The organism is Caulobacter sp. CCG-8, assembly GCF_037402475.1.
Classification (GTDB): domain Bacteria; phylum Pseudomonadota; class Alphaproteobacteria; order Caulobacterales; family Caulobacteraceae; genus Caulobacter.
In genome coordinates, this window is record NZ_JBBEUD010000005.1 from 57,672 (window position 1) to 114,806 (window position 57,135).

At 69.5% G+C, this 57,135-nt stretch carries 48 protein-coding genes and 2 tRNA genes (2 of these 50 running past the window's edge); 30 read left to right on the plus strand and 20 right to left on the minus strand.

Translation table 11 applies throughout. The features are described 5' to 3' along the window. The 7 genes in view from WAE60_RS05935 to rhmD are tightly spaced (at most 45 nt apart) and all read right to left on the minus strand, a layout consistent with a single transcriptional unit that may run on beyond the window. On the minus strand, positions 1-380 hold the start of the coding sequence (locus WAE60_RS05935; protein WP_337685397.1) for a glycoside hydrolase family 88 protein. The gene continues 730 nt to the left of window position 1, outside the view; the window shows 380 of its 1,110 coding nt (coding positions 1-380); it begins with the start codon at positions 378-380; its stop codon lies off the left edge, out of view. Positions 381-425: 45 nt separating this feature from the next. Further along, positions 426-4,217: a beta-galactosidase gene (locus WAE60_RS05940; RefSeq protein ID WP_337685398.1), complete on the minus strand. Its 3,792-nt coding sequence runs from the start codon at positions 4,215-4,217 to the stop codon at positions 426-428. Between the two features lie 2 nt (positions 4,218-4,219). Further along, positions 4,220-4,549, minus strand: a complete 330-nt coding sequence (gene rhaM, locus WAE60_RS05945) for an L-rhamnose mutarotase (protein WP_337685399.1) — start codon at positions 4,547-4,549, stop codon at positions 4,220-4,222. A 34-nt stretch (positions 4,550-4,583) separates the two neighbouring features. Then, positions 4,584-5,501 carry an amidohydrolase family protein gene (locus tag WAE60_RS05950; protein ID WP_337685400.1) on the minus strand — a complete coding sequence of 306 codons (918 nt, stop codon included), beginning with the start codon at positions 5,499-5,501 and terminating at the stop codon, positions 4,584-4,586. Between the two features lie 14 nt (positions 5,502-5,515). Next, positions 5,516-6,283 carry an SDR family NAD(P)-dependent oxidoreductase gene (locus WAE60_RS05955; RefSeq protein ID WP_029907044.1) on the minus strand — a complete coding sequence of 256 codons (768 nt, stop codon included), beginning with the start codon at positions 6,281-6,283 and terminating at the stop codon, positions 5,516-5,518. Next, positions 6,280-7,143, minus strand: coding sequence for a fumarylacetoacetate hydrolase family protein (locus WAE60_RS05960; protein WP_029907045.1), 864 nt, complete (start codon positions 7,141-7,143; stop codon positions 6,280-6,282). The genes WAE60_RS05955 and WAE60_RS05960 overlap by 4 nt, the downstream gene beginning before the upstream one ends. 21 nt (positions 7,144-7,164) lie before the next feature. Next, positions 7,165-8,343 (minus strand): L-rhamnonate dehydratase, encoded by a 1,179-nt coding sequence (gene rhmD / locus WAE60_RS05965; protein WP_029907046.1) that lies wholly within the window; start codon positions 8,341-8,343, stop codon positions 7,165-7,167. Positions 8,344-8,608: 265 nt separating this feature from the next. Here rhmD and WAE60_RS05970 point away from each other — a divergent pair, with 265 nt between their 5' ends. From WAE60_RS05970 to WAE60_RS05990, 5 genes are all read left to right on the plus strand, one after another. After that, positions 8,609-9,406 (plus strand): IclR family transcriptional regulator, encoded by a 798-nt coding sequence (locus WAE60_RS05970; protein ID WP_029907047.1) that lies wholly within the window; start codon positions 8,609-8,611, stop codon positions 9,404-9,406. Between the two features lie 28 nt (positions 9,407-9,434). After that, positions 9,435-10,196, plus strand: a complete 762-nt coding sequence (locus WAE60_RS05975; RefSeq protein WP_337685401.1) for an SDR family NAD(P)-dependent oxidoreductase — start codon at positions 9,435-9,437, stop codon at positions 10,194-10,196. 4 nt (positions 10,197-10,200) lie between these two features. After that, positions 10,201-11,343, plus strand: coding sequence for an FMN-dependent L-lactate dehydrogenase LldD (gene lldD, locus WAE60_RS05980; RefSeq protein ID WP_337685402.1), 1,143 nt, complete (start codon positions 10,201-10,203; stop codon positions 11,341-11,343). Then, positions 11,340-12,173 carry a rhamnogalacturonan acetylesterase gene (locus tag WAE60_RS05985; RefSeq protein ID WP_337685403.1) on the plus strand — a complete coding sequence of 278 codons (834 nt, stop codon included), beginning with the start codon at positions 11,340-11,342 and terminating at the stop codon, positions 12,171-12,173. The genes lldD and WAE60_RS05985 overlap by 4 nt, the downstream gene beginning before the upstream one ends. Positions 12,174-12,562: 389 nt before the next feature. Beyond that, on the plus strand, positions 12,563-15,589 hold the full coding sequence (locus WAE60_RS05990) for a DUF4982 domain-containing protein (protein WP_337685404.1): 3,027 nt from the start codon (positions 12,563-12,565) through the stop codon (positions 15,587-15,589). On the opposite strand, the gene WAE60_RS05995 is transcribed toward WAE60_RS05990, so the two are convergent. After that, positions 15,534-16,934, minus strand: a complete 1,401-nt coding sequence (locus tag WAE60_RS05995) for an ATP-binding protein (RefSeq protein WP_337685405.1) — start codon at positions 16,932-16,934, stop codon at positions 15,534-15,536. The two genes, WAE60_RS05990 and WAE60_RS05995, sit on opposite strands and share 56 nt — an antisense overlap. 2 nt (positions 16,935-16,936) lie before the next feature. Continuing rightward, positions 16,937-17,644 carry a response regulator gene (locus tag WAE60_RS06000; protein WP_337685406.1) on the minus strand — a complete coding sequence of 236 codons (708 nt, stop codon included), beginning with the start codon at positions 17,642-17,644 and terminating at the stop codon, positions 16,937-16,939. A 158-nt stretch (positions 17,645-17,802) separates the two neighbouring features. Here WAE60_RS06000 and WAE60_RS06005 point away from each other — a divergent pair, with 158 nt between their 5' ends. The 3 genes from WAE60_RS06005 to WAE60_RS06015 all read left to right on the plus strand — a co-directional run bounded on the left by WAE60_RS06005 (position 17,803) and on the right by WAE60_RS06015 (position 19,623). Further along, positions 17,803-18,210: a hypothetical protein gene (locus tag WAE60_RS06005; protein ID WP_337685407.1), complete on the plus strand. Its 408-nt coding sequence runs from the start codon at positions 17,803-17,805 to the stop codon at positions 18,208-18,210. Positions 18,211-18,280: 70 nt separating this feature from the next. Beyond that, complete coding sequence (locus WAE60_RS06010) at positions 18,281-18,700, plus strand: EF-hand domain-containing protein (RefSeq protein ID WP_337685408.1); 420 nt, start codon at positions 18,281-18,283, stop codon at positions 18,698-18,700. Then, positions 18,697-19,623: an alpha/beta hydrolase gene (locus tag WAE60_RS06015; protein WP_337685409.1), complete on the plus strand. Its 927-nt coding sequence runs from the start codon at positions 18,697-18,699 to the stop codon at positions 19,621-19,623. The genes WAE60_RS06010 and WAE60_RS06015 overlap by 4 nt, the downstream gene beginning before the upstream one ends. A gap of 27 nt (positions 19,624-19,650) precedes the next feature. On the opposite strand, the gene WAE60_RS06020 is transcribed toward WAE60_RS06015, so the two are convergent. Further along, the gene (locus WAE60_RS06020) at positions 19,651-21,000 is read right to left on the minus strand and encodes an oligogalacturonate lyase family protein (protein ID WP_337685410.1); all 1,350 of its coding nucleotides are present in this window, start codon (positions 20,998-21,000) and stop codon (positions 19,651-19,653) included. 10 nt (positions 21,001-21,010) lie between these two features. Then, positions 21,011-22,981 carry a rhamnogalacturonan lyase gene (locus WAE60_RS06025; protein WP_337685411.1) on the minus strand — a complete coding sequence of 657 codons (1,971 nt, stop codon included), beginning with the start codon at positions 22,979-22,981 and terminating at the stop codon, positions 21,011-21,013. A 294-nt stretch (positions 22,982-23,275) separates the two neighbouring features. Between WAE60_RS06025 and WAE60_RS06030 the strand changes: the two genes are divergently transcribed. Continuing rightward, on the plus strand, positions 23,276-26,413 hold the full coding sequence (locus tag WAE60_RS06030; RefSeq protein ID WP_337685412.1) for a TonB-dependent receptor: 3,138 nt from the start codon (positions 23,276-23,278) through the stop codon (positions 26,411-26,413). A 265-nt stretch (positions 26,414-26,678) separates the two neighbouring features. Here the strand turns inward: WAE60_RS06030 and WAE60_RS06035 are convergent, their stop codons facing one another. From WAE60_RS06035 to WAE60_RS06065, 7 genes are all read right to left on the minus strand, one after another. Further along, positions 26,679-27,389, minus strand: coding sequence for a DUF6250 domain-containing protein (locus tag WAE60_RS06035; protein WP_337685413.1), 711 nt, complete (start codon positions 27,387-27,389; stop codon positions 26,679-26,681). Beyond that, positions 27,386-28,906 (minus strand): glycosyl hydrolase family 28-related protein, encoded by a 1,521-nt coding sequence (locus WAE60_RS06040; protein ID WP_337685414.1) that lies wholly within the window; start codon positions 28,904-28,906, stop codon positions 27,386-27,388. Before WAE60_RS06040 ends, WAE60_RS06035 begins: the two co-directional genes overlap by 4 nt. Next, a complete protein-coding gene (locus tag WAE60_RS06045; protein WP_337685415.1) occupies positions 28,903-29,865 on the minus strand; it encodes an alpha/beta hydrolase in 963 nt (320 codons plus the stop codon). Before WAE60_RS06045 ends, WAE60_RS06040 begins: the two co-directional genes overlap by 4 nt. Further along, positions 29,855-31,141, minus strand: coding sequence for a rhamnogalacturonan acetylesterase (locus WAE60_RS06050; RefSeq protein ID WP_337685416.1), 1,287 nt, complete (start codon positions 31,139-31,141; stop codon positions 29,855-29,857). Before WAE60_RS06050 ends, WAE60_RS06045 begins: the two co-directional genes overlap by 11 nt. 117 nt (positions 31,142-31,258) lie before the next feature. Beyond that, the gene (locus WAE60_RS06055; RefSeq protein WP_337685417.1) at positions 31,259-33,643 is read right to left on the minus strand and encodes a glycoside hydrolase family 2 TIM barrel-domain containing protein; all 2,385 of its coding nucleotides are present in this window, start codon (positions 33,641-33,643) and stop codon (positions 31,259-31,261) included. A gap of 169 nt (positions 33,644-33,812) precedes the next feature. Next, positions 33,813-34,871, minus strand: a complete 1,059-nt coding sequence (locus tag WAE60_RS06060) for a glycoside hydrolase family 43 protein (RefSeq protein WP_337685418.1) — start codon at positions 34,869-34,871, stop codon at positions 33,813-33,815. A gap of 62 nt (positions 34,872-34,933) precedes the next feature. After that, the gene (locus tag WAE60_RS06065) at positions 34,934-37,936 is read right to left on the minus strand and encodes a TonB-dependent receptor (protein ID WP_337685419.1); all 3,003 of its coding nucleotides are present in this window, start codon (positions 37,934-37,936) and stop codon (positions 34,934-34,936) included. A gap of 283 nt (positions 37,937-38,219) precedes the next feature. On the opposite strand from WAE60_RS06065, the gene WAE60_RS06070 reads away from it, so the two are divergent. After that, positions 38,220-39,203, plus strand: coding sequence for a sugar phosphate isomerase/epimerase (locus tag WAE60_RS06070; protein WP_337685420.1), 984 nt, complete (start codon positions 38,220-38,222; stop codon positions 39,201-39,203). Positions 39,204-39,276: 73 nt separating this feature from the next. Here WAE60_RS06070 and WAE60_RS06075 read toward each other — a convergent pair. After that, positions 39,277-39,351: transfer RNA gene (locus WAE60_RS06075), tRNA-Thr, on the minus strand. Between the two features lie 367 nt (positions 39,352-39,718). Here WAE60_RS06075 and murA point away from each other — a divergent pair. The 9 genes from murA to WAE60_RS06120 all read left to right on the plus strand — a co-directional run bounded on the left by murA (position 39,719) and on the right by WAE60_RS06120 (position 47,096). After that, a complete protein-coding gene (murA, locus tag WAE60_RS06080; RefSeq protein ID WP_029907068.1) occupies positions 39,719-41,017 on the plus strand; it encodes a UDP-N-acetylglucosamine 1-carboxyvinyltransferase in 1,299 nt (432 codons plus the stop codon). Beyond that, positions 41,010-41,444 (plus strand): DUF2948 family protein, encoded by a 435-nt coding sequence (locus tag WAE60_RS06085; RefSeq protein ID WP_029907069.1) that lies wholly within the window; start codon positions 41,010-41,012, stop codon positions 41,442-41,444. The genes murA and WAE60_RS06085 overlap by 8 nt, the downstream gene beginning before the upstream one ends. Positions 41,445-41,590: 146 nt before the next feature. Further along, positions 41,591-42,043 (plus strand): MaoC family dehydratase, encoded by a 453-nt coding sequence (locus WAE60_RS06090; protein WP_029907070.1) that lies wholly within the window; start codon positions 41,591-41,593, stop codon positions 42,041-42,043. 66 nt (positions 42,044-42,109) lie between these two features. After that, the gene (locus WAE60_RS06095) at positions 42,110-42,712 is read left to right on the plus strand and encodes a hypothetical protein (RefSeq protein WP_337685421.1); all 603 of its coding nucleotides are present in this window, start codon (positions 42,110-42,112) and stop codon (positions 42,710-42,712) included. After that, positions 42,709-43,056, plus strand: a complete 348-nt coding sequence (locus tag WAE60_RS06100; RefSeq protein ID WP_337685422.1) for a gamma-glutamylcyclotransferase family protein — start codon at positions 42,709-42,711, stop codon at positions 43,054-43,056. The genes WAE60_RS06095 and WAE60_RS06100 overlap by 4 nt, the downstream gene beginning before the upstream one ends. Positions 43,057-43,161: 105 nt before the next feature. Continuing rightward, positions 43,162-43,470, plus strand: coding sequence for an EthD family reductase (locus WAE60_RS06105; RefSeq protein WP_029907073.1), 309 nt, complete (start codon positions 43,162-43,164; stop codon positions 43,468-43,470). Between the two features lie 111 nt (positions 43,471-43,581). Beyond that, positions 43,582-44,706, plus strand: a complete 1,125-nt coding sequence (locus tag WAE60_RS06110) for a hypothetical protein (RefSeq protein ID WP_337685424.1) — start codon at positions 43,582-43,584, stop codon at positions 44,704-44,706. 88 nt (positions 44,707-44,794) lie between these two features. Continuing rightward, positions 44,795-46,693 carry a M1 family metallopeptidase gene (locus tag WAE60_RS06115; protein ID WP_337685425.1) on the plus strand — a complete coding sequence of 633 codons (1,899 nt, stop codon included), beginning with the start codon at positions 44,795-44,797 and terminating at the stop codon, positions 46,691-46,693. Positions 46,694-46,943: 250 nt separating this feature from the next. Then, a complete protein-coding gene (locus tag WAE60_RS06120; RefSeq protein WP_337685426.1) occupies positions 46,944-47,096 on the plus strand; it encodes a hypothetical protein in 153 nt (50 codons plus the stop codon). A gap of 7 nt (positions 47,097-47,103) precedes the next feature. On the opposite strand, the gene WAE60_RS06125 is transcribed toward WAE60_RS06120, so the two are convergent. Next, positions 47,104-47,703, minus strand: coding sequence for a DUF805 domain-containing protein (locus tag WAE60_RS06125; RefSeq protein ID WP_337685427.1), 600 nt, complete (start codon positions 47,701-47,703; stop codon positions 47,104-47,106). A 134-nt stretch (positions 47,704-47,837) separates the two neighbouring features. On the opposite strand from WAE60_RS06125, the gene WAE60_RS06130 reads away from it, so the two are divergent. The 11 genes from WAE60_RS06130 to WAE60_RS06180 form a co-directional block, all read left to right on the plus strand. Beyond that, the gene (locus tag WAE60_RS06130; RefSeq protein ID WP_337685428.1) at positions 47,838-49,310 is read left to right on the plus strand and encodes an NCS1 family nucleobase:cation symporter-1; all 1,473 of its coding nucleotides are present in this window, start codon (positions 47,838-47,840) and stop codon (positions 49,308-49,310) included. A gap of 7 nt (positions 49,311-49,317) precedes the next feature. Beyond that, positions 49,318-49,950 carry a glutathione S-transferase family protein gene (locus WAE60_RS06135; protein WP_029907079.1) on the plus strand — a complete coding sequence of 211 codons (633 nt, stop codon included), beginning with the start codon at positions 49,318-49,320 and terminating at the stop codon, positions 49,948-49,950. A gap of 1,010 nt (positions 49,951-50,960) precedes the next feature. Further along, positions 50,961-52,247, plus strand: a complete 1,287-nt coding sequence (hisD, locus tag WAE60_RS06140) for a histidinol dehydrogenase (protein WP_337685429.1) — start codon at positions 50,961-50,963, stop codon at positions 52,245-52,247. An 18-nt stretch (positions 52,248-52,265) separates the two neighbouring features. Then, complete coding sequence (locus tag WAE60_RS06145) at positions 52,266-52,742, plus strand: UPF0262 family protein (RefSeq protein WP_337685430.1); 477 nt, start codon at positions 52,266-52,268, stop codon at positions 52,740-52,742. A gap of 5 nt (positions 52,743-52,747) precedes the next feature. Then, on the plus strand, positions 52,748-53,206 hold the full coding sequence (locus WAE60_RS06150; RefSeq protein WP_029907082.1) for a low molecular weight phosphatase family protein: 459 nt from the start codon (positions 52,748-52,750) through the stop codon (positions 53,204-53,206). 97 nt (positions 53,207-53,303) lie between these two features. Next, positions 53,304-53,522 carry a translation initiation factor IF-1 gene (infA, locus tag WAE60_RS06155; RefSeq protein WP_004617696.1) on the plus strand — a complete coding sequence of 73 codons (219 nt, stop codon included), beginning with the start codon at positions 53,304-53,306 and terminating at the stop codon, positions 53,520-53,522. Positions 53,523-53,531: 9 nt separating this feature from the next. Continuing rightward, entirely contained in the window at positions 53,532-54,116 is a 585-nt protein-coding gene (locus WAE60_RS06160; RefSeq protein WP_029907083.1) for a Maf family nucleotide pyrophosphatase, read from the plus strand. Further along, the gene (locus WAE60_RS06165) at positions 54,113-55,153 is read left to right on the plus strand and encodes a ribonuclease E/G (protein ID WP_337685432.1); all 1,041 of its coding nucleotides are present in this window, start codon (positions 54,113-54,115) and stop codon (positions 55,151-55,153) included. Before WAE60_RS06160 ends, WAE60_RS06165 begins: the two co-directional genes overlap by 4 nt. Further along, entirely contained in the window at positions 55,150-55,320 is a 171-nt protein-coding gene (gene yacG, locus WAE60_RS06170; RefSeq protein ID WP_029907085.1) for a DNA gyrase inhibitor YacG, read from the plus strand. The genes WAE60_RS06165 and yacG overlap by 4 nt, the downstream gene beginning before the upstream one ends. A 111-nt stretch (positions 55,321-55,431) precedes the next feature. Further along, positions 55,432-55,507 (plus strand) — tRNA-Phe (locus WAE60_RS06175). A gap of 886 nt (positions 55,508-56,393) precedes the next feature. After that, on the plus strand, positions 56,394-57,135 hold the 5' portion of the coding sequence (locus WAE60_RS06180; protein ID WP_029907086.1) for a MotA/TolQ/ExbB proton channel family protein. It continues 161 nt past the right edge of the window; only the first 742 of its 903 coding nucleotides appear in the window; its start codon is at positions 56,394-56,396; its stop codon lies beyond the right edge, outside the window.

A 57,135-nucleotide genomic window follows, 5' to 3' on the forward strand; every position in this document is an offset into this window, starting at 1 on the left:
TAGTCGGCCCAGGTCTCCAGATACGGCAGGTAGGTGTGGTCGCCGGTGGCTTCGTAGAGGTAGGCCAGGGTCAGGAACGGCGAGACCGTGTTGATGTTCTTGGTCGGGGTGCCGGCCTCGAAGCGGTCGGCGAACCACTGGGTCATGATCTCGAGCGCCCACGGGTCGGCGGTCATCTCGTACTGCTTCCACAGGCCGTACAGGCCCACGCCGTGGGTCCACTCCCAGTCGTTCCAGCCCTTGGTGTCGATGACGCGGCCGTCGTCCAGGCGCAGCAGGAACTCGCCCGTCTCGTCCTGGATGTCGACCAGGTTGCTGATCAGCAGGGCGATCTTGGCCTTGATGTCCTTGGCCTCGAGGCCGTGAGCGAGATTGGGCACGATAGTCTCCAGTATCAGTCGAAAGCGGCGGGGGAGCGCCGGGTCTCAGGGTTTGAAATCGGGCGCGGGCACGCGGGCGACGGGGAGGCCGCCGCGCACCGTGCGCAGTCTTACTAGCTTCACTTCCTCCAGGGCGTCGCCGGGGGCGCCGTCGCTGGTCACCGCCAGGGCGATGGTGTTCTTGCCGTGCGGATCGATGATCCCGTTGGGCAGGACGAAGGTCCGCTGCGGGCCGACATTGGCGATGAACTGGCCCATGTTCCAGCCGTTGACGAAGATCAGCACCCGGTAGCGGCCCGGCGAGCGCGGCTTGTCCGGATCGCCGATGGTCAGGCCCAGGGTGGTGTCCTGGTCCTTGGGCAGGGCCAGGTCGAAGCTGGTGCGGTACCAGGTCGTGCCGGCGTAGGGCTGGGTCGCCGCCATGTCGGCCTTGGCCCAGGCGGCGTCCGGGAAGCCCGGCAGGTGCCAGCCCATTCGCTCGCCGTACTGGCCGCCGTTGTTGGCGTTGCCGCGCACCGGGTCCTGGATGTCCTCGCCGCCCAGGTTGCCCTGGACCTTCCAGGCGATCGGCACGGCGAAGCTGTAGGAGCCGGGACCCGACAGCGAGGCCGAGACCAGGCCGCGAGCCTCCTTGTGGAAGTCGTCGGCGTCCAGGTCCCAGTTGTGGCCGTTGTTGCGGACCATCACCGAGATCACGTGCTCGCCGGTTCCGCGCAGGTCCTCAGGCAGCTTGAAGGTGGCGACGCCCGTGGTGATCGGGCGCGGCAGGCCGCCGTCCAGCTCGTGCTGGCCCAGGAACCGGCCGTCCAGCCAGACCTGCAGCATGCCCGCCCCACCGCCGCCGTAGTGCAGGGTCAGGGTGTCGATGCCAACGTCGGACCCAGCCTTGGCCGTGTAGCGGCCGCGATACCAGACGTCGCCCTGGTGGAAGCCGTAGGCGCTCATGTCGAGCACCGGTTGCCCCGTGGGACCGCGCACGGTCGAGCCGCTGCGGCGGCCCTCGGCCTTCAGCCACGCGCTGTCGTCGAACTTGGGATCGGCCTCGGGCGAACCGGGCGCGGTCTTCCAGGTCAGCTGGGCCAGGTCGGGGAGGGCGATCGCCGCCGGACCGGCCAGCGGCTTGTCGGCCAGCAGGCTGCCCGAGGCGGTGGTCCTGGTCGCGACCTTGGCGCCGTTCCAGCGGATCGCGCTCACGGCCTTGGGCGCGAAGACCTCCAGCGGGCTGTCGGCCTCGGTGTCGCCGGTCAGGCTCAGCACGCCGCCCTTGATCGCCTCGCCGCGCACCAGGCCTGGACCGCGGATCAGCAGGTCGTCGCGGCGCCAGAAGGTCTGGCCGGTCTCGGCGTCGACCAGCAGCAGAGTCAGGGGCGGACGGCCGCCGCCGACGATCCGCACGCGGGCCAGGCCCTTGTGTTCATAGGTCAGCTTCAGGTCGCCCTTGGCGGCGTCGAAGGCCGAAGCCACGTCGCCGTCCAGCACCTCGACCTTGGGGGCGGACGTGTAACGCAGCACCGTCTCGCCCGCCTCGCCGGCGCGGCCGTAGAGCAGCGCCAGGTCGCCGTCGTTCCATTTCAGGCGCGTCTGGATCTCGGACGTCGAATAGACCAGCCGCTGGCCGCCCAGGTCGTAGGACGCCATCAGCAGCTTGCTGTCCTGACCCTTGATCCGCGAGGGGACCACGTACTCGCCGTCGCGGGTCTTCAGCTTGAAGGTGAAGGCCTCGTCGCCCGTGGCGCTGCTGGGATTGTGGACCACCACATAGAGGTGGCTTCCGGTCTCGGCGTTGACGTTGTGATAGACGCGGACCTTGTCGTTGGACGGGGTCACGGCCTCGCCCTTGTCCATGCGGGTCAGGTCGGGCACGGCGGCGATGAACTCGCCCATCTGCTTCATCACCCGGGCCTTGTCGCGCAGGCCCCGGGCCTCGTCGATCGCCGAGCCGTAGTCGTAGGACGTGAACACCACCGGGGCCGGCAGCCAGCCCCAGCTGGTCCCGCCATAGGTCATGTAGAAGCTCTGCAGCGTCAGGCCGTTGGCGATGTTCGTGCCGTAGAACACCCGCTGGTAGCCGACGCCGCGATGGATGGCGGTGCAGTCGTAGTCGCCGTTGCTGCCCCAGTAGTCGAACCAGCCGCCGCCGAACTCGGCCAGGAAGCCGGGGGTGTTGGGGCTGGCCGAGGCGCCGCCCTTGGCCCCGCCGGGACCGTACAGGCCCCAGTCCGGCGCGACGCCCGGCGACGACGGCGTGGAGTCGACCTTGCAGCTGCCGCCCGGATAGCCGTCGAAGGCGTAGAGGTCGTTGGGGCCCTCGACCGTGCCCGGCACGTTCGAGCCCTTGGGGACCCAGTAGCCGTTGCGGCCCTTGTCGTTGTGGAAGATCGGGACGGTGATGCCGTCGGCCTTGGCCTTGTCGTCCAGCCACTTCATGTAGCGCTGCTGCGGCGCGCCGACGACGTCCAGCTCGTTCTCGATCTGGTGGGCGATGACCGTGCCGCCGCCGGTGGTCAGCTGGTGGCGGGCGATGACGGCGTTGATCTGGGTCAGCCACTCGTCGGCGGCGGTCAGATATTCCGGCGCGTCGGTGCGGGCGCGGGCCTGCTGGTTGACCATCCAGCCCGGGAAGCCGCCGCGCGTCAGCTCGGCGTTCACGTAGGGCCCGGCGCGGGTGATGACGTAGAGGCCTTCCTCCTTCGCCATGGTCAGCACGCGATCCATGTCGCGCACGCCGTTGAAGTCGTAGACCCCCTGTTTCGGCGAGTGGTAGCCCCAGTCGAAATAGATCGCGACCGTGTTGTAGCCGCTGGCCTTCATCTTCTGGAGGATGTCGCGCCACAGGTCGGGGCTGGGCACGCGGAAGGGATGGAACTCGCCGCCCCACGAGTAGATGCGCTGGCCGTCGACCTTCAGCGAGTACTTGTCCCAGGTGATCTGGTGGGCCCCAATGGCCGGCGAGCCGGGCTTGGCCGCGACGGCGGTCTCGCCGCCCTCCTTCAGCACCGTGAAGTGGCGCACGGTCCCCGACAGTTCGGGCAGCTCGGTCTTGGGCGTCCAGGTGCGGAAGCCGTCCTTGCTGTCCGACCACCAATACCGCTTGGACATGTACTCGTCGAAATAGATCCGCCACGCGCCGTCCGGCGTGCGGGTCAGGGCGGGCCCCTCCAGGAACTTGCCCCAGCCGGCCCAGTCGCCGGTCCCCTTGGCCTGCCACGGCCCGTCCAGCGAGGGGGCGGTCCACAGCTCGACGAACTTGCTGGTCTCGTTCTTGGCGAAGGCGTTGTAGAGCCCGCCCTCGCGCACCACGAAGGTGTCGATGAAGTTGGGGCCCAGGCCCGACAGCGGTTTCGGCGCGCTCCAGGCGGCGAGCGAGGCGTCGGCGGCGACGATCCGGTAGGGCTGGAACGAGCCCTGCTGGCCGGTGGTCGAGACCGACAGGATCAGGTTCACCGAACCGTCCTGGTCGACGAACCACTCCGGCGCCCAGCTATTGGTCGCGCCCGGGACCTCGACCTTCACGTCGCGCAGGAAGGTCCAGTCGGTCAGGTCCTTGCTGCGGGCCAGGCCGATCGTGTCGCCGGCCCAGCCGGTAGTGTAGGCGACGTAGTACCAGCCGTCCGAATGCTTCATCACGCTGGGATCGCGGATCAGCCCCTTGGGCGGGGTGTAGGCCAGCGGCTTCTTCGGGGTGAAGCGCGTCCCGTCCGCCGAGTCGTAGACGCTCATGTTCGACTGGCTGGCGTTGGTGAACGCCGTCATCGTGTAGCGCACGGGCTCGGCGAGCGCCGAGGTCGCCAGCAGGGCGGCCGTCAGTCCGAGAACGGGGAGGAGAGGGCGAGGCATCCTCAGCCCCCGAAGTAGAAGACGGGTTTCAGCGGCCATTCCACCGGCTTGTTGTCCGGATGGACCTCCATCAGGTCGGCCATGTAGTCCCACCAGCGCTTCATCACCGGCTGCAGCGGCAGAGCGTCCTTCTTGTTGTCGGGGCGCAGGCGCAGCACGGCGAAGAGGCTCATGGTCCCTTCGTCCAGGAAGATCGAATAGTCGTGGATGCCCGCCTCGCGCAGGGCGGCGGCCAGGTCGGGCCACAGCTCGTCGTGACGGCGCTCGTATTCGGCGGCGACGCCGGGCTTGAGCTGCATGCGGAAGGCGAGGGGCCGGTCCTGGTTGCTCATCGTGTCCTCCCGTTTCTTGTCTTGTCGTTCGCGTTCAGGTGGTGGGCGGCGGCAGGCGGTAGATCCGGCTGGCCGTGCCGCCGAACAGCAGGGCCCGCTCGGCCTCGCCGAAGCCGGCGGTGATCGCGTCATAGGCCTCGTAGAAGCCGCCGAACGACCCGTGCACCTTCTCGACCGGGAAGTTGCTGGCGAACATGCAGCGGTTGGGGCCGAAGGTCTCGATCACCCGCAGCACGAAGGGCCGCAGGCTGTCGGTCGTCCAGGTCCGGTCGATCATGGCCAGGCCCGAGATCTTGCAGCTGACGTTCGGCCGCTGGGCCAGCAGGGCCAGGCCGTCGCGCCAGGTCGCCAGGCCGGCGTCGTCGCGGTCGGTGGGCATGCCGGCGTGGTTGACGATCACCGGGATGTCGGGATGGGCGGCGGCCAGCTCGGCGGCGGCCGCCATCTGCGAGGGATAGAGCTGCAGGTCGAACGACAGGCCGTACCTGGCCAGCAGGGCGTAGCCCTTGCGCCACTGGTCGTTCAGCAGCAGGTCGGTCGGGCCGTAGGTCTTGGCCGGGTCCTTGTGCCAGTTGACGATCTGGCGCACGCCCCGGACGTTGGTCCGCGACGCCTGGGCTTCGAGCAGAGGCTCGACGCCCGGATCGTCAAGGTTGGCCCCGCAGACGATCCCGCCGATCACGCCGCGCGTGTCGGCCAGGCCCTGCAGCCAGTCGGTCTCCGACAGCTGGTCCTTGGGCGGCAGGCCGCATTCGACGTGGACGGTCTGGACGACGTTCCAGCCGGCGGTGTCGGCCAGGTAGTCGTCCAGCCCGTAGGACTTGTAGGCGATCGGCGACATGTCGCCGGCCGGATTGTTCGGCAGCGGGGTGTCCTGGAGCCAGCTGTAGTAATGCCGGTCCAGGTCCCACAGGTGCATGTGCGGGTCGATGATCGGGCCGAGATAGGTCATCGCTCCGCTCTTTCCTAGAAGGTCGTGCGGCCGCCGGAGGTGTCGAAGGTCGAGGCGGTGGTGAAGCTGCACTCCTCGCTGGCCATGAAGCAGACCATGGCCGCGCTCTCGTGGACTTCGCCCAGGCGGCCCATCGGGATCTTGCCCTTCATGTACTCGACCTGGCTCTGGGGCAGCTGCTCCAGGATCGGGCTCTCGAAGGTGGCCGGGGTCAGGCTGTTGGCGATCACGCCCTTGGTGGCCAGCTCCTTGCCCAGCGATTTGGTCAGGCCGATCACCGCCGCCTTCGACGCCGAATAGGCGCCGGCGTTGGGGTTGCCTTCCTTGCCCGCCACCGAGGCGACGTTGACGATGCGGCCGTAGCCCTGGGCGATCATGAACGGCGCCAGGGCCTTGCAGCAGTAGAAGACGCCGTTGACGTTGATGTCGAAGACGCGCTTCCAGCTGTCGGTCGGATACTCGTACACGGTGGCCGTGGCCCCGGTGATGCCGGCCGAGGCGACCAGGATGTCGACGCGGCCCAGGGCCGCATTGGCGGCCTGGCCGGCGGCCAGGACGGCCGCTTCGTCCGAGACGTCCAGGGCGACGGTGTGCTTGGCGCCCACCTCGGCGGCGGCGGCCTTCAGGCCCTCGGCGTCCACGTCCCACAGCGAGACCTGGCCGCCCTCGGCGACGATGCGCGCGGCCACGGCCTTGCCCAGGCCCGAGGCGCCGCCCGTGATCACCGCGACGCGGCCGGCGAAGCGGTTCGGATAGACCTTGGGGGAGGAGACGGTGCTCACGCGACGCCTTCCTTGGACCAGGCCACGACGATCTGGCGCTGCTCGCCCAGCTTCTCGATGCCCAGGCGGATCTCGTCGCCGGCTTTGAGATAGACGGGCTCGGGCTTCTGGCCCATGCCGACGCCCGGAGGCGTGCCGGTGGTGATCAGGTCGCCCGGCTCCAGCGTCATGAACTCGCTGATGTACGAGACCAGCTTGCTGATCGGGAAGATCATGGTCTTGGACGAGCCGTCCTGCTTGCGCTGGCCGTTGACGTCCAGCCACATGCCGAGGTTCTGCGGGTCGCCCACCTCGTCCGAGGTGACCATCCACGGGCCGACCGGGCCGAAGGTGTCGCAACCCTTGCCCTTGTCCCAGGTGCCGCCGCGCTCGATCTGGAAGGCGCGCTCGGAGACGTCGTTGATCAGCACGTAGCCGGCGACGTGGTCCAGGGCCTCGGCCTCGGAGACGTACGAAGCGCGCGAACCCATCACGACGCCCAGCTCGACTTCCCAGTCGGTCTTCAGCGAGCCCTTGGGGATCATCACCGGGTCGTTCGGGCCGGTCAGGCAGCTGACGGCCTTGGTGAACAGCACCGGCTCCTCGGGGATCGGCAGGTTCGACTCGGCGGCGTGGTCGGCGAAGTTCAGGCCCACGGCGATGAACTTGGAGACGCCCTTGACCGGCACGCCGTAGCGGGGCGAGCCCTCGACCAGCGGCAGCGACTTGGGATCGATCGCGGCCAGCTTCTTCAGGCTGGCGGGCGACAGCTCGGCGCCGGTGATGTCGGCGACGACGCCGGACAGGTCGCGGATCTGGCCGTCGGCGTCGAGGAGGCCGGGCTTTTCGGCGCCGCGGGGGCCGTAACGAAGCAGTTTCATGGGTCTACGCTTTCGAGGAGATCAGCGGGCGTAAGGCCGGTGCAGACCGACCTCGCGATTGAGTTCGACGCCGAAGCCGGGGGCGTCGGAGAGTTTCAGCTTGCCGTTCACCGGCACGGGCTCGCCGATCAGCTGCGGGTGGAACATCGGCACCACCTCGTCGGCCTTCGGGGCCATCATCAGGAATTCGGCGAACGGGCTGTTATGGCGGGTGACCACGAAGTGGTAGCTGTAGACGCTCGAGCCGTGCGGGATGCACAGCACGCCGCGGCTGTCGGCCAGGTTCGAGATCTTCACCAGCTCGGTCATGCCGCCGCACCAGCCGACGTCGGGCTGGATGATGTCGCAGCACTCCATCTCCAGCAGCATGCGGAAGCCCCAGCGGGTGGCCTCGTGCTCGCCGGTGGTGACCAGCATGCCCTTGGGGGCGTTCTTCTTCAGGTCGCGATAGCCCCAGTAGTCGTCGGGGCTGAGCGCTTCCTCGATCCACTTCAGGCCGTACTCGTGGGCCTTGTGGGCCAGCTTGGTGGCGTAGTTCAGGTCCAGCGCCATCCAGCAGTCGAACATCAGCCAGAAGTCCTCGCCGCAGCGCTCGCGCATCGTGGCCAGTTCTTCGAGGTTCTTGCGCAGGCCTTCCTCGCCCTCGGCCGGGCCGTGGTGCAGGGGCATCTTGCCGCCGATGAAGCCCATCTTCTTGGCCAGGTCCGGACGCGCGCCCGTGGCGTAGAAGGTCAGCTCGTCGCGGACCTTGCCGCCCAGCAGGTGGTAGACGGGCTCCTGGCGCAGCTTGCCCAGCAGGTCCCACAGCGCCAGGTCGACGCCCGACAGGGCGTTCACGACCAGGCCCTTGCGGCCGTAGTACTGGGTCGAGAAATACATCTGGTCCCAGATCTTCTCGACCTCGGTCGGGTCGCGGCCTTCCAGGAAGCGGGCCAGGTGCTTCTCGACGATGTAGGCGGCCGGCTCGCCGCCGGTGGTCACCGCGAAGCCGACCGTGCCGTCGGCGGCCTCGATCTCGACGACCAGCGTGCCCAGCACGTTGATGCCGAAGCTCTGGCGGCTCTGGCGGTATTCCGGATAGCGCGACATCGGGGTGGCGATGTGGTCGTCGATCCAGTGGCCTTCGCCCTGATCGTGATAGTCGGCCCCGCCGCCACGCACGACATAGGCCCGAACTTGCCGGATGAGGGGAAACGGCATGGGAAAAACCAGCTCCAGCCCACACTTCCTAAGAGGAAGCGATCTACTTAAAGGAAGAGAAGGGCGTATCGTGAGGCTAAGGCCTTCGACATGCTTGGCGAAACCTTGAGCGGCCGCGCCTACCTCCCCGGAGACGTCCTATGACACGGTGGCGCGCGCCGACTTTTGGTGACCGGATCGTCGCCTTCGCCGCTTGCGCTAGGTACCATATTATGAGAGAGAGTGCTACAAAATGAAACGTGACGCGTCAAGGGGAGCCGAACCGGTGGCCAAGGATGATAGTGCGAACGGCAAGGCGCCCAGCGGCAGCCAGACGCTCTTCCGGGGCCTGGACCTGCTGGACGTGGTCGCGGACTCCGGCACCATCGGCCTGCCCGCCCTGGCCCAGCGCCTGGGCCTGACCCGCAGCACGACTCACCGCCTGGCCACGGCCCTGGTCGAGCGCCGCCTGCTGGCCCAGACCCCGCGCGAAGGCTACAGCCTCGGCTCCAAGCTGCTGGAGCTGGGCTACCTGGCCGGCCAGCAGATGGACCTGCCCCGCGTGGCCCGCCCGTATCTGGAAAAGCTGTGGGACGAGCTGGAGGACACGGTCCACCTGGGCGTCCTGGAAGACGACCGCGCCCACTATCTGGACAAGCTGACGGGCCGCCGCCGGATCAACATCTCCTCGCGCGTGGGCGATCGCCAGCCGATCCGCTCGACGGGCCTGGGCAAGGCCCTGGTGCTGGACGACACCGAGGAGCGCTGGCGCGAGCTCTATCGCAAGGAAGGCCCGCGCTCGGCGCACGGTCCCGACGAAGAGCAGTGGATCGCCTGGATGCGCGACTACGCCAAGAAGGGCGTGGCCTTCGACCTCGAGGAGAACGAGGACCGCATCCGCTGCGTCGCCGCCCCGATCCGCGGCCCCAGCGGCGCCATCGTCGCGGCCATCAGCGTCTCCGGCGCGGCCCAGTACATGGACGACGCGCGCATGAAGGACCTGACCACGACGGTGCGTGACTGCGCCAACGCCATCGGCGTCGAGCTGGGATGGAACGAGAAGAGGACGCCCGCCAAGCGGTAGGTCGTCCGTAGAGTTCAGTGGAGGAACGATGCTTCTGAAGGACAAGGTGGTGCTGGTGACCGGCGCCTCGCAGGGGATCGGCAAGGCGGCCGCCATCGGCTGCGCCCAGCACGGCGCGGACGTGGCGATCAACTACCATTCCGACGAGGCCGGCGCGGCCGACGCCGTGGCGCAGATCGAGGCCCTGGGCCGCCGGGCCATCGCCGTGAAGGGCGACGTGGCCCAGGTCGAGACCGCCGCGTCGTTCGTGGACGCCGCCGTCAAGGCGTTCGGCCGGGTCGACGTCTTCGTCAACAACGCCGGCATCTGCCCCTTCCACGCCTTCCTCGACATGCCGCCCGAGGTCATGGAGCGGACGATGAAGGTCAATCTGTTCGGCGCCTACTACATGGTGCAGGCGGCGGCCAACCAGATGGTCCGCCAAGGCGACGGCGGCGCGATCATCGCCGTCAGCTCGATCAGCGCCCTGGTCGGCGGCGGCATGCAGACCCACTACACCCCGACCAAGGCCGGCGTGCACAGCCTGATGCAGTCGACCGCCATCGCCCTGGGCAAGTACGGCATCCGCTGCAACTCGGTGCTGCCGGGCACCATCGAGACGGCGATCAACAAGGAAGACCTGGCCGACGTCGCCAAGCGCGAATACATGGCCGGCCGCATCCCGCTGGGCCGCCTGGGCGAGCCCGACGACCTGGCCGGGCCGATCGTCTTCCTGGCCTCGGACCTGGCCAAGTACGTGACCGGCGCGGCCCTGCTGGTCGACGGCGGCGCGTTCGTGAACCTGCAGTAGCCCCGTGATCGTCTCGTCCACCACGGACTTCCGGGAGGCGGCGCGGCGCAAGCTGCCCCGCTTCCTGTTCGACTATATCGACGGCGGCGCCTATGCCGAGCGGACCCTGGGCCGCAACGTCTCGGACCTGGCCGACCTTTCCCTGCGCCAGCGGGTGCTGAAGGACGTCTCCCAGGTCGACACCTCGACCACCCTGTTCGGCCACTACCAGGCCCTGCCGGTCGCCCTGGCCCCGGTGGGGCTGACGGGAATGTACGCGCGGCGCGGCGAGTGCCAGGCGGCCAAGGCCGCCGCCGCCAAGGGCGTGCCGTTCTGCCTGTCGACCGTCTCGGTCTGCGACCTGCAGGAGGTGTCCAGGGCCAGCCCGACGCCGATCTGGTTCCAGCTCTACGTGCTGCGCGACCGGGCCTTCATGCGCGACCTGCTGGCCCGCGCCGCCGACGCCGGGGCTACGGCCCTGGTGTTCACCGTCGACATGCCCGTGCCCGGCGCCCGCTATCGCGACGCCCATTCCGGCATGAGCGGTCCCAACGCCGCCGCGCGGCGGCTGATGCAGGCGATGTTCAAGCCCGCCTGGGCCTGGGACGTGGGCGTCATGGGCCGGCCCCACACCCTGGGCAATGTCGCCCCGGTGCTGGGCGCGAACTCGGGCCTCGAGGACTTCATGGGCTGGCTGGGGGCCAATTTCGATCCCTCCATCCAGTGGAAGGACCTCGACTGGATCCGCGACCAGTGGAAGGGCCCGCTGATCATCAAGGGCGTGCTCGATCCGGAAGACGCCAAGGCCGCCGCCGACATCGGCGCCGACGGCATCGTGGTGTCCAACCACGGCGGGCGGCAGCTGGACGGCGTGCTGTCCTCGGCCCGCGCCCTGCCGGCCATCGCCGACGCCGTGGGCGACCGCCTGACCGTCCTGGCCGACAGCGGCGTGCGCTCGGGCCTGGACGTGGTGCGGATGCTGGCCTTGGGCGCCAAGGGCGTGCTGCTGGGCCGGGCCTTCGTCTACGCCCTGGCCGCGCGCGGCGGGCTGGGCGTGACCCAACTGCTGGACCTGATCGAGAAGGAGATGCGCGTGGCCATGGCCCTGACCGGCGTCAACACCCTGGATCAGATCGACAGCTCGATCCTGGCCAAGGTGGACCGATGAGCGTGCTGGCCCTCGTCGCGGCCCTGGCGCTGCAGACCGCGCCCGGCGCCCCGAAGCCCGACCTCACGGACGTGCCCCCGCCGGCGGCCATGGAAGCGCCGGTCGCCCGCATCCTGATCGCCAGCGACTCCACCGCCGCCAACTACGGCGCCTCGGCCTATCCACAGATGGGCTGGGGCATGGTGCTGAAGTGCTCGCTGGACCCCCGCGTCGAGGTGGTGAACCTGGCGCGCGGCGGTCGCTCGACCAAGACCTTCATCGAGGAAGGCCTGTGGGACGGCCTGCTGGCCAAGCTCCAGCCCGGCGACACGGTGCTGATCCAGTTCGGCCACAACGACGCCGACCGCGTGAAGATCGTCCGCTTCACCGACCCCCAGGGCGCCTACACCGCCAACCTGACCCGCTTCGTCGCCGACGTGCGGGCCAAGGGCGGCCGGCCTGTCCTGGTGACCCCGATCGCCAAGCATGTGTTCCTCGACGACAAGGTCCAGGAGACCCACGGCGCCTACGCCCTGGCGGTGCGGGCCGTGGCCAAGGCCACCAAGACGCCGCTGATCGACCTGGACGCCGACATGATGGGCGCCCAGCAGGCCTTGGGCGAGCCGGCCTCGCGCCGCCTCTACCTGATCTACACGCCCCAGGACCACGTCGCGCGCTACCCGAACGGCAACAGCGACACCACCCACATCAACGAGGGCGGGGCGCGCCTGGCCGCGTCGCTGGTGGCGGGGCGGCTGGCGTTCCTGGACCTGCCGGTCTCGGCCTATGTGCATCCCGCCTCGACCGGCGTGCAGCCGATCCTCGGCGGCCCGCGCTGTCTGGGGCGGTAGCGGCTTAAGCCCTCATTGATCCGCTCATCCCGGCGAATGCCGGGACCCAGATCCCATGGCGGTGTGTCGGGCTGGGTACGCTCCGAGTTCGAGGAACCCGCTTCAAAACCATTCCATCTGGGTCCCGGCATTCGCCGGGATGACCGAAGGCGAGAGGGAAGCAAAAGAAAAGCGGGACGCCTGAAGTGGCGCCCCGCTGGCCCGGATGGGGGGAAGAGCGGGCGAGTCCGTGTGTGGGGAGGGACGGAACCGAGGTTCAGATCCCGACGGCTAAAGTTCCATAATATGGAACATCATCCGATATAATGAGAATGCTTGACAGCAGGCGCGATGTCAAGCCACAGGTGGATAAAGGCTCAAAGTGGCCTGGCCAATTTGGAGGCGCCACCATGCGACACGTAGCGGGATCGATCCTGGGCGGCCTGGTCGCCGCCTGCCTGGCCGGCGCATCGACCGCCGCGCCGCGTATCGACCGGTTCTTCAACGACGGCTGGCGCATGACGACGGGCGAGATCGCCGGCGCCGAGAAGGCCGACCTCGACGACGCGGCCTGGACCCCGGTCACCCTGCCGCGCGCCTTCAACGAGGACCAGGCCTTCCGCGACGCCAGCACCGACCAGAAGGAAGCGGTGATCTGGTATCGCAAGCGCTTCGTCCTGCCCGCCGGCGCCGACCCGGGCGGCAAGGCGTTCCTGGCCTTCGACGGCGTGCGCCAGGCGGCCGACGTCTATGTGAACGGCGTGCGCGTGGGCGGCCACGAGAACGGTGTCTCGGGCTTCGCCGTCGACGCCACCGCCCAGCTGAAGCCCGCGCCCTTCGTCAACGTCGTCGCCGTGCGGGTCGACAACAGCTGGACCTACAAGGAGCGCGCCACCGGCAGCGCCTTCCAGTGGAACAACAAGAACTTCAACGCCAACTACGGCGGCGTGAACCGGGCGGTGCGCCTGCACCTGACCGACGGCCTGCACCAGACCCTGCCGTTCTATTCCAGCCTGGGGACGACCGGCGTCTACGTCTGGGCCGACCGGTTCGACATCCGGCGCGGGGCGGCGACCGTCCACGCCGAGTCCCAGGTGCGCAACGACTCCGGCCGCCCGCGCACGTTCAAGTACCGGGTCAGCCTGCGCGACGTCGACGGCAAGCCGGCCGGCGCCTTCGAGGGCCCGACGGTCACCCTGGCGCCCGGCGAGACCCGCACCGTCTCGGCCCAGTCGCCGCTGACGGGCCTGCACTTCTGGAGCTGGGGCTACGGCTATCTCTACACCGTGAGCACCGAGCTGGTGGAGGACGGCGCCAGCGTCGACGCGGTGACCACCCGCACGGGCTTCCGCAAGACCGAGTTCCGGAACGGGATGATCTATCTCAACGACCGGGTCATCCAAGTCCACGGCTACGCCCAGCGCAGCACCAACGAATGGCCCGCCCTGGGCCCGGACGCGCCGCCGTGGGTCAGCGACTTCTCCAACCGACTGATGGTGCAGAGCAACGGCAACCTGGTGCGCTGGATGCACGTGACGCCGTCCCGCCAGGACATCGACTCGGCCGATCGCGTGGGCCTGATGCAGGCCCTGCCGGCCGGCGACGCCGAGGGCGACGTGACCGGCCGCCGGTGGGAGCAGCGGGTCGAGGTGATGCGCGACGCGGTGGTCGCCTTCCGCAACAACCCTTCGGTCCTGTTCTACGAGGGCGGCAACGAGAACATCAGCGAAGAGCACATGGCGGAGCTGAAGGCCGTGCGCGACCAATTCGATCCGCGCGGCGGCCGCGCCATCGGCTCGCGCGAGATGCTCGACAGCAAGGCAGCCGAATACGGGGGCGAGATGCTCTACATCAACAAGAGCGCGACCAAGCCCGTCTGGGCCATGGAATACATGCGCGACGAGGCGGCGCGGAAGTTCCAGGACGAGCTGACCCCGCCGTTCCACGCCAACAGCCCCAACTACAACCGCAACCAGGACAGCTATTCCGCCGAGGCGGTGCGCCGCTGGTACGATTACTGGCGCGAACGCCCGGGCGGCGGGGATCGCGTCAGCTCGGGCGGCGTGAACATCGGCTTCACCGACAGCAACACCCACTTCCGGGGCGACAACAACTATCGCCGCAGCGGCGAGGTGGACGCCATGCGCCTGCCCAAGGACGCCTTCTACGTCCACCAGGTCATGTGGGACGGCTGGGTCGATGTCGAGCATCCCCGCAGCCACATCGTCGGCCACTGGAACTACGCGCCCGGGACAGTGAAGGACGTGACGGTCGTCTCCAGCGCCGACAGCGTCGAACTGCTGCTGAACGGCAAGTCGCTTGGGAAGGGCGTGAAGTCGGACGGCTTCCTGTTCACCTTCGCCAAGGTCGCCTGGTCGCCGGGGACGCTGAAGGCGATCGGCCGCGACGCCCGTGGCAAGGTGGTCTCGACCGACGAGCGGGTCACCACCGGTCCCGCCGTGGCCCTGCGCCTGACCCCGCACGCCGGTCCCTCGGGCTGGCGGGCCGACGCGTCCGACATCGCCCTGGTCGACGTCGAGGCGGTGGATGCGCAGGGGCGGCGCGTGCCGACGGCGCTGGACCTGGTGAAGTTCGACCTGTCGGGTCCGGCCGAGTGGCGGGGCGGCATCGCCCAGGGCGACTCCACCGGCAGGAAGCCGGTCGAGGTCGCCGGTCCGGCGGTGAACGTCGTCACCCAGGCGGCCGGCAAGGACGCGGTGACCCACTACGAGGGGACCAATCGCGGCGACGACAACTTCATCGGCTCGAAGACCTTGCCGATCGAGGCCGGGATCAACCGCGTGGCCCTGCGCTCCACCCTGGCGGCCGGCAAGGTCGTCGTCACCGCCGCGGCCGAGGGGCTGAAGCCCGCCAGCCTGACCCTCGACGTCGCCCCGCCGCCGGCCGAGGCGCCGCTGCCGCCCGTGGACCTATCGCGCGGCCCGACGCCCGCCACCCCGTCCTACAAGGTCCGCCGCGTGGCCCTGAAGGCCGCCGCGGTGGTCGCCGGCTCCAACGCCGCCGACGTCGGGAAGGCCACGGACGACGACGAGACCACCCACTGGGCCAGCGACGGCCGGCTGTCCGACGCCTGGCTCGAGTTCCAGTACGCCCAGCCCCAGCGGGTGGACGAGGTGACGCTGAAACTGATCGGCTGGCGCCTGCGCGCCTATCCGCTGCGCATCACCCTGGACGGCCGGGTCGTCTACGAGGGCGTGGCCCCCAAGAGCCTGGGCTATGTCACCCTGCCGCTGAAGGCCGCCCCCGCGGGCCGCAAGCTGCGCATCGCCCTGACCGGACCCACCGAGGACCGCGACGCCTTCGGCAAGATCGTCGAGATCACCGGGGCCCGGGCGGGGCTGGATACGGGCGCGGAGAAGGTCAAGACCGGCGGCGCACTGGGGGTGATCGAGGCCGAGGTCTATCGGGGGCTCTAGGGCGCGGTGGTCCCGAAGGCAGCTCGATCGTCGCCGCCAGCCCGCCTTCGGGGCGGTTGGCGAGGGTCAGGCGGCCGCCCTCGCCCTTGGCCAGGGCCTGGACGATCGACAGGCCCAGGCCCGCGCCGCCTGTGCGCCGGTTACGCGAGGCCTCGCCGCGTTCGAACGGAGCGGTGATGGTCTCCAGCATCTCGACCGGGAGCCCCGGCCCGTCGTCCAGCACCATGATCTCGACGCGGCGGCCGAGGGGACGGGCGTCGACCGTCACCGCCCCGCCGTAGCGGGCGGCGTTGTCGATCAGGTTGTCGACCATGCGACGCACGGCCAGGGGCGAGGCCCAGGCCGCGCCGGCCGCTTCGGGCGCCAGCAGCACCGCCTGGCCCATCTCGAGGCGCAACGCGACCAGGGTCTCGAGTTCCTGGCGGACGTCGATCGATCGCGCGCCGTCGCAGCGTCCGGCGTCCTGGCGGGCGAACAGCAGGGTGTCGTCCAGCAACTGGGACATCTCGGCCAGGTCGCTCCCGGCCTTGGCGCGCTGGGCGTCGTCGGCGATGAACTCGGCGCGCAGGGTCAGACGGGTCAGGTAGGTGCGCAGGTCGTGGGCGATGGCCGCCAGCATCCGCGTGCGTTCGTCCATCAGCCCTCGTATCCGGCCCTGCATCGTGTTGAAGGCCGCGGACAGTTCGCGCAGCTCGCGCGGCCCCCGCAACGGCAGGGCCTTGGCGTCCAGGTCGTCGCCGAACCGCGCGACCTCGCGGGCCAGATGGCTGACCGGCTGGGTGGTCTGGCGCACCGCCAGGACCAGCATCAGCAGGGTGACGACCAGCAGGGCGGCGGCGGCGAGGGAGACCCGGCTGAAGAATTGCCGCGCCGTCTCAGGGGCGCGACGGCGCAGCACCAGCACCTCGCCGTCGGCCAGCCGCACCGACAGCCGCAGGGCCTGGCGGCCGGGCAGGGCGTCCTGGCGCAGCCGGCCGCCGCGCCGGATGTCGATCCGCAGGTCCCGCTCGCCCAGCGCCTGGCGATAGGCCCGATAACCGGGATCGCCCGCGTCGGCGACCCGGGCCCGCAACGGCACGGGCAGGAAATCGGTCTCCAGGGTGGTGCGGATGACGCCGGTGTCCAGCGCCTTGACCACCTTGGGCCGGGCCGACGGCGGGCTGGCCTCGACCGCCTCGACGATGGCCCGGGCCTCGGACGGCCGGGGCAACTGGTAGAAGCGCACGCCGCCTTCGCCCCGCCCCTGCGGCCAGACCAGCAGGGCGGCCCCGATCACCAGCATGACCGCCAGCCCGGCCAGCAGGATGGCCGTCATGCGCGTGGAGAGGTTGTCGGACAGCATCATGGCTAGAGCCGCTCGGCCGGCGCGCTGAACAGGTAGCCGCCGCCGCGCACGGTCTTGATCAAGGCCGCGCCGCCCAGCTTGCGGCGCAGGCGGCTCAGCAGCACGTCGACGGCGCGGTCGAACGGTTCGGCGCTGCGGCCGCGGGTCCAGTCCAGCAGCTGGTCGCGGCTGAGCACCCGCTGGGGGTGACGCAGGAAGGCCATCAGCAGGTCGTGCTCGCCGCCGGTCAGGGTCACGGGCCGGCCATCGGGATCGGTCAGGTCGCGGCTGGCCGTGTCCAGCCGCCAGCCGGCGAAGCCCAGCACCTCGCCGGGCGGTGTGCTGGTCACGCGATGGACCTCGCGGGTGCGGCGCAGGATCGCCTTGACCCGGGCCAGCAGCTCGCGCGGATTATAGGGCTTGGCCAGATAGTCGTCGGCCCCGATCTCCAGGCCGATCACCCGGTCGATGTCGTCGCCCTTGGCGGTGACCATCAGGATCGCCGTGTCGCCGGCCGCCCGCAGGCGACGGCAGACCGACAGGCCGTCTTCGCCCGGCATCATGATGTCCAGCAGGACCAGGTCCACGCGACGGCGGGCGGCCAGGCGGTCGAAGGCCTCGGCGTCGGCGCAGCCCACGACGTCGTAACCCTCGCGGCGCAGCAGCCCCAAGGTCAGGTCCCGGATTTCGGCGTCGTCTTCCACGACCGCGATCAGCGTGTTGTCGGCCATGGTCAAGGAGATGCCTCAAGCCCCGGCCCAGCGGAAGCCGCCACTCGGCCCGTTTACACTTCGACACAGTTCGTCGGGCGCGAGCAAACCGGGGATTGCCCGGCGGTGGTCAGATGGCGGCGTCGAGGGACACCGACCCCACTCCCCATGGAGCCATCATGCGTAAGACTTCCATCCCGGCCGCCGGCCTCTCGTCCCTGGCGGTTCTCGCCGCCATGATCGCCGCGCCCGCCCAGGCCGGCCAGCACGGCCGTTTCGTCAGCGTCCAAGGCGCGCGCGGCCACGGCTATGTCCACAATCGCAATGTCAGCCGCCAGCCCGGCGCGATTTCGGTCTCGCGCGGGACGCAGACCAACTCCGGTCGCGGCGTGGCCAGCAACCGCAACGCCAGCTGGGGCGACGGCGCCTATCACGGCGGGGCGTCCCGCACGTTCAACAACGGCGCCTCGGCCAGCCGTTCGACCAACGTCGTCAACAACGGCGACGGCACGGTCAGCTACGACCATTCGCGCACCGGCTACGACGGCTCGACGCGTTCCGTCAGCGGGACGGTGACCCGCCCCTGATCGAACCCGTCCAGGCCCGCCGCGCCAGGCTCCCCCAAACGGCGCGGCGGGCGTTCTCCGGAGACTGAACATGAAGATCCTGACCCTGTCCCTCATCTGCCTGGCCGCCATGGGCGCTTCCGGCGCCGATGCGGCCTCGCGCACGCCCGGCGCGGCGCTCGACAAGGCCGACGCCAATCACGACGGCTATGTCACCCGCGACGAATTCAGAGCCTCGCGCGCGGCGCAGTTCCAGCGCTTGGACCGCAACGACGACGGCGTGGTGACGCTGTCGGAGTTCCCACGCCTGGCCAAGTCGAACCGTCCCAAGGCCCAGGCCCTGAAGACGGTGATCACCCACGCCGACCGCGACGGCGACGGCCGGGTCACCCGCGCCGAGTTCGTCGACGGACCGGCTCCGTTGTTCGACCGCGCCGATCGCGACCATGATGGGCGACTGTCACGCGACGAGGTCGCCGCCGTCCGCGACCAGCTCGAGGGCCTGAAATGACGTCACGCCGAAGCGCCTTGCTGATCGTCCTGGCGGTCGCGACCCTCGGCGGGGCCGGCGCCGTCGAGGCCGCTCAGCCGGGGCTGGGCCTGCGCGGGCCGATGCGCCAGCGCCTGCTGGAGAAGAAGGCCGAGGAAGAGCGCCCGATCGACCTGCAGGCCATCCTGACCGGCGCCCGCAAGCAGACCGACGCCTACGGGACCGACCCCGCCCAGCGGCTGGACGTCTATATCCCCCCTCACGCCCACGGTGTGCCGATCCTGGTCATGGTGCACGGCGGGGCCTGGATGATCGGCGACAAGGCCAATACAGGCTCGGTCGAAAACAAGCTCAAGCACTGGCTGACCCGCGGCTGGATCGTGGTCAGCGTGAACTATCGCATGCTGCCCGACGCCATGGCTTACGAGCAGGCCGAGGACGTGGCCGACGCCGTCCAGTGGGCCCAGGGCTATGCCGAGGACTGGGGCGGCGATCCGGACAAGATCATTCTGATGGGCCACTCGGCCGGCGCGCACCTGGTGGCGCTGGTCTCGTCGCGACCCGACATGGTCGGCCGGCCGTGGGCCGGGACGGTGGTGCTGGATTCGGCCGCCATGCAGGTCTCGGCGACCATGGCCGGCCGTCACCCCGGCTTCTACGACCGCGCGTTCGGCGCCGATCCCACGTACTGGGCCAAGGCGTCGCCGATGGACCAATGGACGCCCCGGGCCGTGCCGATGATGCTGGTCTGCTCGACCCGACGGCCGGACGATCCGTGCGACGACGCACGGCGGTTCCAGGCCAAGGCCCGGGCGGCAGGACGCGACATGCCCGTCCTGCCGCAAGCCCTGACCCATGCCGACATCAACCGGACGCTGGGGTTGCCCGGGGCTTATACCGATGCGGTGGACGCGTTCATCACCGAGCGGTTGAAGGGGCGGTAGCCGCCAGCGCCTCCCCCACGGGGGGACCTACTGCGCGGCCTTGGCCACCTCGACCGCGTACACGTGGTTGGCCCCGTGCATGTTCGAGCGGAACACGATCCACTTGGCGTCCGGCGTGAAGTTGACGTTCGGCTCCAGGCGGTAGTCGTGGCCCTGCATGTTGACCAGCCGCTCGGTGTCCAGCACGCCCGGCTGGATCAGGGTCTCGGAGCCCGGGGCGTGGATGCCGGCGACATCCGGGATGGCGCGCGGACGCATCAGGTACAGCCATTTGCCGTCGGGCGCGTGGGCGACCATCTCGCTGTCGCCGCCGTCCCCGGCGAACAGCTTGCCGTCCGGCGAGGTGTTGAAGTGCACCGACCAGGCGTTGCGGTCCAGGTGCATCCAGGTGCGCTTGCCGGTGGCGATCTCGTAGCCGGCCACCCAGAAGTCCTCGCCGCGCGGGGTCTGCAGGTCGTACCAGATGGTCTTGCCGTCGGCGCTGAACCACTCGTGCCCGGCGATCTCCATGTTCATGGTCCGGGCGTGGATCTTGACCGGCGTGTCGCCGGCCTTGTCGATCCGCACCAGCCACAACCGGTCGACCTTGTGCCAGGGACCCTCGTGGCAGAACATCAGCAGGCCCGGATCGGTGGGCGAGAACTGCAGGTGGTTCAGCCAGTCGGTGGCCTGGTGCACGACCTTGCGCTCGCCGGTCGCGGTGTTGATCGTGAAGATCTCCATCGGGATGCGGCTGTCCAGACGCGCGTTCAGCTGCACCTCGCGGCCCTCGGCGTAGGACAGCTCGCGGCCGTCGGCGCTCTTCACGTCGTCCGGGTTCTTGGGCAGGGCGTCGGCGAGGTTGGGCACGGCCGGGACGTCGGTGCGCATGGCCACCCCGGCCAGCAGGGTCTCGTCGGCGTTGATCGTCTGGATGCCCACGCCCTTGGCCAGCTTGGCGATCGCGCGGACCCTCTTCGTTGCGGGATCGACCGCCTCGACCTGGCCCGAGCCGTCCTCGGCGGTGCGCTGGTAGTAGACCTGGCCGGTCTTGCGGCCGACGAACAGCAGCCGGACCTTGCCCACGACGACGGGCGTGAGGGCGTGGCTCTTCAGGTCGACCACCGAGACGCCGTCGGGCGTGCTGATCGCCAGGAAGCGGCCGTCGGGCGTGTAGCCGTTGTAGTTGAAGTAGAGGCTGCCGCTGCCGGGCTTGTCCGACAGGCGGATCACGCGGTGGCCGGTGTCCTTGTCGATCCATTCGCGCGGGGCCTCGGGCAGGCCGGCGCGGGGCTCGGTGACCCGGTCCTGGGCCAGGGCCGGGACGAGGGCGGCGGGCGCGGCGGCGGCGAGCAGCAGGCTCACGGCCGCGGCGCGGAGGAGGAGGGCGGTCTTCATCGGCGTCACCTCACTTGGTCCGGATGTCGGCGCGCGGCGGGGCCTTCATGCCCTCGCCGAGATAGAAGCTGGTGTGCGGCGGCTGGTTGTAGGCGGTGTTCTGCCAGGCGATCGACACGCGGTACTGCGGGTCGTGCATCAGGGTCACCAGGCGGCGCTGGGTGACGTAGGGCGTGGCGTAGATCCGCAGGCTCTTGTTGTCCTCGGCCCGCCAGATCACCTCCTCGCGCCAGTCGCCCAGGATGTCGGCCGACAGGGCCGGGGTCGATTTGGTGCCGTTGTTGGAGGTGATGCCCTCGGCGGTCAGCAGCGGCCTGGCCTCGCCGGTCTTCCAGTCCCACTTGCTGATCTGGTTCTTGTCCAACAATTCGCGCAGGTCGTCGCCGTCCCACCAGATGGCGAAGTTGGTCTGGCGCGGATGCTTGACCCCTTCGATCGGCTTGCCCTGGGCGGTGTAGAGGGTCTCCTGGTTGGAGCCCCAGGCCTCCTCGCCCGGGAAGCGTGGGTCGATGTCGGCAGACAGGCCCCGGCCGGTGTCCTTGTCGGACGGGGTGCTCCACAGGACCTTGCCCGTGCGGGCGTCCAGCATGGCCGCGCCGATCCCGCCGTTGTTGCGCATCTCCTCGTGCACCCCGAACTTCTCGAGGCCGGGACGGGTGGGGTCCAGGTCGCCCACGTGCATGGTGTCGCCGTGGAAGAGGCGGGCGCTCCACAGGCCCTTGCCGGTGTCGTCCACCGCCATCGAGCCGTAGATGATCTCGTCGCGACCGTCGCCGTCGATGTCGGCGACGCTGAGCTGGTGGTTGCCCTGGCCACCGAAGGCCTCGTTGCCGGGCGCGGCGCTGTCGAACAGCCAGCGCTGGGTCAGCTTGCCGCCCCGGAAGTCCCAGGCCGCCACCGTGGAGCGGCCGTAATAGCCGCGGCCCATGACGATGCTGGGCAGCCGGCCGTCCAGATAGGCGGTGCCGGCCAGGAAGCGGTCGGAGCGGTTGCCGTAGCCGTCGCCCCAGACCTCCGTCATCTGCTCGACGCTGGGCGCGTCGGTGCGCGGATCGCGTGGGGGCGAGTAGGGGGCGCTGGCCAGGGCCTTGCCGGTCGCGCCCTCGAACACCGTCAGGTATTCGGGGCCCTTGAGGATGCGGCCCTGCACCTTGGCGACCTTGGTCCCGTCCGGCAGGGTCGTGGCGCCCGTGCGGTCGGCCTGGGGTCGCTCGCCCCCGTCCTCGCGCCAGTCGGCCTTGGGATCGCCCAGCACCTTGCCGGTCCCGTCGACCGTGCCGTCGCTGGTGCGCACGGCGATCTCGGCCTTGCCGTCGCCGTCGTAGTCATAGACCTGGAACTGGGTGTAGTGCGCCCCGGCCCGGATGTTGCGGCCCAGGTCGATGCGCCACAGGCGCTTGCCGTCCAGCGTATAGGCGTCGAGGAAGACGTTCCCCGTATAGCCGCCGAAGGCGTTGTCCTTGGAGTTGGTCGGGTCCCACTTGAGGACGATCTCGTAGCGGCCGTCGCCGTCCAGGTCGCCGACGCTGGCGTCGTTGGCGGTGTAGGAATAGGCCTCGCCCGCCGGGGTGACGCCGCCGGCCGGCGGGTCCAGCGGGAGGCTCAGATAGCCGTCGGCCCAGACCTTGGCCGGGGCGCTGGGCGCGGCCTCCTTGCCGCCGACCACCGCGCGGACGGTGTAGGTCGCGGTCGGGCCGCCGGTCTTGTCGACGAAGTCGGTCGGGCCGGTCAGGGGGGAGGCGTTCAGCTTCGCGCCGTCGCGATAGAGGTTGAAGGCGATCTTGGCCGGGTCGTCGCCCAGCAGCCGCCAGCTGACCAGCACGCCGCCGTCCACGGCCGGCACGGCGACCACGCCTCGGTCGAGGGCCTCCATCCGGCGGGGGGCGGCGAGCGCTGATCCGCCCAAGGACGATAGCGCCGTCGCGCCCAGAAGAACCGTCGCCGCGATCCGCGAGCCCCGGTTTCCACCACGCTTACTCATGCGTCGAATCCCTTTGGTTTCCCCAGTCCAGGCTCGCGACGGCCGTTCTTCGCGGCCTCGGGGTCGGCGTCAGGGCCGCCTCGCGAGCGTTGCAACAGCCTTACATCATGGAAACAAACTTCTGTCTTCCCACAAATTGCGTTGACATCTCAGAATGTGGAACTATTCCTATTGTATGAGAAATGCGCCGCCGTGCGCTGCGAGCAGCCCGTTCAAGGGTCGCCGCAGGGCTCGGTAAGGCGTCCGGGGTCTTCGTCGGGAGACCTCAGGTCATGGTTAGAGGGAGGGAACCCAATGCTTGCATCCACTCGCGGCCGTCGTGCGGCTGTCGCCACCGCGTCCTTGCTGGCGCTGACCGCGGGCATCGCCTGCGCGAGTCAGGCCGAGGCCCAGGCCAAGCCGGCCGCCGCGGTCGAGGACAAGGCCACAACGATCGACGAGGTCGTCGTCGTCGGCACCCGCGCCAGCCTGCAGTCGGCCATGAACCGCAAGAAGCGGAACGGCACGATCTCCGATTCCATCGTCGCCGAGGACATCGGCCAGTTCCCCGACAAGAACATCGGCGAGGCCCTGGGCCGCGTGACCGGCGTGCAGCTGGCCCGCGACTTCGGCGAAGGCAACGCGGTCTCGATCCGCGGCGTCGAGCCGGACCTGAACCGCGTCGAGATCAACGGCATGAGCGTGCTGTCGACGGCCGGCAACCTGCAGGTCTACGGCGGCGGCGGCCGGTCCAACGACTTCCGCGAACTGGCGGCGGAACTGGTCCAGTCGATCGACGTGTTCAAGGGCTTCACCGCCGACATGACCGAAGGCGGCGTCGGCGGCACGGTCTCGGTGACCACCCGCAAGCCGCTGGACTTCGCCAAGCCGACCATCTCTATGACCGCTTCGGCCCAGAAGCTGGACACGATGAAGGACTGGGCGCCGCGGTTCAACGTGATCGCGGCCGGCAAGTTCTTGGACGACCGCCTGGGCCTGATGGCCAACGTCACCTACGACGACGTCGACACGCGCGGCGACTTCGTCCGCAACACCTCGTGGGGCCGCTTCGCCGACTTCGACAACTCGGCCGACAAGACCGTCCCGTACTACAACACAGCCTACAACAGCTCGATCAACGACCTGGCCCGCAACGTCACCACCCAGGCCAACTGCGCCGCCCTGGTGACGCCCGACGCGACCCAGATCTCGTCGGCCAACCTGCGCACGGCCTGCCAGTCGCAGTGGTACGACTATGCGCCGCGGACGGCGCGCTACGGCGTCTGGTATCGCAACGACAAGCGTATCTCGTCGGAGTTCACCGCCCAGTACCGGTTCAACGATCGCCTGGACGCCTGGATCAGCTACAACTACGACGAGCGTAAGCAGAAGCTCAACGACATCAACTACGGCACCGATTTCACGGCCGTGGCCCGCCTGCGCAACCTGGTGGGCACGTCGTGCTCGGCCACCGACACGACCGCCAGCTCGGTCAAGGTCGACGCCAACCACAACGTCACCGGCTACACGCTGGGCAACTGCCTGGTGACCGCCAGCGCCGGCGGCAACCTGGGCTTCGGCATCAGCGCCCGCGACTTCGCCTATGACAGCAAGAGCGAATACGTCAGCTTCGGCGGCCGCTACAAAGGCGACCGTCTGCAGATCGAGTTCATGGGCTCCGACGCCAACACCGACACGACGTCGCAGACCAACAATGTCAGCGTCAGCTTCGACACGCCCGGCATGGTCGTGACCCTGGACGGCAACGGCGAGCCCTCGTTCAAGTTCGCCAGCGGCTACAGCCCGTCGGACGCCTCGGCGATCCGCCAGTGGCAGATCCAGTACCGCCCGTCGCTCGTGAACCAGAAGGAGCAGCAGTACAAGCTCGACTTCGACTACGACACGCACCTGCCGGTCATCCACAAGCTGGAGTTCGGCGGCCGCGCCACCGACTACAAGACCGAGGGCTACGGCTACGGCGGCTTCATCCTGGACGGCGGCGCCAACCCGTATGCGACCACCGACGACACCGTGATCTACAGCAACGCGGTGAACTCGACGGCGACGATCAACAACGCCGCGGGCGCGCCCGACCAGACCAATCCGGTGCTGGGCACGACCTACACCACCGGCTACTGGGGTTCGTCGGAGGTCTGGTCGCGGGCCTTCTCGAACCAGGTCTTCGCCTCGGGCATGTCGCCCCTGCCGTCGAACTTCTATTTCGGCGGCGGCTCTATGCCGATGAACTGGCTGTATCCGAACTACGACGTGATCTCGCAGAACCTCGACACGTCGCACTTCAACCTGAACAACATGGTCCACACCGTCGGCAACGACGGCAAGGCGCATGACCAGATCCCGTATCGGATCCAGGAAGAGACCAACGCCCAGTACATCAAGTTCGACTATTCGGTCCCGATCGGCTCGTTCGATCTGGACGGCAACTTCGGCTGGCGTCGGGTTCAGACGAAGGTGACCGCGGAAGGCGTCTCGACCCGCCAGCAGTCGTACGCGGCCACCAACGGCGGCACGGCGACGACCTACATCCTGTCCAACAGCCTGCGCAGCTACAAGAAGGACTACACGGTCTGGCTGCCCAGCTTCAACGCCGGCCTGTGGTTCGTGCCGAACAAGCTGTCGACGCGCTTCGGCTTCGCCCAGCTGATGGCCCGCCCGCGCCTGGACTTCCTGCTGCCCACGGTGACCTGCACCACCGACGCCTCGCCCGACGCCAACGGCGAGTTCGACGAACCGAGCTGCACCGCCGGCAACCCGGACCTGAAGCCCTATCGCGCCAACCAGTACGACCTGAGCTTCGAATACTACCCCAACCAGGACACCCAGGTGTCGGTGGGTCTGTTCTACAAGGACATCAAGTCGTTCTACGTCTCGTCGCGCACCCTGCTGGGCAAGCGTGACGTCTACGGCGACGGCGTGATGTACAACTACAACACCTACGTCAACGGCGACGGCGCCAAGATCAAGGGCGTGGAAATCACGGCCAAGACCGCCTTCACCTTCCTGCCGGGCTGGCTGTCGGGCTTCGGCGTCGACGCCAACTACACCTACCAGAAGGCCACCGACGTGGGCCTGTACTCGATCCTGGACGGCTCTCCCCTGCCGTTCCCGGGTCTGTCGCCCGACAGCGCCAACGCGACCCTGTGGTACGACAAGGGCCCGTTCAACGCCCGCCTGGCCTACAACTACCGCTCCAAGTACCTGATCTCGGCCGCCGACAACTCGGGCCAGCCCGTCTACCGCGACTCGACCGGCTACCTGGACGGCAAGATCACCTGGAAGCCGGACCTCTGGAACATCCAGGGCCTGTCCTTCTTCGTCGAAGGCAAGAACCTGACCAAGGAAGAGGAACGCTCGACCGCCGGCGACATCCGCCTGACGGAACTGGGCTACTTCGGCCGCCGCTTCTTCGTCGGCATGACGGCGAAGTTCTAGGACTGCGCTTGGCGGCGGCGTCCCGGTGTCGAGCCCGGGACGTCCGCCGCCCCCACGATCTAGGGACGACTTCAGGGCCGCGCCGGCATGGCGCGGCCCTTTTCCTTTGATCCTCACCGTGTCATCCCGGAAACGCGAAGCGTTGTCCGGGACCCAGGTGAACCGCACCGCATCAGCCCAGTCCCCAGTCCCCAGTCCCCTGGGTCCCGGACAGCCCCTGCGAGGCTTCCGGCATGACAACCGTTGGGGGGTCTTGAAGTCGAAGCTAGAGCTTCAGCGCGTACACGCCGAACCGCCGCACCCGCAGGTGGCTCCAGGTGGTGCGCAGGCCGAACCAGCCGCGCGTGTAGGGCTGGACGTCGTCCAGCTCGAACAGCTTGCGGCCGTCGTTCCAGTACTGGATCAGGCCGCCGTCGGCGACCAGCCGCACCGTTTGCCAGCGGTTGGCGACCAGCATCTCGTCGGCCGCGGCGTGGTCGTGCTGGGGCAGCAGCGGCCGGTCGCCCGGGCGACCGACATAGCGGCGGAAGCGCGTCGAGGTGTTCCCGTTGCCGCCCTGGCCCACATAGTAGGTCTTCAGGGTGTCGTAGTCGGCGAAGGCGCCGGTGCGCGGCGTGGCCAGCGGGCTGCCGCCGCCCGCGTCGCGGGCCATCCAGAAGGCGTTCAGGTCGCTGACGCGGTCGTTCGGACCGCCCGCCGAGACCGCCTGGGCCTGGTATTCGATCAGCACCGGATCGACCAGTTCGGCCCTGAACCACAGGGTCAGGCCGGCCGGGGTCTCGATGTCCAGCACGCCGTCGCGGACGCTCACCTTGGCCGGTTTCTCGGCCTCCAGCGCCCATCGGTCCAGGCCATGGCGGAAGTCGTCGGCGTGCAGGCGGCGACCGCGCCGGGGCGGCGTTTCGGCGAGGGCGGGCCCAGGGGCGGGCACGGCGGCCAGCGCGGCCAGTCCGCCCAGGACGGCGCGGCGCTTCATGGCGTGTCTCCGTCGAGGATGAAGTCCGAACCGTCCTCGGCGACGATCGGCTCCACGCCCGGGGCGGCGCCCAGGTCCAGGCGGTCGAAGCGGCCGGCGCGGACGGCCTGCAGCAGCACGGGAGGGCGCGGATCGGGCGTCAGGGTCTCGATGCGCACGTTGTCCAGCCTCAGGCCGTCGACGTGGCGCGCCCACAGGCCGTGGGCCGGGCTAGGGCCGAACATGCTGGGCTCGGGATAGGCCTGGGCCATGTCGTCGGGCCGCCGCGCGGACCACTCGGCCAGGCCGCCGCCGGCATAGACCAGGCGGATGTCGGTCAGCGTCACGTCCTGGATCGGATGGCCCTCCAGGCCGGCGATCGTGGCGGCGTAGTCGGGCAGGATGTCCCAGGCCGTCAGGTTGCTGACGCTGACCCGCCGGATGGCCCCGCGCGTCGTGCCCTCGGGCCCGCGCCCCCGGTCGCCCAGCCGCAGGAACAGCGGGGCGGTGGTCACCTCGCGCAGGACGACATTGTTGATCGAGATGTCCTCGATCACGCCGCCGTCCACGGTCTCCAGGGCCAGGCCTCGCGAGCGGGTGAAGACGCAGTCGCTTATGGTGATCTCGCGGAAGCCGCCGTTGGACTCGGTGCCCAGCTTGATCCGGCCGGTGACGCGGTCCTGGTCCGGCGCCAGTTGCTGGGTCCGGCCCTGGGTCCCGTCCAGCAGGGTCCCCAGGTCGAAGCCGCTGACGTGGCAGCCGGTGATCTCGATCCGCTCGGTGGCCCGCGCCTCGCCCAGGGCCATGGAGCTCTTCAGCACGATGGCGTCGTCGTTGGGCGTGTTGACCCGGCAGTCGGCGATGAGCACGTCGCGGCAGCAGTCGATGTCCAGGCCGTCGCGGTTGGTGTCGATCCGCAGGCTCCGGATCGTCAGGGCGTCGCAGCCGGTGGCCAGCACCGCGAAGTGGCCGCCGCGCCAGATGGTGAAGCCTTCCAGGCGTACGCGACGGGCGTTCTTCAGGGCGATGGCCTTGTTGCCGTGGCCGGCCATGGCCTCCAGGTCCGGGACCAGGATCGCCATCGCCTCGGCCGACAGGTTGGCCATGCTGACCGGGAACTCGCCGGCCTGGCGGGTCCAGCGCGAGCCGGGACCTTCGCGGGTCATGCCCACCCCGTCGATCATCCCCGGGCCGACGACGGCCACGTCCTCGACGTCGTCCGCCCAGATCAGGCTGTTATGCCAATGGCTGTGGCCGAAGTCCTGGTAGAGGTCGAACGGGTTGGGCTCGGCGGCGTCGTAGGCGCCGGCATGGCGGGCCGGGTCGGCGGCTTCCAGCACGCACCCTTCGTCCAGGCGCAGGGCGACGCCGCTGAGCAGCCGGATCGAGAACGACAGCCATCGCCCGGCCGGCAGCACCACTTCGCCGCCGCCCACGGCATGAGCCACCGCGATCGCCGCGTTGATCGCGTCGGTCGCCAGGGTCGCGCCGTCGCCGACCGCCCCGAAGTCGCGGACGTCGAACGGCGCGCGGGTCATGCGTAGAGGCCGTGCCGCTTGAGGAAGGCGCTCAGCAGGGCGGGCCAGGGCATGGCGACGCCGCCGGGGCCGTTCAGGCCGAAGCCGTGGCCGCCGGACTCGAAGACGTGCAGCTCGCTGGCGATCTTCTGGGCCCGCAGGGCCTGGAACATCATCAGGCTGTTCTCCATGGCCACCACCTTGTCGTCGGCCGCGGCGGCGATGAAGGTCGGCGGGGCGTCGGCGGGGACGCCGTGCTCGGCCGAGACCGCCAGGCGCTGGGCGTCGGTCGGGGCCGCGCCCAGCAGCGACTTCAGCGAGCTGCCGTGGGCGTAGGGCGCGGTCATGGTGACCACCGGATAGAACAGGCCCGCCGCATTGGGTCGGGTCGAGAGCTTGTCGGCGGCGTCGATGGGGGCGTAGGTCTCGCGGCCGAACTGGGTGGCCAGCCGCGCGGCGACATGGCCCCCGGCCGAGAAGCCGGTCACGGCGATCCGTTCGGGATCCAGCCCCCACTTGCCGGCGTTGGCGCGGATCAGGCGGATGGCGCGCTGGGCGTCCTGCAGCGACACGTCCGGCCCCGCCGCCCAGCCGTCGGCGGGCAGGCGGTAGTCCATGACGAAGGCGGTGACGCCCTGGTCGGCGATCCAGGCGTCGATGGGGCCGCCGTTCTTGCCGACCGCCACGCGGATATAGCCGCCGCCCGGGATCATCAGGATCGCCGCGCCGTTCGGCCTGGCCGGCCGTCGCATCATCAGCCAGGGCTTGGTGATGTTCAGATAGGCCGTGTCGTTGGGATCCCCGCCGGGCTTGCGCAGGATCACCTGCTCGGTGACCGTGACCTTCTCGCCGCCGGGCGGCTTGCCGGGCCACAGGTCCATGACCTCGATGCCGGGCGGGGTCGATTGAGCGCGGGCCAGGCCCGGCGCGGCGACGGCCAGGGCGCCCAGGCCCAGCAGCGAGCGACGATCAGTTTCCACGAGGGGCCTCCGTACTGTGGGCGGCGCTGGGAGCCAGGACGAACGTGTCGGGCGAGGGCGGTTTGGCGGGGTCGAACGGCGGCAGGCCGTCCAGCAGATGCGCCGCCAAGTCGGGGACCTGGCTGCGGATCCCGCTCGCCACGCATTGGGCCAGCACATAGGCGCCGTAGTTGTTGTGATGGGTGGCGTCCTTGCCGCCGTCGCCGAACGCCTTCCAGGCCTGGTCGGGACCCAGGGCCTCGTAGAAGGCCGCGCTCAGGGTCAGCAGGTCGATCACCGGGACGCCGGTCTCGCGGCCGACCGCGCGCACGGCTTCCGGATAGTCGCCGTGGGTGTTCACGATCCTGCCGGCCGCGTCGAACTTGCGGCGGTGCATCGAGGTCACCAGCACCGGCTTGGCGCCGCGCCGGCGGGCCTCGCCGATATAGGCCTTCAGATAGTCGCGATAGGTGGTGGCCGCCTCGGCGTAGGTCTGGGGCCAGTTGGCCTTCTGGTCGTTGTGGCCGAACTGGATCAGCAGCCAGTCGCCGGGCTTCACCCGGCTCAGCAGCTTGTCCAGCCGGTGCTCGAACAGGAACGACTTCAGCGTCTCGCCGGACTCGGCGTGGTTGGCCACGGCGATGTCGGGCTTGAAGAACCGAGGCAGCATCTGGCCCCAGCTGGCGCCGGGCTCGAAGCGCTGGTCGGTAACGGTGGAGTCGCCGGCCAGGAACACCACCGGCACGGTGACGGGCTCGACCCGCAGGCGGCGCACGGCCGGGGCGGGGCCGCAGAACTCTAGGGTCAGCTTGTCGTCCCAGTCGTACGAGCCTTCCTCGCGCGGGTTCAGCAGCACGCGCACGCCGCCGGGGGCGTTGGGCGGCGGGGGCTTCAGGGCGGCGGTGCGGACGTCGACCACGAACTCGACCGTGGCGGTCCTGCCGGGCCTGGCGACGATCCGCTCGGCCATCAGGCGGCGGGACTCGGCCTTGATCGTGGTGTCGGACGCGGCCTTGGCGCCCAGCTCCACGACCACCCGATAGTCGCCCTCGGGCACGGCCAGCGAGAACAGGAACGGACCCCCCGCCGGGGAGGGCTCGAAGCCGTGGCCGATCGCCGGGTCATAGACGGCGTCGCGCGCCACGCGGACATGGCCTGGCGCGGCCGTCCTGTCGTCGCCGAAGTCGAAGGCCCAGCTCTGCATCGATGTCACCGGCTCCGCCGCCCAGCTCGCGCCCGGCGACCAAAGGGGCGGCGCGACGGCCAGGGCGGCCAGGAGCGCGCGTCTGTGCATCATCAAGGCCGGCCTCCCCTCAGCGATCTGCGTCGCGCTGCGTTGGCTCCAGAAATATCGGCGGGGCCGCACCAAGGCAACGAATTTCACATTACGAGATTTAGTCCCGCAAAATGGAACTCAAGGTTTGGCGACCGGCAAGGTCAGGGTCGCCCCCTTCAGCCCCGGCGCGCCGGCCTGGACCGTCACGACGCCGCCGGCGCCGGACCCGCGCACGAAAGCCGCAGCCTTGCCGCGCCAGGCCTGGCGGGTGGGCGAGGCGAACGGCGTGTGGTCGGTCGGGGCGGCGTTGTCGGCGGCGACGAAACGTCCCGAACCGCCGACCGCGAAGGTGATGGCGGCGTCGGATGACGGCACGATCACGCCCTTGGCGTCCACCACCTGGGCGCGGACGATGGCCAGGTCGTCGAAGGTCGAGCCCACGGCCTTGTCGTCGCTGGTCAGGACGATGCGCGCCGGCGGACCGGCCGTGCGCAACACGTCGCGCGGACCGGACGCGCCGCACGAGGCCGTCACCTCGCCCGGCGCGAAGGTCACGGCCCACTGGCGGGGCGAGCCGTCGGCGGGCAGGGGCTTGGCGCCCAGGGCTTTGCCGTTCAACGACACCTCCACAGACGGGCAGTTGCTGTAGACCTCGATGGTCTCGGGATGCGGCGACAGGTCGGCGGGCGTCCAGTCGTCGGCGATGTCGACCTTCGGCCGGGGCGTGGCGACGGCGATCATGGTCGGCAGGGCCGGGGCCGGACCCGCGCCGTCGTTCGGGGGCGGCGGGGCGGCCGGGGCGGCGTTGCGCACCACGTGGATCACCGGCGTTTCGCCCCACCAGCCCGCGCGCTGCATGCCCGAGACCTTCAGGGCCCCGGTGCGGTCGATCAGGCCGGCGGGATTGTCGATGTTGGGCCAGCCGCTGCGGTCGGACTCGCCCAGATAGTCGACCCCGGTCCACAGGAACATGCCGGCATAGGGGGCGTAGTCGCGCACCGCGATCCACGAGCCGCGCGCATGGCTGTTCTCGGTCCCGACGATCTTGCGCGCGGGCTTGGCCTCGTGGGCGGCGGTCAGCTCGTTCTCGCGGTAGTTCTGGCCGACCACGTCCAGCATGTCGGCCAGGCCGTTCTGGTAGTCGCCGGTCACGTTGGGGCGGAACAGGCCCATGGTCACCGGCCGGGTCGGGTCGGTGTCGTGCATCACCGCCAGCAGGCTCTTCAGCGCCGCCTTGGCCTGGACCGGATAGGCGGTGTCGTGGATCTCGTTGCCCGCGCTCCAGATCACCACGCTGGGGTGGTTGCGGTCGCGGCGCAGCATGTCGCGGGCGTCGCGCTTGGACCAGTCGCTGAAGAACAGGTGGTAGTCGCCCGGCGTCTTGGCGACGTTCCACTGGTCGAACAGCTCGTCCATGACCACCAAGCCCATCTGGTCGGCCAGGTCCAGGACCTGGGGCGAGGGCGGGTTGTGGGCGGTGCGCAGGGCGTTGACGCCCAGGGCCTTCAACGCCGTGAACCGCTGGCGCCAGACGGCCAGGGGCACGGCTCCGCCCAGGGCCCCGCCGTCGGCGTGCACGGCCACGCCTTTCAGCTTGATGTTCCGACCGTTCAGCCAGAAGCCGGTGTCGGCCTTGAACTCGGCGGTGCGGACGCCGAACGGGACCGTCTCGCTGTCGCCGACCTGGCCGTCGGCGCCGATCACCCGGACCGTGGCGCGGTAGAGGTTCGGGCTGTCCAGGTCCCACAGGCGGGGCGAGGGCAGGTCGATCTCGGCGGCCAGGGTCTCGGTGCGGGCGACGCCGACCGCCACCGGCGCGACGGCGCGCTTGGCCACGACCTTGCCGTCCGGATCGGTGACGACGATCTCCAGCCCCGCCTTGGCGTCGGCCGCCCCGCCGTTGGTGACGTCGACCACGACCTTGGCGACCGCCTTGTCCGTGGAAATCGTCGGCGTGCTGACGAAGACGCCGCCTTGTTCGATGTGCGCCTCGCCGGTCTCGATCAGCCGGACCTTTCCGAGGATCCCCGAGCCGGCGTACCAGCGCGAGGACGGCGCGAACGAGGTGTCGGCCCGCACGGCCAGCACGTTGGGGCCGTCGGCGCGCAGGACGTCTGTGACGTCGTAGCGCAGGCCCACATAGCCGCTGGGGCGATGGCCCAGGTGGTGGCCGTTGATCCAGACGCCGCTGCGCTCCATCACCTGGTCCAGCTCGACGAACACCCGACGGCCGGGCGCGGGCTTGACGTCCAGGACCTTGCGGTACCAGGCCACGCCCGTGGGCAGGAAGCCGCCGGCCCCACCCGCCCGGGCGTTCACGTCGAACGGCCCGGCGATGGCCCAGTCGTGCGGGACGCTGACCGCGGCCCACTTGGAGTCGTCCAGGCCGGTCGTTTCCGCGCCTTCCGGGTCGCCCTGCACGAAGCGCCAGCCGTCGGCGAGGGGCGTGGTGACGCGGTCGGCGGCCTGGACAGCGGTCGCCAGGGTCAGGGCCGTGGCGGCGAGGAGGAGGGTCTTGAGCAAGGCGGGCTCCTGGGGGCATCGTGGCTTCATTTCAGTTGTCATCCCGGAAGCCTCGCAGAGGCTGTCCGGGACCCAGGGGACTGGGCAGATGCGGTGCGGTTCACCTGGGTCCCGGACAAGCGCTGCGCGCTTTCCGGGATGACAACCGTTTAGGGTCCTCCATGCGTGGTCACGGCCCGCCGACCCGCTCCACGGGATCACCGTCCAGGTCGATCCGCTCACGGACGATCTCCAGATGGTCCCCCGCGTCGCGCATCTCGTAGAGCTTGCCGCGGGCGTTCTTGAACGGGCGGTGGACCACCATCATCAGCTGGCCGTCGAAGCGCTTGAACAGCATGCCGTGGCCGCTGTCGTAGCGGACCAGGGGCTCCAGCTGCTCCCACGGCCCGGCTAGGGTCCCGCTCTTCGACCGGGCCTGGGACTGGACGTAGCCCTTGGCGTCGTAGCTGGACCACAGCATCAGCAGGACGCCGGTCCGGGTGCGGAACAGCTCGGGCCCGTCGGTGACGAACACCGTGTCGCCGGCCGGCTGCTTCTGGCCCTTGGCCCAGGGCGCGTCGCTGGCCTTGAACAGCACCATCGACGGTCCCTTGGCGGCCAGGTCGTTGGTCAGGGGCAGGGCCTCGATCGTCCCGTCGGTGGCCTGCAGCCACTCGTGGGCGTAGACGAACCAGGGCTTGCCGGCGGCGTCGACGTGCAGCGTGCCGTCCAGGGTCATCAGGCCCTTGGGCGCGACGGGCTCGCCGCCACGGACCAGCTTGAACGGCCCCTCCGGACGGTCGGCCACGGCCAGCACGGTGCCGCGGCGATAGGGCTTGCGCTTGTCGACCGGCGGCAGGGCGGCGGCCTCGTCGTGGAAGGTGGTGAACAGCCACCAGCGGCCGCGCCACCGGTGGACCTCGGGCGCCCAGGCGCCGTCCTTGAACCAGGAGCCGGTCGGGGCGACGAACACCGCCTTGGCCGGGCTCCAGGCCTTCAGGTCGCGGCTGGTGTACATCATCGTGCCCAGGCCGGGCGCGCCGCTGACGGCCGGGATGTTGGACGTGTAGAGCCGATAGAGCCCGGCTTCGGCGTCGGCGACGATCCAGGGGTCGTGCAGCGGCATGTCGGGCAGGGCCAGCGTCGCCGGCCTGGCCGCCTCGGCGGGGGCGGGCGCCGGCCGGGCCGAGGCGCCTGTCCCGCCGATCGCCAGCAGGGCCAGCGCCAGCATCACCGTCTTGGCCGTCATGGGTACTCCGAGGTCACTGGAAGCGGTCGTCGCGGGGCCGCCCTTTGGGGGCGGCCCGCCGGTCAGAAGGTGTAGGACGCGCCGAAGAAGAACTGGCGGCCCGTGGTGCTGAACACGCGCTGCGAGCGACGCACCTTGCCGCTCCACTGGTCGGCCTCCTGGTTGGTCAGGTTCAGGGCGTCGAAGGTCAGCTTGAAGTGGTCGGTCAGCTTGTAGGACACCGAGGCGTCGACGTTGGTCGTCGCGTAGCTGCCGTTGGCGTCCGGCACTTCCGACTTGAAGGGCAGGGCGGTCAGGTACTCGTCGCGATAGGCGACCGAGACGCGGGCCGAGAGTTTGCTGTCCTCGTAGTAGAGGGTGGCGTTCACCGAGTGCGGCGAGACGTTCAGGAACTGGTCGTGGATCTGGGTCGCCGGCGTCGTGGCGGTGCCGGACGACAGGTAGTAGAGCACCGAGCTGTCCACGTAGGTGTAGTTCAGCATCGTGCCCAGGTTGTCGAAGGGCGCGGGCAGGAACCGGAACGACTGCTGGTAGTTCAGCTCGATCCCGCGGATGTAGCCGCCCTGGGTGTTGCGCGAGCGGGTGACCAGGTAGGGCGTCGAGGCGTCCTGGCCGGCCGGCAGCAGGGCCAGCGGCAGGCCGGTGTTGCCGTAGGGCTCCGTGGTCGCGATCGTCTGGATCGAGCTCTCGATCTCCTTGTCGAAGACGGTCGCCGACAGGATCGCGCCTTCGCTGGGGTACCATTCCAGGCTGACGTCGTAGTTCTTGGCGCGATACGGATCCAGGAACGGGTTGCCGATCGTCGCCGACTGGGCGCCGAAGGTGGTGTTGACCGAGCCGCCGGGCGTCAGGTTGCCGAAGCTGGGACGGGCCATCACCCGGGCCGCGGCGAAGCGGGCGATCAGGTTCTCGCGCACGTCGAAGGCGACGTTCAGCGAGGGCAGCCAGTCGCTGTACTTGTTGTTGACCGTGACCTGCGAGGTCAGCGAGGTGTAGCCCGTGGCGTCCAGGTCGGTCTTCACGTAGCGGACGCCGACATTGCCGCGCAGGCGATGGCCGTTCAGGACCTCGGTGTCGAAGTCGGTCTGCAGGTAGGCGGCGGTGTCGGTCTCCTGGACTGCACGGTTGTTACCCAGGGCCGAATTGATGGCCAGGGTGAAGTCGCCGTACTTGTTGGCGCAGTTGCAGAGCAGGCCCAGCTTGTCGATGTAGGCCGAGACGTCCGGCACCACCCAGCTGGTCACCGAGCCCGCCGGCAGGTTCAGCTGCTTGCCGAAGCCCGTGATCGTCTCGCTGAGCGGAGCCGAGCCGGGGAAGTCGGTGGCGAACTGGGCGAAGTTGAACGGGATGGTGCCCGTCGCCGTCACGCCCGTCGGGCCGTTGTTGCCGTACAGGCGCTGGACCTGCTTGGTCTGGAAGTCGAACGACTTCAGCGACACGCCGCCCTTGACGGTGAAGACGTCGTTCAGGCGGAACTTGGCGTTCGCCTCGCCGGTCCACAGCGTGTTGAACACCGACGCCTTGACGACGCGGATGTCGGGGGTCAGGCCCGTGCCGGCGTTGGTGAAGGTGACGTTGGCCGGATTGGTGACGTCGTAGCCGTAGTCGATGAAGGGGCGGCGGGCGTCCTGGCGGGAATCCCAGACGTAGCCCGGCTTGTTGAAGCCGTCGTAGGACATCAGCACGTCCCAGGGCTGCTTGAAGTCCGACCCCGAGTGGCCGAGCTTGGCGTCGGCGCTGAACCGGTCGGTGAAATCATGCCGCAGCGTCAGGCCGATCTGGTGCGTCTCGGTGGTGGTGACGCTCTTTTCCTCGATGTGCTTGATGTCGACATTGTTGATCTTCATGTAGTCGACCTGGCCGGTCGGCAGCACGTGGACGTCCATGATCTGGGCGTCGACCCGGCCGGCGAACAGCGGGAAGGCCGCCGTGGCGCCGTTGACGTTGCGGTTCAGCGAGGCGTTCGACAGGGCGTAGTCTGTGCGGTCCTGGTCGAACTTCGAGAAGACCAGGTCCAGGATGACCTCGGTCCGGTCGCTGGGCCGCCATTGCAGGGCGCCGGTCATGCCCAGGCGCTTCTGGTCCAGCTCGAAGCGGCCCAGGCCCGGATTGCGCGGCAGGAAGACGTTGGGCTGGTTGATCGCCGCATAGGCCGTCGGATCGGACGGCAGGCCCGAGAAGCACTGGCCGGCCGGACGGTTGCCCGAGCCCGACAGCGGGTTCACGTAGGGGATGGGGGTGTTGACCACCTGGCTGCCGGGCTGGCTGGCGATGTCCACCGCCGTGCCGCAGAAGCCGTTGTTGGCGTCCGAATAGTCGGACTGCGAGGTGTCGCTGTAGCCCTCTTCCTGCTGCTTGCGCTCGTTGTAGGCCAGCGAGAACAGGGCGCCGAAATCGCCCCAGGTGTCGCTGATCAGGCCGGCGAAGCGCGGGGCCGTGGTCTTGTTGTTGTCGTAGTAGGCGCCCTGGGCCGAGGCGGCGGCGCGGAAGCCCTTCTTGTCGAACGGGCGGCCGGTCTGCAGGTCGACGGTGGCGGCCAGCGAGCCCTCGTCCATCTCGGCCGACTGCGACTTGCTGACAGTGACGCTGTTGAACAGCTCCGAGGCGAAGGTCGAGAAGTCGAAGCCGCGCGAGCGGTTGATGCCGGCCACCACGCCCAGGGTCGAGCCGGTGGTGGCCGAATAGGCCTCGATGCCGTTCAGGGTGGTGCGGACGAAGTCCCCGCCCAGGCCGCGCACGGTGATGTTGCGGCCTTCGCCGCCGTCGCGGGTGATCGAGACGCCGGGGATCCGCTGGATCGACTCGGCCAGGTTCGCGTCCGGGAAGCTGGCCATGTCGTCGGCCTTGATGACGTCGACGATGTTGTTGGACACCCGCTTGGTGTTGATGGCGCTGGTCAGGCTGGCGCGGAAGCCGGTGACCACCACCTCCTCGACCGTGTCGCCGCCGGGGGGCGCCGTCGTCTGCGCCGCCTCCTGGGCGTGGGCGGGGGCGAGCAGGGCGACCGAGGCGAGAACCGCCAGCGAGCAGCCTGAAACCAGACGAGCCGCGTGAATGCGCACCATGACTTCCTCCCTGACCGGGCTCGCGCCCGCTTCTTGTTCCCGTGGAACGACGTCGCCGGCCTTCTTGGGTGGCCGATCGTGCTTGTCGCTCTCTCCCATAAAATGAGATCAAATCCCATTTTCTGAAAACCTAACGCGAAAGATCGGTCGGGGCAATCCCGGCGAGAACGTCGTTATCGAAGCCAGCCGTGGGGTCGCCGAACCACGCGCGTCACGCGCCCTATCGACCTCGGCGGCCGCCGATGCCTTTATGGCGGCGACACAACGGAAGGGGCGGGAGACGATGGATCTTTCCAGGCGCGCGATCGTGGCGGCGGGCGTCGCCGGCCTCTCAGGGCTGGGCGCGGCGCCCATCGCCTGGGCGGCGGACCAACCGTTCTTCGCCCGCACCGGCCTGCCGATCGGGCTGCAGCTCTACACCCTGGCCGACCAGGCCCAGGCCGATCTGGGGGGCACGCTCAAGGCCGTCGCCGCCATCGGCTTCAAGAGCATCGAGCTGGCCGGCTATGCGGGCCGCACGCCGGCGCAGCTGCGGGCGGCCATGGACGCGGTCGGCCTGTCCACGCCCAGCGCCCACGTCCAGGTCCAGGCCCGGGGCGGCGAATCCAGCCTGGACGGCGACCTGTCGCGTCTGGCCGACGAGGCGCACGTGCTGGGCGTGCGGATGATCGTCATGCCGATCTTCTACACGCCCGAACGCTTCGACCTGAAACCCAAGGCCGGCGAGGCGTTCGGCCAGGTGCTGGGCCGGGTCGGCGGGGCGATGACCGCCGACGACTGGAAGTTCAACGCCGACTTCCTCAACGCCAAGGGCGCGGCGCTGAAGGCCCTGGGCCTGAAGCTGGCCTATCACAACCACAACGCCGAGTTCTCGCCCCTGGCCGCCCAGGCGGGCGGCAAGCCGGGCGCGCGCAACGGCTACGAGATCCTGCTGGCCAACACCGATCCGGCGGCCGTGAGCTTCGAGATGGACGCCGGCTGGGTGGCTGCGGCCGGCCAGGACCCGTTCGCCCTTCTGAAGGCGCATCCGGGCCGGTTCGTGGCCATGCACGTCAAGGACATCAAGGCGTCGACCAAGCCCAACTTCGTCTTCGTCCAGGACCCGACCGAGGTGGGGTCCGGCAAGATCGACTGGCCGCGCCTGCTGCCCGCCGCCCACGCGGCAGGCGTCCGCGACTTCTTCGTCGAGCAGGAGCCGCCCTTCGCCCATTCGCGCCTGGAATCGGTGGGGATCAGCTTCGACTACCTGTCGAAACTGCGCGCCTGACCGAGCGGCCGGGCCTGTCGATGACGATGTCCAGAAACGGGTCGGGGCCCAAACCGCTAGGTTTGGACCCCGATGGTGCCGCCGGGCAGGATTGAACTGCCGACCTCAGCCTTACCAAGGATGCGCTCTACCACTGAGCTACGGCGGCGACGAGGAGGGGGCGTATAGCGAACCAAACGCGGTTGGCAAAGCCAAAATCGTCTTGACCGATCGTCGCAGCGATTTCACCTGTGGACATATGAGCCAGAACCCCAAGCCCAGTAACGAAAAAGCCGAGCGCGAAGCTAGGCTGGCGCAGGCGCTGCGAACCAATCTCCGCCGCAGGAAGGCGGCCCCCGCGGCCGCCGCCAAGCCGGAATCACCCCGTTCGGACGACGAATCCTCTTCGGACTGAGGAGGAAGGTTGAGGAATCCGTGCAGCCCCTTGCGCGGACCCTTGCAACCGGTAGAACCGCCCCTTCACATATGACCGCGCGGCGACACCCCTCCGAAGGCCGCGCGACGAGGGACTTTCATTGGATCGCATCGCCATCACCGGCGGCGCGCAGCTGAACGGGATCATCCCGGTGAGCGGCGCCAAGAACTCGGCCATCAAGCTGATGGCCGCCAGCCTGCTGACCGACCAGCCGCTGCGCCTGACCAACATGCCGCGCCTGGCCGACACCAAGTTCCTGGGCAAGCTGCTGACCCGTCTGGGGACCCACGTCGACGAGCGTGAGGGCCCCGACGGTTCGGAGACGATCCTGCACGCGCCGGAGATCACCAGCGGCTTCGCGCCCTATGACTTGGTCCGCCAGATGCGCGCCTCGTTCAACGTGCTGGGCCCGCTGGTCGCCCGCACCGGCCAGGCCAAGGTCTCGCTGCCGGGCGGCTGCACCATCGGCGCGCGGCCCGTGGACCTGCACCTGCAGGCCCTGGAAGCGCTGGGCGCCAAGATCGACCTGCACGAGGGCTATGTCTACGCCCAGGCCCCGCGCGGCCTGAAGGGCGGCGAGATCGAATTCCCGTTCGTCTCGGTGGGCGCCACCGAGCACGCCATGCTGGCCGCCGTGCTGGCCGACGGCGTCACGCTGATCAAGAACGCCGCCTGCGAGCCCGAGCTGCTGGACCTGCAGATCTGCCTGAACGCCATGGGAGCCAAGGTGGAAGGGGCGGGGACACCGACCATCACCATCACCGGCGTGGCCAAGCTGCACGGCGCCACCCACTCGGTGATCCCCGACCGGATCGAGATGGGCACCTACGCCGTGGCCGCCGCCATGGCCGGCGGCGAGGTCCAGCTGACCCGCTCGCGTCCCGAGCTGATCGACAGCCTGCTGGTCAAGCTGGAGGAGGCCGGCTGCGGCGTCGTCCGCACCGAGGACGGCGTCATCATCCGCCGCAACGGCCAGCGCCTGGACGCCGTCGACGTCGAGACCCAGCCCTATCCGGGCTTCGCCACCGACCTGCAGGCCCAGTTCATGGCCCTGATGACCACGGCCAAGGGCGAGAGCCGGATTCGCGAGACCATCTTCGAGAACCGCTTCATGCACGCCCCCGAGCTGATGCGCCTGGGCGCCGACATCTCGGTGTCCGGCGGCGAGGCCCGCGTGCGCGGCGTCGAGCGGCTGGAAGGCGCCGAGGTCATGGCCACCGACCTTCGCGCGTCAGTCAGCCTGGTGATCGCCGGCCTGGTGGCGCGCGGCGAGACCACGGTCAGCCGCATCTACCACCTGGACCGCGGCTTCGAGCGGCTGGAAGAGAAGCTGGGCGCCTGCGGGGCCCAGGTGCGCCGCATCAAGGGCGAGCCCGAGGACGCCATCGACAATGACTGACGCCCCCGCTCTGAAGCTGCTGGCCCAGGACGCCGACGACCTGGCGGTGATCTCGGCCGCCCTGCAGGACGCGGTGGCCAAGATCGGCGACATCCGCTGGGACGCCTCGGCGCGCACCCTGACCCTGGCCTGCAACCGCTTCCGCTGGGAGAAGGGCGCCAAAAAGGGCGGGGAGCGCATCCGCTCGGCCCTGCAGCTGGGCGACGTCACCGGCGTCCAGGCCCGCAAGCTGCGCCGCGACGCCAAGAACGCGGTGGTCGAGCTCCTGTCTGTGGCCTTCGAGGCCGGCGAGGCGCCGGGCGGCGCGGTGCTGCTGACCTTCGCGGGCGGCGGCGACCTGAAGGTCAGCGTCGACTGCCTGGACGTGATCCTGGCCGATGTCTCGGAGCCGTGGGCCACCTCTCGCAAGCCGGGGCACGCGGAGTAGGGGGAAACCCCTCTTTCTATGAGAGAGGGTGATTTAGGGCCCGGACCCCACGGCGTCGCTCTCCGCCGGCGAGCAGAAGTCTCGATCGACCGGGTTCCCACGCATTTTCGCTGGCCACGACGCGCCAACGCGGCTAACGCCGCGTCATGATCGAACGTCACCCCTCCGGCGGCTACATCCTTGAAGAACTCGCGGTCGGGATGGTCGCCGAAAAGAGCGTCCCCGTCACCGAGGACCGTATCGGCCTGTTCGCCGAAGCGTCGGACGACTTCAACCCCGTGCACATGGACGAGGGCTTCGCGTCCAAGACCGCCTATCGCGGGCGGATCGCCCACGGCCTGCTGTCGGCGTCGTTCGGCTCGGCCGTGGTCGGCACCATCCTGCCGGGCGCCGGCGCGATCTACCTGACCCAGACCCTGGCCTTCCACAAGCCCGTGCGGATCGGCGACGTGGTGACGGCGCGCATCACGGTGTCGGCCATCGACGAGGTCAGCGCCCGGGTCACCCTGCGCTGCGAAGGCCTGGTCGACGGGGAACTGATCATGGACGGCGAGGCCGTCGTGCGCGTGCCGCGCCGGCGCAAGCCGGCCAAGGCCTAGCCGCCTTCACGGAAGGCTGCGGGCGCTCTACGGTCGCCTCCCGAAACCGCGCCGACGGAGCCGAACTTGACCGAAGAGACGCCTTCAAAGCGCCTGCCGATCCGCTGGCTGACCCTGGCCGAGATCGTGGCGGTGGCGGCCTTGGTGATCACCGGCCTCAGCTTCTGGGATTCGCATCGCGAACGGGTCCGTGAGGACCGCGAACGGTCGGCCGCCGCCAGCGAGCGGCAGGCCGAGGCCCGCGCCGCCGCGCTCAAGCAGACCTTCGTGATGACCGGTCAGCGCGAGGACGACGGCGCCAGGGTGCGCCTGACCTCGGTCAACGAGGGCCAGGTCATCCAGACCCAGACCGTCTGGTTCCCCCCCGAACTTCGCTCCGACAGCGTCGAGACCACCGGCAATCCGCGGCTCGAGGCCGCCTGGATCGAGAACGGCCTGCGCAAGCACGCCGGCAAGGCCAGGACCGGCCGCGTGCCGGTAGGCGTGCTGACGGTGTTCATCGAGGACGGCGTCACCAAGACCGACCGCGCCGTCTACCAGCTGGGCTACACCATCCATCCCCGCACCCTGCGGGCCGACAAGGTCGAGCTGGAGGGCCTGTCCCTGGCCCGGCGCGGCGTCTCGGGCGACCTGCAGGCGGCGGCCGGCAGTCTTTGGTCGGCGCGATGAGCGCCCCGGACCCCATCCGGCTGTTCTCTTACGGCACGCTCCAGCTGGAGAGCGTGCAGATGGAGACCTTCGGCCGCCTGCTGGCGGGCGCGGCCGACGCCCTGCCGGGCTACAGCCGCACCATGGTGCGGATCACCGATCCGGCGGTGATCGCCGCCAGTGGCGCGGACCGCCACCCCATCGTCGCAGCCAGCGGCGATCCGGCCGACACGGTCGAGGGCATGGTGTTCGAGATCACCGCGGAGGAGCTGGCCGCCGCCGACACCTACGAGGTTGCGGACTACAGGCGGGTCGAGGCGACCCTGGCCTCGGGGCTGCGCGCCTTCGTCTACATCAAGGCCTGAAGCCGGCCGCAGCGGGCGCCGTCGCGGCAATCGTGGCGCGGTCGCGTTCGCGTGCTTAACTCCCCCGAACGGCGCGAGCGACGACGCCGAGACAGGGAGCCGACCATGGTCATCTTCAGCGTGCTCTATCCCGCCAAGGCCGGCGCGAAGTTCGACGAGGCCTACTACCACGCCACGCACATCCCGCTGGTGAAGGACGCCTTCGGCGACGCGCTCAAGGGCGTGCAGGTGATCAAGGGCCTGTCGGCGCCCGACGGCGGGCCGGCCCCGTTCGTGCTGATCGTCCACCTGACCTTCGACAGCCCCGAGGCCATGGCCGGCGCCCTGGGCGGCGCGCGCGCGGCCGAGGTCATGGGCGACGTGGCCAACTTCACCGACATCGTCCCGGTGGCCCTGGTCGGCGCGCCCGTGTGACGGCGGCGAGGCATCATGGTTAATGCGTGATTAACCATGATGCGGCTTGGTTGCGGCGTGTTTCCACGCCGTCGCGATTCGTGATTTTCGCGGCGGCCAGCGAGGTCCGCCATGGTCAGCAGCGTCACCGGCTACGGGTCGACTTCGTACGCCCTGCTCAACACCGCCACGACGACGTCCACGACGTCGGGCGCGGCGGCTTCGGCCTACGGCCAGTCGGCGGCGGCCGGCTCGACCAGCGCGTCCAGCGTCAACGTCACCCTGTCGGCCGAGGCCCAGGCGGCCCTGGCGGCCCAGACCGACAACCGCACCACCGACGCGGTGGTGGCCGACGCCCGCTCGGCCCTGGACAAGCTGCTGGCCGGGGCCAAGGCGACCAGCGCCCTGAAGGACGGCAAGGCGACGATCGACGTCTCGGGCCTGGACCGCCGCACGCTCTACGCCATCGCCAGCAACCGGGGCGGCAAGTTCTCGATCGAGGAGCAGGTGGTCGCAAGCCTGCAGATGAAGGCCAGCCGCGACACCTCCATGTCGGCCGCGGCTTCGGCCATGCGGGTGACCGGCGACTATGCCGGGCTCTACAAGGCGGCCCTGGCCAATCTCGAGGCCGCCGGGCCCGAGGAGAAGGCGTCGGGCCAATGGGCCAAGGACAAGGCCGCCCTGACCGAGGGCCTCAAGCAGGCCCAGGCCAAGCCCGGCGTCGCCCCCAGCGGCATCGAGGACGACCCGGTCGCGGCCTATCTGAAGGACGTGGGCGGCGTGGTGGCCAGCCCCCGCACGCGCGACATCAACGCCGTGGCCTCCGACGTCCGCACGGTGCTGGACAAACAGTACGCCTCGGCGACCGAGGAGGGGGCGGCCACCTCGCCCGACGAGGGGACCATCGACTTCTCCAAGTTCGACGACCGCTCGCTGGCCGCCGTGGCCCTGAACAAGGGCGGCCAGTTCTCCGAGCACGAGATCGCCCAGGCGACGGCCGAGGTGAAGGCCCGCAACCGCGACAGCGTCTCCAGCGCCTACAAGAGCACCCAGGGCCAGGACAGCTCGGCCTTCGGCAAGAGCCTGCTGACCCAGTACGCGGCCATGAGCGACGAGGAGCGCCAGGCCGCCGGCTGGACCCCGGCCCTCTACGACAAGATGGTCGCGATGCAGAACCTTTCCGACAAGCTGGCCTCGCTGTTCAATCCCGACGGCAGCGTCAACACGGGCGGGACCAGCCTGCTGGACTATCTCTGAACCTTACGCCGGATGGGCGGTTGAGGAGAGGCGGAGCGAGGGTCTAAGACGGTTGGCTGAAGCCTGTCCGTAGTCGGAACCCCCGTCCATGACCCTGAAGACCACCGCCCGCGCCGCCCTGCTGGCGCTCCTGCTGTGCGGAGCCGCCATGCCCGCCCTGGCCCAGAGCAACCCGCCGGTCCCGGCGATCCTGACCACGCCGGAAGCCCACGACATCCACTCCTACGCCCAGCCCCTGGTGGCGCGGGTGACGCACGTGGACCTGGACCTGACCGCCGATTTCGCCGGCCAGAAGATGACCGGCACGGCCGCCCTCGACATCGCCGCCGCGCCGGACGCCAAGGAAGTGGTGCTGGACAGCAAGGGCCTGGTGATCCACGGCGTCACCGACGACAAGGGCGCCGCCCTGCCGTGGATCCTGGGCAAGGCCGATCCGAACCTGGGCGCGCCGCTGACGGTGCAACTGAACGGCGCCCGCCGCATCGTCGTCAGCTATGACAGCGCCCCGGGCGGCGCGGCCCTGCAATGGCTGACCCCGGCCCAGACCGCCGGCAAGAAGAAGCCCTACCTGTTCAGCCAGGGCGAGGCGATCCTCAACCGCACTTGGATCCCCACGCAGGACAGCCCCGGCATCCGCCAGACCTGGACCGCCCGCATCGTCGCGCCCGAGGGCCTGAAGGCGGTGATGAGCGCCGAGATGCTGACCCCGGACGGCGAGCCGGTCGCGGGTGGTCGCGCCTACCGCTTCAAGATGGACAAGCCGGTCGCCTCTTACCTGATCGCCATCGCCATCGGCGACCTGACCTTCACGCCCCTGGGCCAGCGGACCGGCGTCTACACCGAGCCGTCGGTGATGAAGAAGACCGCCTACGAGCTGGTCGACGTCGAGAAGATGGTCGAGGCGGCCGAGAGCCTCTACGGGCCCTATGCCTGGGGCCGGTACGACCTGCTGGTGCTGCCGCCGTCGTTCCCGTTCGGCGGCATGGAGAACCCGCGCCTGACCTTCGCCACGCCGACGATCATCGCCGGCGACCGCTCGCTGGTCAGCCTGGTGGCCCACGAGCTGGCCCACTCGTGGTCGGGCAACCTGGTCAACAACGCCACCTGGTCGGACTTCTGGCTGAACGAGGGCTTCACCGACTATTTCGAAAACCGGATCATGGAGAAGCTGTACGGCAAGGCGCGCGCTGACATGCTGGCCGATCTGGGCTGGAGCGACCTGCAGGACGCCATCAAGGACGCCGGCGGCCTGACCGGCGCCGACACCCGCCTGCATCTGGACCTGACCGGCCGCGACCCCGACGACGGCATGACCGACATCGCCTACCAGAAGGGCGCGACCTTCCTGCGCACCATCGAGAAGGCGGTCGGGCGCGAGCGCTGGGACGCCTATCTGAAGGACTACTTCGCCCGCCACGCCTTCCAGAGCCAGACCACGGCCGGCTTCGTCGCCGACCTGCGGGCCAACCTGATCAAGGGCGATCCCAAGCTGGAAGCCGAGATCGGCATCGACAAGTGGGTCTACGACGTCGGGCTGCCCGCCAACGCGGTGCATATCAAGTCGGCCGCCTTCCCGGCGGTGGACGCCCTGGCCGCCGCCTACGCCAAGGGCGGCCCGGCGCCGCTGGCCAAGTGGAAGGCCTGGAGCACGCCCGAGCGCACGCGCTTCGTGGCCAGCCTGCCGCGCGAACTGTCCAAGGAGCGCCTGGCCGCGCTCGACAAGGCCTTCGGCCTGTCGGCCCAGGGCAACAGCGAGATCCGCTTCGTCTGGCTGGAGCTGGCCGTGGCCAACCGCTACGACCCGGCCGTGCCGTCGCTGGAGGCCTTCCTGACCGACCAGGGCCGCCGCAAGTTCGTGGCCCCGCTGTTCAAGGACCTGATGGCCCAGGGCGATTGGGGCCAGCCGATCGCCAAGCGCCTCTACGCCAAGACCCGGCCGCTCTATCACGCCGTCACCCGGCAGACGGTCGACGGCATCGTGAAGTAGCGACGGGAAGCAGCGACTGGTGAAATAGCCGTTTCTCGGAAAATCGCGCGTTTTCGTCGTTTTCGTCAGTTTTTGGCGACCAAAACGCGCTTTTCGAGTCGATTTTGATCCGAAACCGCGCCGAAAATCGCTCGCGAGGCGAGTTTTCATGTTAACCCTGACTGTACGCCTCCGACAGAGAGGCGGGCCTCGTTAGGGAGAGATCGCCATGGCTGACGCCGTGTTCGCGACCCGTGTGCGTGCGCGTTCCGTGTTCTTCAGAAAATGCGACATCAACAAGCCGGAAGCCGCCGAGCTCCGGCACGCCGGCCCCTGCATCCAGTGGGGGCGGGTCGGCATCGTGGCCATGGTCCTGGTGTTCGGGGCGGGGCTGGCGACCTGGGCCTATGCCGCCATAGGCTAGGCGGGCTTCAAGGCGCGGGCGGGCCGAAACGGTTCCCGCCGGCCTGGCTCGCGCCGGCCAGCAGGAAGATCAGCAGACCCAGCGACGCCAGATAGAGCACGTTGTTGGCGAAGATCAGGCCGAACATCTTCATCGACTCCACCGTCATCTCGCCCGTCAGCGTGCTTTGGAAGAAGCGCGGGAACAGGGTCATGCCGATGGTCAGGAAGACCACGGGCGGCAGGCCCCACCAGCCGCGCCGCCCGCGATCGTGCAGCCGCCGGGTCACCGCCGCGGCCAGCAACGCCACGACCAGGGCGCAACCCGCCTGCATCACCGTGAAGAACGGGGCCATGTCGGGCATGAGCTCGGGGTGGTTCCCGTGGATCTGGACCGAATAGGTGTTGGGTCCCCGGGTGACCGTGGCCTGGTCGGGATGTTCGACGGCGAATTGCTGCATGCGGGCGAACGACTGGCCCATGATCGGCCCCATGGTCGCCGCGGCGCCGACGAACAGCAGGGCCATCACCACGGCGACATAGGGCCAGAACCGCCGCGCCGGATCCCGGCCCGAGAAGCGCAGCAGGCCGGTGAGGCCGTTGCGGACGGAATCGATGAAGTCGTGCATGGCGTCCCCCTTCGCCTCGACGGCGAAGCTTTCGAATAGGGCGATTCAGCCGCCGACGCCCAGGCGCCGACTTTCCCCGTGACGACCGTCGTTCGCTGACCCATGCTCCGTCCACGATGGATCGCGGGGGCGACATGGATCAGACAGCCGGCAACACCCTCTGGAACCCGGACCTGGCGCCGACCACGGCCGCCCAGCGCACCTGGAAGGCGCGGCACTATGCGGCCCTGTGGCTGGGCATGGTCATCGCCGTGCCGGCCTACATGCTGGCCGCGGGCCTGATCGAGCAGGGGATGTCGGCCGCCCAGGCGGTGTGGGCCGTGCTGCTGGGCAACCTGATCGTGCTGGTCCCCATGCTGCTGATCGGCCATGCGGGCGCCAAGTGGGGCGTGCCCTACGCGGTGCTGGCCCGGGCCTCGTTCGGCTGGCGCGGCGCGCGGGCCCCGGCCCTGGCCCGGGCCATCGTCGCCTGCGGCTGGTACGGCATCCAGACCTGGATCGGCGGCGGGGCGCTGCTGACCCTGCTGGGCGTGATGGTCGGCAAGAGCCTGGTGGGGCCGATGGTCCCGGGCCTGGGCATCGGCGTGGGCCAGCTGTTGTCGTTCGCCGCCTTCTGGGCGATCCAGCTGCTGTTCGTCACCAAGGGCCTGGAGACGGTGCGCAAGCTCGAGACCTGGACCGCGCCGGTCAAGCTGCTGGTCTGCGGCCTGCTGGTCTGGTGGGCGCTGAGCAAGGCCGGCGGCATCGGCCCGATCCTGCACGAGCCCAGCGCCTATGACGCCGGCGGAGCCAAGGCCGGCCGGTTCTGGAAGGATTTCGGCCCGGCCGTCACCGCCATGACCGGCTACTGGGCGACCCTGGCCCTGAACATCCCCGACTTCACCCGCTTCGCCCGCAGCCAGCGCGACCAGGTCGTGGGCCAGGCGGTGGGCCTGCCGGGGCCGATGGCCCTGCTGGCGACGATGAGCGTCATCGTCACCTCGGCCACGGTGCTGATCTACGGCAAGCCGGTCTGGGACCCGGTGGCCCTGTCGGGGAACATCGGCGGCATCGCCGTGCTGGTGGGCCTGCTGATCATCAGCCTCGACACCGTCTCGTGCAACATCGCCGCCAACCTGGTGGGCCCGGCCTACGACTTCTCGGCCCTGTGGCCCAAGCGGATCAGCTACCGCACCGGCGGCTGGATCACCGCCGGCATCGGCGTGCTGATCATGCCGTGGAAGCTGCTGGAGAGCACCCAGGGCTACATCTTCGTCTGGCTGACCGGCTACGGCGCCCTGCTGGGGCCGGTGGCCGGGATCCTGATCGCCGACTACTGGCTGCTGCGCCGCGCGCGGCTGGACGTCGAGGCGCTGTACGACCGCGCCGGGCGCTACACCTATTTCAAGGGCTGGAACCTGGCGGCCGTCGGCGCTTTCGTCATCGGGGTGGCGCCCAACCTGCCGGGCTTCCTGAAGGCGGCGGGCCTGCCGGCGGCGGCGGCGATCGGTGCGCCGTGGACCGGGCTCTACGACTACGCCTGGTTCGTCGGCGCAGCGCTCGCGGCGGCGGTCTATGTGGCGGCCATGCGGCTCGGCGACGGGGCGCGGGCTTCGGCGGTGGAGTGAAGGCGCGATGAGCGGACTGACGATCTGGACCTTGGACTGGGTCCCCGAAGGGCCGCGCGGCTTCGTGCGCGATCTGCGGCTGCGATGGGCGTGCGAGGAGGCCGGTCTCGACTACGCCGTCCGCACGATCCCCTTCGACGATCGCGCGACCAACCATCTCGACCGCCAGCCGTTCGGCCAGGTTCCATACCTGGACGACGGGGCGGTGAAGATCTTCGAAAGCGGCGCGGGGCTGCTGCACCTGGCCCGCAAGAGCGACAGGCTGATGCCGTCCGATCCGGTCGGCGCGGCCGAAACGCTGGAATGGACCATCGCCGCGCTGAACTCGATCGAGATGGTCAGCGTGCCGTGGTGGTTCCTGGGGATCAGCGGCGACAAGGACAACAAGCTGACCGGATGGCTGGACCAGCGCCTCGACCACCTCGAGCGGATCTTCGGCGAACGCGAGTGGCTGGCGGCCGACCGCTTCACCGTCGCCGACCTGCTGATGGCGGACGTGCTGCGGGTTTCGGACGTCCGCGCCTTCGGCGACCGCCCCGCGACCGAGGCCTATGTGGCCCGCGTGACGGATCGCCCCGCCTTCCGGAAGGCCCGGGCGGACCAGATCGCGCTGTTCGAGGCGGCCGACGCGAAGCGCTGACGGGGACATGCCCTTGGGCGTGTCCCCAGATTTCGCACGGAGCCAGGCGGTCGGGGACACGCCGCGAGGGCATGTCCCCGGCGGAGGTTCGAGCGGCTCAGGCCTTTCTCCATTTTGGAACCGTCATCCTGGGACTTGTTCCGAGGACCCCTCTGTCGGCGGGTTTGTCGGTTGGGGGAGGCCGCGAGCTCGCCGCGCCACGGATCACCCTTCTTCTCGGCTGAAGCAGGGGTCCTCGGAACAAGTCCGAGGATGACGGACGGTGGGGGGAGCGAGGGCATGTCCCCGCGCGGGGATGCAGCCGCGTCTATCCCCGTAAGCGGCGGGACAAATCCCAATCTTTCCAACGCCCTGAAGAAAAAGCGTCGTCACCGACGCGCCAGTAGTCAAACCTCCCGCACAATAAGCCCGTCACCATCACGGGGAGGGCTCTTGGTACCGGCCCAAGCAGGCGATGGGGATGGAACCGAGCGGGGCCGCTTGCCTTGGCTGGGGGGAGGTCTTGGGCGGCGGGGCTCAGAAGGTCCCAAGGCGTAAGACGAACCTCGGCGAAGACCGGCGGGTCGACGGGGCCGGGAAGTTCAAACCGGCCCGTTCCAGGATCAGTCGGAGTCGCCGACGGCCCCTTCCGGGCGACCTGATCCTGCCCGCCCGAGGGGGAACGTCGATCGGGATGAAACAGGCCCTCAGTCGCCGTCCCTTGAGAAGAACGGTTCCGCGGAGCGGTCGAGCCAAGCCGAAACGCAAACACAACCTCACGGTCTCCGGGCGAAGCCCGGTCCGCTCCGCGCCTCCCCACCAGCTCACGGCCAAATTGGCGTGGGATCACACCCCCTTGCCCCCACCTGACCGCTTCGCGGTCTGTCCGCCCCCGTAGGGGGCGGAGCCTTCGCACCGCCGCTCTTCCCCCTCCGGGGGAAGACGACCGCGAAGCGGTCCGTAGGGGGCAAGCGGTCGCCGCACTGTCACTCTTCTCTTGCACCCCACACAAAAAACCGCATCTAGGCCCCATGCGCCGCTTCAATTCCGCCGACCCCTCTTTCCCCGCCGCCTTCAAGGCGTTCCTCGACGAGCGCCGGGGCGCGCCCGAGAACGTCGACGCGGCCGCGCGCAACGTGCTGGAGGCCGTGCAGGCCGAGGGGCTGAAGGCCGTGCTCAGCTTCACCAGCCGCTTCGACGGCGTGGAGCTGACCGAGGACACGATCCGCGTCACCGCCGACGAGATCGAGGCCGGCGCCGCCGAGTGCTCGCAGGAGGTCCGTGACGCGATCGCCTTCGCCGCGGCCCGCATCCGCGCCTTCCACGCCCGCCAGAAGCCGCAGGACCAGGCTTGGACCGACGAGGCCGGCGTGCAGCTGGGCTGGCGCTGGACGCCGCTGGAGGCCGTGGGCGTCTACGTGCCCGGCGGTCGCGCGGCCTATCCCTCGACCGTGCTGATGAACGCCGTGCCCGCCCAGGTGGCCGGCGTCGACCGCATCGCCATGGTCACCCCGCCCGGCAAGCTGCAGCCCGCCGTGCTGGCGGCCGCCAAGGAAGCGGGCGTCACCGAGATCTGGCGCGTGGGCGGGGCCCAGGCCGTGGCCGCCCTGGCCTTCGGCGCCGGCCCGATCCAGCCGGTCGACAAGATCGTCGGCCCCGGCAACGCCTATGTCACCGCCGCCAAGCGCCGGCTCTACGGCGTGGTCGGCATCGACGCCCTGGCCGGTCCGTCCGAGATCGTGGTGGTGGCCGACGCCAAGAACGATCCCGACTGGATCGCCGTCGACCTGCTGAGCCAGGCCGAGCACGACCCGGCCGCCCAGTCGATCCTGATCACCGACGACGAGGCCTTCGCCCAGGCGGTGTCCGACGCCGTCGACGCGCGCCTGAAGACCCTGGCCACCGGCGTCGACGCCGCCGCCTCGTGGCGCGACCACGGCGCGATCATCCTGGCGCCGCTGGACGACAGCCCGCGCCTGGTGGACCTGCTGGCCCCCGAGCACGTCGAGTTCGCCATCGACGAGCCCGAGCGCCTGGCCGACCGCGTGCGCCACGCCGGGGCGATCTTCCTGGGCCGCCTGACGCCGGAAGCCATCGGCGACTACGTGGCCGGCTCGAACCACGTGCTGCCCACCAGCCGCGCGGCGCGCTTCCAGTCGGGCCTGTCGATCTACGACTTCCTCAAGCGCACCTCGATCGTGAAGTGCGACGCGGCCTCGTTCGCGATCCTGGGCCCGCACACCGTGGCCCTGGCGCAGGCCGAGGGCTTGCCGGCCCACGCCCTGTCGGCGGCGGTCCGGTTGCCAACCAAGCCGTAAGGGGCAAGTCTGCCGACGATGTCCGACGCCAAGGCCAGCCAGTTCCTGAAGTCCATCCTCATCGACGAGGACAGCCTGGCCGCCGCCTCGCGCGACCAGGAGCAGGAACGGCAGGTTGCGATCTTCGACCTGCTGGACGGCAACTATTTCGAGCCGGCCGAGGCGGCGGGCGGGCCGTACGACCTGAAGCTGTCGCTGGTCGAGAACCGCCTGGCCTTCGACATCGCCGGCCCCGGATACGAGCGCCGGCACCTGCTGTCCCTGTCGCCCTTCCGGGGGGTGATCAAGGACTACTTCATGATCTGCGACAGCTATTACGCGGCGATCCGCAACTCGTCGCCGCAGCAGATCGAGGCCTTGGACATGGGCCGGCGCGGCCTGCACAACGAGGGCTCGACCCTGCTGCGCGAGCGGCTGGAGGGCAAGGTCAAGACCGACCTCGACACCGCCCGCCGGCTGTTCACCCTGATCTGCGCGCTGCACTGGCGGGGTTAGGGACCGTGCCGTCGGACCTCCCGGGCGCCGTCCTCTTCGCCTGCAACTACAACCGCGTGCGCTCGCCGATGGCCGAGGCGCTGTTCAAGCACTTCTACGGCACGCGGGCGTTCGTCGATTCGTGCGGGCTGAAGCCCGATCCCGACGAGGACGGCGTCGATCCGTTCGTGGCCGTGGTCATGGACGAGATGGGCCTGGACGTCACCGGCCACCGGCCCAAGAGCTTCGCCCAGCTGGAGGACGACAGCTTCGATGTCGTCATCTCCCTGACGCCCGAGGCCCAGCACCGGGCCGTCGAGCTGGCCCGCGACCGGGCCACCGACATCGAATACTGGCCGACCCACGACCCCACCCTTGCGGACGGCTCGCGCGACGCCATGTTGGCGGCCTACCGCGAGGTGCGTGACGCTCTGGCCACGGCGATACGACAACGTTTCGGCGCGCCATCGACGTTTGGGGGGTGAATGCGTTATACACCCCGCCTCGCAGCCGCGTGACGCCTCCCGACTCAATCGTCGCGGGGGCTTTACCGGCATGGCGTAACCCGTTTTGAGAGGCCTGATGGCTAAGGAAGAACTGCTCGAGTTTCCCGGTACGGTCAGCGAACTGCTGCCCAACGCGACCTTCCGCGTGAAGCTGGAGAACGATCACGAGATCATCGCCCACACCGCCGGCAAGATGCGCAAGAACCGCATCCGCGTGCTGGCCGGCGACAAGGTGCTCGTGGAAATGACGCCCTACGACCTGACCAAGGGCCGCATCACCTACCGCTTCAAGTAGGGCTGGCGAATGGTCGTCCAGCGGACGCCGCTGGTCCTGGCCAGCGCGAGCCCCCGGCGCCTGGACCTGCTGGCGCAGGTCGGCGTCGCCCCGGATCGGGTCGATCCCGCCGACATCGATGAAACGCCGCTGCGGGACGAGACCCCGCGGCGTCACGCCCTGCGTCTGGCCGTGGAGAAGGCGAGGGCGGTCGCGCCCCGCTCGCCCGGGGCCATCGTCCTGGCCGCCGACACCGTCGTGGCCGTGGGGCGCCGCATCCTGCCCAAGGCCGAGACCGAAGAGCAGGCGGCCTGGTGCCTCAAGCTGCTCTCCGGCCGCAACCACAAGGTCCTGACCGGCGTGGCCGCCATCGCCCCCGACGGCCGCGAGGCCTCGCGGCTGGTCGAGACCCGCGTGCAGTTCAAGCATCTCTCCGACCAGGAGCGGGCCGACTACCTGGCCGGCGGCGAATGGAGCGGCAAGGCGGGCGGCTACGGCGTGCAGGGCGTGGCGGGGGGCTTCATCGTCGACCTGCACGGCTCCTACACCTCGGTCGTCGGTCTGCCGCTCTACGAGACCCTCAATCTCCTGACCGGTCTGGGCTACCGCAAATGAGCGAACGCCGGGCCTACCTCTACAAGGGAATCGGCGAGACGGTCGGGGTCGTCACCCTGGACGGCCGTCCCGAGCGCCTGGTCGCCCAATGGGACGGCGACGACCTGCTGGACGCCGAGGGCGTGCGGGGCGTGGCCCGGGTCAAGAAGATCGAACGCGCCTTCAACTCCGCCTTCGTCGCCCTGCCGGGCGGGGCCGACCTGCTGCTCAACCTCAAGCCCGACATGCCCAAGCTGGTCGAAGGCCAGGTGGTCGAGATCGAGGTCCGCAGCCCGTCGCGCCGCGACAAGTCGGGCGTGGCCCGCTACGTCGGCCCGGCCGAGGGCGAGCCGCGCGTGCTGGCCCACGCGCCGACCATCGACGAGCTGCTGCGCCTCTGGGTGAAGTCGGGCTCCCCGACCCAGGGCCTGGCCGCCTTGGAGGCCGTCGAGGCCGCCGAGGCCGAGGCCCTGGCCACCGTCTTCGCCCTGCCGGGCGGCGGCGACGTCAGCATCGAGGCGACGCGCGCCCTGGTGGCCGTCGACGTCGATCTCGGCGCCCGCGAGGGCGATTCCAAGAAGGCGGCCCGCGCCGCCAACATGGCCGCCTTCACGACGGCCGCCCGCATCCTGCGCCTGAAGGGGTTGGCCGGCCTCGTGGTCTTCGACCTGGTCGGCCGCGGCCACGACGGCCCGGCCCTGACCACGGCCGCCCGCAACGCCTTCGCCGTCGACAATCCCGGCGTCGGGATCGGGGCGATCAGCAAGTTCGGGGCGCTGGAGATGATCGTGCCGCGCCGGACCAAGCCGATTCTCGACCGGCTGCTGGACGAGACGAGCGCCCTCACGGCCCGCGCTGGGGCCCTGCGCCTGGTCCGGGCCTTCGAGCGCGAGGGCAGGGCGGATCCGGGCGGCAGGCTGGCCGGACGCTGCAGCGCCGCCGTCGCCGAGGCCTTCGCGGCCCTCGACGCCGCCCTGGCCGACAGGATCGGCCGCCGCTTCACCGTGGCCGTCGTCGCCGACTGGCCCAACGATCGTCTGGAGGTCGCGTCCTCATGAGCGCCTGCCCCATCTGCAAGAAGCCGACGGAACCGGCCTTCAAGCCGTTCTGCTCCAAGCGCTGCGCCGACATCGACCTGAACCGCTGGCTGTCGGACCGGTACGTGGTGCCCGGCGCCGACGAGGACGAGGAAAACCCGCCGTCCACAGACTTCGGTCGGGAATAGTTCGAGATCGTTTCAAGAGGGGCTGGACTTCGTTTTTAGCCTCCCCTATAGACGCGGCTCCCCGCCGTCGGGCGGGCGCCGAAGCGGTTTCGACCGCTTCTCCGGCCCAGGGCCTGGGTAGCTCAGTTGGTAGAGCAGCGGATTGAAAATCCGCGTGTCGGTGGTTCGAATCCGCCCCCAGGCACCACTCCTTTCACACCCGGCTCAGTTTCGATCGCTTCACGGTTTGGCCGTGTCGTCGGGCGATCTCGCCGTGGCGCCGCGAACTTGGTCACTCGCGTCCGCCTCAGGGCAGACGTGAAATTTTAGCGGTGGCCTGACCAACCGAAGGCGAGCCCGGAGCGGGAAGGCGGATTTCCGGAGCCGCGCCGATTCCCGGAGGCGCTCCCGCCCTCTCAGGGGCCGGTTGGGCGGGGTTCGGCGAGGTCGGAGCGATCCGGCCGCGCTTCCCGGTGGGAACAAGGTCGAGGCCCGGGCCGGGAGGTGGAGGGCCCGCTTTGAAGGGCGAAAACGCCGCCCGGAGGCGAAAATCCTCGTCTATCGGCCAAGACGGTCGGCGAGGGAGGTCAGATGTCCGACGGACGTCTTTCCCGGCTAGATTGAACTGGGCGACGATGCGCGCTCAGATCAGGTCTGCGAGACCGATGTTTTGTAAGCATGTTGCAGTGCAACATCGTTATTCCCTTTGGTAGGGAAAAACCGCCCTCAAATCCTGATTTCCCATTTGTGCGATGCGGCAAAGCCCCCGGACCGGTCGAATGGTCGGTAAATTTATGCGACCTCGCACCCCTTGACGGTACGAAAAGGGGTTGCCAAAGGACCCCTGCCGCAATTCTAACATTGCGGTAAGATCGAAGCCTCCTCGGGGGCGGCGATCACACGCGCTTCGAAACGATCCTTCTTGATGGGCATGAGCCCGGCTTGGGGGGCGTAACGGGTCGAGCGCAGCGAAGCGGGTCCGCAAGGCGTCCGAGAGATCGGACACCGTGTGGACTATTCAAGTTAGGGTGGAGACGCTCTCGCGCGACGACCCTCGGTCCAAACGTGCTAGACCAATCAGGAACTGGCGACAGATGCTCGACATTAAACGGAAAACCCCCCTCATCGCTCTCGTCGGCGCCATGGCGCTGATGGCGAGCGCCCCGGCTTTCGCCCAGGACGCTGCTGCTCCTGCGCCGGCCACCACCGAAGCCGCCGCTCCGGCCGCTGCCGCCCCGGCCCCCGCCGCCGCAGCGCCCGCTGAAGAGCCCCTGGACGCCGGCGTCGCCGCGACCGAGAAGATGAAGTCCCACTCCCTGACCCCGATCGGCATGTTCCTGTCGGCCCAGGCGGTGGTTAAGGTCGTCATGATCGGCCTGATCCTGGCCTCGATCTTCTCGTGGGTCCTGCTGATCACCAAGCTGTTCGAGTTCGGCGCCCTGAACAAGCAATCGGACAAGTTCCTGGAAGCCTTCCGGGGCGCTCGCTCGATCGCCGACATCGCCCGCATCGGCTCGTCGGAAGAATTCGAAGGCAACCCGATGGCCGACATGGCCGCCGCGGCCGCCCAAGAAGTCGAACTGTCGCGCCAAGCTGGCCTGGCCGTCGGCGGCGAGCACCGTGACTCGACCCTGACCCGCGCCACCTACGCCATCAACGCGGTGCAAGCCTCGCTGGCCAAGCGCCTGTCGGGCGGCATGGTGTTCCTGGCCTCGGTCGGTTCGGCCGGTCCGTTCATCGGTCTGTTCGGCACCGTCTACGGGATCATGACCTCGTTCATCGGCATCGCGAACACCAACACGACCAACCTGGCCGTCGTCGCCCCCGGCATCGCCG

Coding starts and splice junctions, on each gene's coding strand:
- WAE60_RS05940 (WP_337685398.1), bottom strand. CDS start 4,217: ATGCCTCGCCCTCTCCTCCCCGTTCTCGGACTGACGGCCGCCCTGCTG.
- rhaM (WP_337685399.1), bottom strand. CDS start 4,549: ATGAGCAACCAGGACCGGCCCCTCGCCTTCCGCATGCAGCTCAAGCCC.
- WAE60_RS05950 (WP_337685400.1), bottom strand. CDS start 5,501: ATGACCTATCTCGGCCCGATCATCGACCCGCACATGCACCTGTGGGAC.
- WAE60_RS05960 (WP_029907045.1), bottom strand. CDS start 7,143: ATGAAACTGCTTCGTTACGGCCCCCGCGGCGCCGAAAAGCCCGGCCTC.
- rhmD (WP_029907046.1), bottom strand. CDS start 8,343: ATGCCGTTTCCCCTCATCCGGCAAGTTCGGGCCTATGTCGTGCGTGGC.
- WAE60_RS05975 (WP_337685401.1), top strand. CDS start 9,435: ATGCTTCTGAAGGACAAGGTGGTGCTGGTGACCGGCGCCTCGCAGGGG.
- WAE60_RS05985 (WP_337685403.1), top strand. CDS start 11,340: ATGAGCGTGCTGGCCCTCGTCGCGGCCCTGGCGCTGCAGACCGCGCCC.
- WAE60_RS05990 (WP_337685404.1), top strand. CDS start 12,563: ATGCGACACGTAGCGGGATCGATCCTGGGCGGCCTGGTCGCCGCCTGC.
- WAE60_RS05995 (WP_337685405.1), bottom strand. CDS start 16,934: ATGATGCTGTCCGACAACCTCTCCACGCGCATGACGGCCATCCTGCTG.
- WAE60_RS06000 (WP_337685406.1), bottom strand. CDS start 17,644: ATGGCCGACAACACGCTGATCGCGGTCGTGGAAGACGACGCCGAAATC.
- WAE60_RS06005 (WP_337685407.1), top strand. CDS start 17,803: ATGCGTAAGACTTCCATCCCGGCCGCCGGCCTCTCGTCCCTGGCGGTT.
- WAE60_RS06010 (WP_337685408.1), top strand. CDS start 18,281: ATGAAGATCCTGACCCTGTCCCTCATCTGCCTGGCCGCCATGGGCGCT.
- WAE60_RS06015 (WP_337685409.1), top strand. CDS start 18,697: ATGACGTCACGCCGAAGCGCCTTGCTGATCGTCCTGGCGGTCGCGACC.
- WAE60_RS06020 (WP_337685410.1), bottom strand. CDS start 21,000: ATGAAGACCGCCCTCCTCCTCCGCGCCGCGGCCGTGAGCCTGCTGCTC.
- WAE60_RS06025 (WP_337685411.1), bottom strand. CDS start 22,981: ATGAGTAAGCGTGGTGGAAACCGGGGCTCGCGGATCGCGGCGACGGTT.
- WAE60_RS06030 (WP_337685412.1), top strand. CDS start 23,276: ATGCTTGCATCCACTCGCGGCCGTCGTGCGGCTGTCGCCACCGCGTCC.
- WAE60_RS06035 (WP_337685413.1), bottom strand. CDS start 27,389: ATGAAGCGCCGCGCCGTCCTGGGCGGACTGGCCGCGCTGGCCGCCGTG.
- WAE60_RS06040 (WP_337685414.1), bottom strand. CDS start 28,906: ATGACCCGCGCGCCGTTCGACGTCCGCGACTTCGGGGCGGTCGGCGAC.
- WAE60_RS06050 (WP_337685416.1), bottom strand. CDS start 31,141: ATGATGCACAGACGCGCGCTCCTGGCCGCCCTGGCCGTCGCGCCGCCC.
- WAE60_RS06060 (WP_337685418.1), bottom strand. CDS start 34,871: ATGACGGCCAAGACGGTGATGCTGGCGCTGGCCCTGCTGGCGATCGGC.
- WAE60_RS06065 (WP_337685419.1), bottom strand. CDS start 37,936: ATGGTGCGCATTCACGCGGCTCGTCTGGTTTCAGGCTGCTCGCTGGCG.
- WAE60_RS06070 (WP_337685420.1), top strand. CDS start 38,220: ATGGATCTTTCCAGGCGCGCGATCGTGGCGGCGGGCGTCGCCGGCCTC.
- WAE60_RS06085 (WP_029907069.1), top strand. CDS start 41,010: ATGACTGACGCCCCCGCTCTGAAGCTGCTGGCCCAGGACGCCGACGAC.
- WAE60_RS06090 (WP_029907070.1), top strand. CDS start 41,591: ATGATCGAACGTCACCCCTCCGGCGGCTACATCCTTGAAGAACTCGCG.
- WAE60_RS06100 (WP_337685422.1), top strand. CDS start 42,709: ATGAGCGCCCCGGACCCCATCCGGCTGTTCTCTTACGGCACGCTCCAG.
- WAE60_RS06105 (WP_029907073.1), top strand. CDS start 43,162: ATGGTCATCTTCAGCGTGCTCTATCCCGCCAAGGCCGGCGCGAAGTTC.
- WAE60_RS06110 (WP_337685424.1), top strand. CDS start 43,582: ATGGTCAGCAGCGTCACCGGCTACGGGTCGACTTCGTACGCCCTGCTC.
- WAE60_RS06115 (WP_337685425.1), top strand. CDS start 44,795: ATGACCCTGAAGACCACCGCCCGCGCCGCCCTGCTGGCGCTCCTGCTG.
- WAE60_RS06125 (WP_337685427.1), bottom strand. CDS start 47,703: ATGCACGACTTCATCGATTCCGTCCGCAACGGCCTCACCGGCCTGCTG.
- WAE60_RS06130 (WP_337685428.1), top strand. CDS start 47,838: ATGGATCAGACAGCCGGCAACACCCTCTGGAACCCGGACCTGGCGCCG.
- WAE60_RS06135 (WP_029907079.1), top strand. CDS start 49,318: ATGAGCGGACTGACGATCTGGACCTTGGACTGGGTCCCCGAAGGGCCG.
- hisD (WP_337685429.1), top strand. CDS start 50,961: ATGCGCCGCTTCAATTCCGCCGACCCCTCTTTCCCCGCCGCCTTCAAG.
- WAE60_RS06145 (WP_337685430.1), top strand. CDS start 52,266: ATGTCCGACGCCAAGGCCAGCCAGTTCCTGAAGTCCATCCTCATCGAC.
- infA (WP_004617696.1), top strand. CDS start 53,304: ATGGCTAAGGAAGAACTGCTCGAGTTTCCCGGTACGGTCAGCGAACTG.
- WAE60_RS06160 (WP_029907083.1), top strand. CDS start 53,532: ATGGTCGTCCAGCGGACGCCGCTGGTCCTGGCCAGCGCGAGCCCCCGG.
- WAE60_RS06165 (WP_337685432.1), top strand. CDS start 54,113: ATGAGCGAACGCCGGGCCTACCTCTACAAGGGAATCGGCGAGACGGTC.
- yacG (WP_029907085.1), top strand. CDS start 55,150: ATGAGCGCCTGCCCCATCTGCAAGAAGCCGACGGAACCGGCCTTCAAG.